The 57,369-nt window shown below is 72.7% G+C and carries 45 protein-coding genes (2 of these 45 only partly in view); 18 read left to right on the top strand and 27 right to left on the bottom strand.

The annotated features are described in order from the left end of the window. The 10 genes from ACZ6ZN_RS11840 to ACZ6ZN_RS11795 form a co-directional block, all read right to left on the bottom strand. Positions 1 to 1,757 carry the 5' portion of an IucA/IucC family protein gene (locus tag ACZ6ZN_RS11840; RefSeq protein WP_469645333.1) on the bottom strand. 16 nt of this gene lie to the left of the window's left edge, so only the first 1,757 of its 1,773 coding nucleotides appear in the window; the start codon lies at positions 1,755 to 1,757; its stop codon lies beyond the left edge, outside the window. Continuing rightward, positions 1,754 to 2,305, bottom strand: coding sequence for a GNAT family N-acetyltransferase (locus ACZ6ZN_RS11835; protein ID WP_469645331.1), 552 nt, complete (start codon positions 2,303 to 2,305; stop codon positions 1,754 to 1,756). Before ACZ6ZN_RS11835 ends, ACZ6ZN_RS11840 begins: the two co-directional genes overlap by 4 nt. Then, a complete protein-coding gene (locus tag ACZ6ZN_RS11830; RefSeq protein WP_451877972.1) occupies positions 2,302 to 3,579 on the bottom strand; it encodes a lysine N(6)-hydroxylase/L-ornithine N(5)-oxygenase family protein in 1,278 nt (425 codons plus the stop codon). Before ACZ6ZN_RS11830 ends, ACZ6ZN_RS11835 begins: the two co-directional genes overlap by 4 nt. Next, positions 3,563 to 5,005 (bottom strand): lysine decarboxylase DesA, encoded by a 1,443-nt coding sequence (desA, locus tag ACZ6ZN_RS11825; RefSeq protein WP_398110131.1) that lies wholly within the window; start codon positions 5,003 to 5,005, stop codon positions 3,563 to 3,565. Before desA ends, ACZ6ZN_RS11830 begins: the two co-directional genes overlap by 17 nt. Positions 5,006 to 5,159: 154 nt before the next feature. Continuing rightward, a complete protein-coding gene (locus ACZ6ZN_RS11820) occupies positions 5,160 to 6,002 on the bottom strand; it encodes a siderophore-interacting protein (protein ID WP_469645327.1) in 843 nt (280 codons plus the stop codon). 124 nt (positions 6,003 to 6,126) lie between these two features. Next, positions 6,127 to 7,170: an ABC transporter substrate-binding protein gene (locus ACZ6ZN_RS11815; RefSeq protein WP_469645325.1), complete on the bottom strand. Its 1,044-nt coding sequence runs from the start codon at positions 7,168 to 7,170 to the stop codon at positions 6,127 to 6,129. Positions 7,171 to 7,377: 207 nt separating this feature from the next. After that, positions 7,378 to 8,538: an acyl-CoA dehydrogenase family protein gene (locus tag ACZ6ZN_RS11810; protein ID WP_398110134.1), complete on the bottom strand. Its 1,161-nt coding sequence runs from the start codon at positions 8,536 to 8,538 to the stop codon at positions 7,378 to 7,380. Positions 8,539 to 8,543: 5 nt separating this feature from the next. Next, positions 8,544 to 9,494, bottom strand: coding sequence for a hydroxymethylglutaryl-CoA lyase (locus tag ACZ6ZN_RS11805; RefSeq protein WP_398110135.1), 951 nt, complete (start codon positions 9,492 to 9,494; stop codon positions 8,544 to 8,546). Beyond that, entirely contained in the window at positions 9,491 to 11,407 is a 1,917-nt protein-coding gene (locus ACZ6ZN_RS11800; protein WP_469645319.1) for an acetyl/propionyl/methylcrotonyl-CoA carboxylase subunit alpha, read from the bottom strand. Before ACZ6ZN_RS11800 ends, ACZ6ZN_RS11805 begins: the two co-directional genes overlap by 4 nt. A gap of 14 nt (positions 11,408 to 11,421) precedes the next feature. Further along, the gene (locus tag ACZ6ZN_RS11795; protein WP_469645318.1) at positions 11,422 to 13,038 is read right to left on the bottom strand and encodes a carboxyl transferase domain-containing protein; all 1,617 of its coding nucleotides are present in this window, start codon (positions 13,036 to 13,038) and stop codon (positions 11,422 to 11,424) included. An 86-nt stretch (positions 13,039 to 13,124) separates the two neighbouring features. Here ACZ6ZN_RS11795 and ACZ6ZN_RS11790 point away from each other — a divergent pair, with 86 nt between their 5' ends. The 3 genes from ACZ6ZN_RS11790 (at position 13,125) to ACZ6ZN_RS11780 (ending at position 16,268) form a co-directional block, all read left to right on the top strand. Continuing rightward, positions 13,125 to 13,718 carry an SACE_7040 family transcriptional regulator gene (locus tag ACZ6ZN_RS11790; protein ID WP_398110138.1) on the top strand — a complete coding sequence of 198 codons (594 nt, stop codon included), beginning with the start codon at positions 13,125 to 13,127 and terminating at the stop codon, positions 13,716 to 13,718. A gap of 462 nt (positions 13,719 to 14,180) precedes the next feature. Beyond that, positions 14,181 to 15,338, top strand: a complete 1,158-nt coding sequence (locus ACZ6ZN_RS11785; protein WP_353603659.1) for an acyl-CoA dehydrogenase family protein — start codon at positions 14,181 to 14,183, stop codon at positions 15,336 to 15,338. Between the two features lie 45 nt (positions 15,339 to 15,383). Continuing rightward, positions 15,384 to 16,268: an acyl-CoA thioesterase gene (locus ACZ6ZN_RS11780; protein ID WP_451877977.1), complete on the top strand. Its 885-nt coding sequence runs from the start codon at positions 15,384 to 15,386 to the stop codon at positions 16,266 to 16,268. A gap of 58 nt (positions 16,269 to 16,326) precedes the next feature. Here the strand turns inward: ACZ6ZN_RS11780 and ACZ6ZN_RS11775 are convergent, their stop codons facing one another. Continuing rightward, entirely contained in the window at positions 16,327 to 17,115 is a 789-nt protein-coding gene (locus tag ACZ6ZN_RS11775; protein WP_398110141.1) for a phosphatase, read from the bottom strand. Positions 17,116 to 17,220: 105 nt separating this feature from the next. Beyond that, on the bottom strand, positions 17,221 to 18,696 hold the full coding sequence (locus ACZ6ZN_RS11770) for a PucR family transcriptional regulator (RefSeq protein ID WP_469645312.1): 1,476 nt from the start codon (positions 18,694 to 18,696) through the stop codon (positions 17,221 to 17,223). 129 nt (positions 18,697 to 18,825) lie between these two features. Between ACZ6ZN_RS11770 and ACZ6ZN_RS11765 the strand changes: the two genes are divergently transcribed. The 3 genes from ACZ6ZN_RS11765 to ACZ6ZN_RS11755 are packed head-to-tail and all read left to right on the top strand — an operon-like array spanning position 18,826 to position 23,011. Next, on the top strand, positions 18,826 to 20,292 hold the full coding sequence (locus ACZ6ZN_RS11765; protein ID WP_469645310.1) for a sodium:solute symporter family protein: 1,467 nt from the start codon (positions 18,826 to 18,828) through the stop codon (positions 20,290 to 20,292). A 56-nt stretch (positions 20,293 to 20,348) separates the two neighbouring features. Further along, positions 20,349 to 21,329 carry an agmatinase gene (gene speB / locus ACZ6ZN_RS11760; RefSeq protein ID WP_053674033.1) on the top strand — a complete coding sequence of 327 codons (981 nt, stop codon included), beginning with the start codon at positions 20,349 to 20,351 and terminating at the stop codon, positions 21,327 to 21,329. Continuing rightward, positions 21,326 to 23,011 carry a thiamine pyrophosphate-binding protein gene (locus ACZ6ZN_RS11755; RefSeq protein ID WP_469645307.1) on the top strand — a complete coding sequence of 562 codons (1,686 nt, stop codon included), beginning with the start codon at positions 21,326 to 21,328 and terminating at the stop codon, positions 23,009 to 23,011. The genes speB and ACZ6ZN_RS11755 overlap by 4 nt, the downstream gene beginning before the upstream one ends. A gap of 60 nt (positions 23,012 to 23,071) precedes the next feature. Here the strand turns inward: ACZ6ZN_RS11755 and ACZ6ZN_RS11750 are convergent, their stop codons facing one another. Continuing rightward, positions 23,072 to 23,692 carry a DUF7691 family protein gene (locus tag ACZ6ZN_RS11750; RefSeq protein ID WP_469645305.1) on the bottom strand — a complete coding sequence of 207 codons (621 nt, stop codon included), beginning with the start codon at positions 23,690 to 23,692 and terminating at the stop codon, positions 23,072 to 23,074. Between the two features lie 189 nt (positions 23,693 to 23,881). Here ACZ6ZN_RS11750 and ACZ6ZN_RS11745 point away from each other — a divergent pair, with 189 nt between their 5' ends. From ACZ6ZN_RS11745 to ACZ6ZN_RS11730, 4 genes are all read left to right on the top strand, one after another. After that, positions 23,882 to 24,733, top strand: a complete 852-nt coding sequence (locus ACZ6ZN_RS11745) for a serine hydrolase (RefSeq protein WP_451877982.1) — start codon at positions 23,882 to 23,884, stop codon at positions 24,731 to 24,733. Between the two features lie 113 nt (positions 24,734 to 24,846). Then, positions 24,847 to 28,572: an ABC transporter ATP-binding protein gene (locus tag ACZ6ZN_RS11740; protein ID WP_469645302.1), complete on the top strand. Its 3,726-nt coding sequence runs from the start codon at positions 24,847 to 24,849 to the stop codon at positions 28,570 to 28,572. A gap of 104 nt (positions 28,573 to 28,676) precedes the next feature. After that, positions 28,677 to 29,066, top strand: coding sequence for a hypothetical protein (locus ACZ6ZN_RS11735; RefSeq protein ID WP_451877984.1), 390 nt, complete (start codon positions 28,677 to 28,679; stop codon positions 29,064 to 29,066). Between the two features lie 117 nt (positions 29,067 to 29,183). Beyond that, complete coding sequence (locus ACZ6ZN_RS11730; protein ID WP_469645298.1) at positions 29,184 to 30,620, top strand: S28 family serine protease; 1,437 nt, start codon at positions 29,184 to 29,186, stop codon at positions 30,618 to 30,620. A 19-nt stretch (positions 30,621 to 30,639) separates the two neighbouring features. Here the strand turns inward: ACZ6ZN_RS11730 and ACZ6ZN_RS11725 are convergent, their stop codons facing one another. The 6 genes from ACZ6ZN_RS11725 to ACZ6ZN_RS11700 all read right to left on the bottom strand — a co-directional run bounded on the left by ACZ6ZN_RS11725 (position 30,640) and on the right by ACZ6ZN_RS11700 (position 38,356). After that, positions 30,640 to 31,296: a hypothetical protein gene (locus ACZ6ZN_RS11725; protein WP_469645295.1), complete on the bottom strand. Its 657-nt coding sequence runs from the start codon at positions 31,294 to 31,296 to the stop codon at positions 30,640 to 30,642. Positions 31,297 to 31,410: 114 nt separating this feature from the next. Continuing rightward, positions 31,411 to 33,246 (bottom strand): glycoside hydrolase family 3 protein, encoded by a 1,836-nt coding sequence (locus tag ACZ6ZN_RS11720; protein WP_469645293.1) that lies wholly within the window; start codon positions 33,244 to 33,246, stop codon positions 31,411 to 31,413. A gap of 411 nt (positions 33,247 to 33,657) precedes the next feature. Continuing rightward, entirely contained in the window at positions 33,658 to 34,953 is a 1,296-nt protein-coding gene (locus ACZ6ZN_RS11715) for an LPXTG cell wall anchor domain-containing protein (protein ID WP_469645291.1), read from the bottom strand. Positions 34,954 to 35,208: 255 nt separating this feature from the next. Then, a complete protein-coding gene (locus ACZ6ZN_RS11710) occupies positions 35,209 to 36,006 on the bottom strand; it encodes a sugar phosphate isomerase/epimerase family protein (RefSeq protein ID WP_469645679.1) in 798 nt (265 codons plus the stop codon). Positions 36,007 to 36,038: 32 nt separating this feature from the next. Then, entirely contained in the window at positions 36,039 to 37,208 is a 1,170-nt protein-coding gene (locus tag ACZ6ZN_RS11705; protein WP_469645288.1) for a dihydrodipicolinate synthase family protein, read from the bottom strand. Further along, a complete protein-coding gene (locus ACZ6ZN_RS11700; protein WP_469645286.1) occupies positions 37,205 to 38,356 on the bottom strand; it encodes a Gfo/Idh/MocA family protein in 1,152 nt (383 codons plus the stop codon). Before ACZ6ZN_RS11700 ends, ACZ6ZN_RS11705 begins: the two co-directional genes overlap by 4 nt. Before the next feature lie 277 nt (positions 38,357 to 38,633). On the opposite strand from ACZ6ZN_RS11700, the gene ACZ6ZN_RS11695 reads away from it, so the two are divergent. From ACZ6ZN_RS11695 to ACZ6ZN_RS11685, 3 genes are all read left to right on the top strand, one after another. After that, the gene (locus ACZ6ZN_RS11695) at positions 38,634 to 39,683 is read left to right on the top strand and encodes a LacI family DNA-binding transcriptional regulator (protein WP_398110154.1); all 1,050 of its coding nucleotides are present in this window, start codon (positions 38,634 to 38,636) and stop codon (positions 39,681 to 39,683) included. A gap of 179 nt (positions 39,684 to 39,862) precedes the next feature. Continuing rightward, entirely contained in the window at positions 39,863 to 40,789 is a 927-nt protein-coding gene (locus ACZ6ZN_RS11690) for an amidohydrolase family protein (RefSeq protein WP_469645283.1), read from the top strand. Between the two features lie 198 nt (positions 40,790 to 40,987). After that, on the top strand, positions 40,988 to 41,791 hold the full coding sequence (locus ACZ6ZN_RS11685; RefSeq protein WP_451877992.1) for a sugar phosphate isomerase/epimerase family protein: 804 nt from the start codon (positions 40,988 to 40,990) through the stop codon (positions 41,789 to 41,791). 227 nt (positions 41,792 to 42,018) lie between these two features. Here ACZ6ZN_RS11685 and rbsD read toward each other — a convergent pair whose 3' ends face one another. From rbsD to ACZ6ZN_RS11660, 5 genes are all read right to left on the bottom strand, one after another. Next, positions 42,019 to 42,408: a D-ribose pyranase gene (gene rbsD / locus ACZ6ZN_RS11680; RefSeq protein WP_469645279.1), complete on the bottom strand. Its 390-nt coding sequence runs from the start codon at positions 42,406 to 42,408 to the stop codon at positions 42,019 to 42,021. Beyond that, positions 42,405 to 43,319 (bottom strand): ribokinase, encoded by a 915-nt coding sequence (locus tag ACZ6ZN_RS11675; RefSeq protein WP_451877994.1) that lies wholly within the window; start codon positions 43,317 to 43,319, stop codon positions 42,405 to 42,407. Before ACZ6ZN_RS11675 ends, rbsD begins: the two co-directional genes overlap by 4 nt. Positions 43,320 to 43,404: 85 nt before the next feature. Then, positions 43,405 to 45,351 carry an ABC transporter permease/substrate-binding protein gene (locus ACZ6ZN_RS11670; protein ID WP_469645276.1) on the bottom strand — a complete coding sequence of 649 codons (1,947 nt, stop codon included), beginning with the start codon at positions 45,349 to 45,351 and terminating at the stop codon, positions 43,405 to 43,407. After that, positions 45,341 to 46,870: a sugar ABC transporter ATP-binding protein gene (locus tag ACZ6ZN_RS11665; RefSeq protein ID WP_469645273.1), complete on the bottom strand. Its 1,530-nt coding sequence runs from the start codon at positions 46,868 to 46,870 to the stop codon at positions 45,341 to 45,343. The genes ACZ6ZN_RS11670 and ACZ6ZN_RS11665 overlap by 11 nt, the downstream gene beginning before the upstream one ends. Next, complete coding sequence (locus ACZ6ZN_RS11660; RefSeq protein WP_469645269.1) at positions 46,867 to 47,886, bottom strand: LacI family DNA-binding transcriptional regulator; 1,020 nt, start codon at positions 47,884 to 47,886, stop codon at positions 46,867 to 46,869. The genes ACZ6ZN_RS11665 and ACZ6ZN_RS11660 overlap by 4 nt, the downstream gene beginning before the upstream one ends. A 308-nt stretch (positions 47,887 to 48,194) precedes the next feature. On the opposite strand from ACZ6ZN_RS11660, the gene ACZ6ZN_RS11655 reads away from it, so the two are divergent. Further along, the gene (locus tag ACZ6ZN_RS11655; RefSeq protein WP_469645266.1) at positions 48,195 to 48,842 is read left to right on the top strand and encodes a dihydrofolate reductase family protein; all 648 of its coding nucleotides are present in this window, start codon (positions 48,195 to 48,197) and stop codon (positions 48,840 to 48,842) included. Between the two features lie 30 nt (positions 48,843 to 48,872). Here ACZ6ZN_RS11655 and ACZ6ZN_RS11650 read toward each other — a convergent pair whose 3' ends face one another. Further along, positions 48,873 to 49,676 carry an MBL fold metallo-hydrolase gene (locus tag ACZ6ZN_RS11650; protein ID WP_469645264.1) on the bottom strand — a complete coding sequence of 268 codons (804 nt, stop codon included), beginning with the start codon at positions 49,674 to 49,676 and terminating at the stop codon, positions 48,873 to 48,875. 86 nt (positions 49,677 to 49,762) lie between these two features. Here ACZ6ZN_RS11650 and ACZ6ZN_RS11645 point away from each other — a divergent pair, with 86 nt between their 5' ends. Continuing rightward, a complete protein-coding gene (locus tag ACZ6ZN_RS11645) occupies positions 49,763 to 50,356 on the top strand; it encodes a CGNR zinc finger domain-containing protein (RefSeq protein WP_398110164.1) in 594 nt (197 codons plus the stop codon). 509 nt (positions 50,357 to 50,865) lie between these two features. Here the strand turns inward: ACZ6ZN_RS11645 and ACZ6ZN_RS11640 are convergent. Beyond that, on the bottom strand, positions 50,866 to 51,342 hold the full coding sequence (locus ACZ6ZN_RS11640) for a MarR family winged helix-turn-helix transcriptional regulator (protein WP_469645260.1): 477 nt from the start codon (positions 51,340 to 51,342) through the stop codon (positions 50,866 to 50,868). 68 nt (positions 51,343 to 51,410) lie between these two features. Here ACZ6ZN_RS11640 and ACZ6ZN_RS11635 point away from each other — a divergent pair, with 68 nt between their 5' ends. The 3 genes from ACZ6ZN_RS11635 to ACZ6ZN_RS11625 all read left to right on the top strand — a co-directional run bounded on the left by ACZ6ZN_RS11635 (position 51,411) and on the right by ACZ6ZN_RS11625 (position 56,328). Beyond that, positions 51,411 to 52,283 carry an alpha/beta fold hydrolase gene (locus ACZ6ZN_RS11635; protein ID WP_469645257.1) on the top strand — a complete coding sequence of 291 codons (873 nt, stop codon included), beginning with the start codon at positions 51,411 to 51,413 and terminating at the stop codon, positions 52,281 to 52,283. 297 nt (positions 52,284 to 52,580) lie between these two features. Beyond that, positions 52,581 to 54,860: an SF1B family DNA helicase RecD2 gene (gene recD2 / locus ACZ6ZN_RS11630; RefSeq protein ID WP_469645255.1), complete on the top strand. Its 2,280-nt coding sequence runs from the start codon at positions 52,581 to 52,583 to the stop codon at positions 54,858 to 54,860. Positions 54,861 to 55,038: 178 nt separating this feature from the next. Continuing rightward, positions 55,039 to 56,328, top strand: coding sequence for a citrate synthase (locus tag ACZ6ZN_RS11625; protein WP_398110168.1), 1,290 nt, complete (start codon positions 55,039 to 55,041; stop codon positions 56,326 to 56,328). A 715-nt stretch (positions 56,329 to 57,043) separates the two neighbouring features. On the opposite strand, the gene ACZ6ZN_RS11620 is transcribed toward ACZ6ZN_RS11625, so the two are convergent. Beyond that, positions 57,044 to 57,369 carry the end of a heavy metal translocating P-type ATPase gene (locus tag ACZ6ZN_RS11620; protein ID WP_469645251.1) on the bottom strand. The gene runs 1,915 nt beyond the window's last position, so 326 of the gene's 2,241 nt are visible here — the last part of the coding sequence; its start codon lies off the right edge, out of view; it ends in the stop codon at positions 57,044 to 57,046.

Here is a 57,369-nt window from a genome sequence, read left to right as displayed (position 1 = left end):
GGGTTCTTCAGGGTGCCGATCAGCTGGAGGGCTCCCGACGGGTCGGCCAGGTCGACCATCTGCCGGTTGTTGCGCAGCTGGAGGCGGTTGAGGCAGGAGAGGGCGAACTCCGGGGCGAACATGTCGTACCGGCGGAACTTGTCGGCGAGCTCCGGCACCGACTCCTGGTACTCCCGGGTGACCTCGGCGACCGTGCGCCAGAAGTCGTCCTCGGCCAGGACGCCCTCGGCGGCGAGGTTCGCCGCGAGGAAGCGGAAGAAGCAGTCGAAGACGTCCGTGAAGATCGACAGCAGCTTCGTGTCCTCGGGGACGTCCACCCGCAGCCGCTCGACCGCCGGCGGCAGCACCGCGTCGACGTCCATGACCGCGATCTCCTCGGCGATGTCCTTGTAGACCGCCCGCTGCACCACCCCGTCCTTCAGCACCAGGATCACGTTCTCGCCGTGCGGCATGTACACCAGGTCGTAGGCGTAGAAGCTGTGCAGCAGCGGGGTGAAGTAGGCCCGCAGGTAGCGGCGCAGCCACTCCGTCGGGGAGAGGCCCGACTGCTCGATCAGCGCGCCCGCGATCGACGCGCCCCGGTCGTCGACGTGCACCAGGGACGCCATCGTGGCCAGGGACTCGCCCTCCTCCAGCGACGGCACGGGGCTCTCCCGCCACAGCGCGGCGAGCATCTTGCGGTAGGGCGAGTACCGGTCGGTCGCCTGCTCGTACTCCAGGTGCCGGTAGCCGACGGCGGCCCGCTCCCGGATGATCGACAGGCCGGTGGACCTCAGCACCGGGTCGCCCTCGATGAGCTGGGCCAGCCAGTCGTTGATGGCGGGGGTGGCCTCCATGTAGGCCGCCGACAGGCCGCGCATGAAGCCCATGTTGACGACGGACAGGGCCGTCTTGACGTAGTGCTTCTCGGGGCTGGTCCGGTTGAAGAAGGTCCGGATGGACTGCTGGGCCAGGTACTCGTCGTCGCCCTCGCCCAGGCACACCAGGTGCCGCCGCGCGATCTCGGCGGCGAAGGTGACGGAGAGCTTGTTCCACCACTGCCAGGGATGGACCGGGATGAACAGGTAGTCGGCCGGGTCGAGGTCCTGCTCGCGCAGCACGGCGTGGAAGCGCTCGACGGTCTCGCCGCCCAGCTCCTCGCGCAGGAACGACTCGTACTCGACGCCGGCGCCGGCCGTGAACGCGGCCCGCGAGCGGTGAGCCGCCAGCCAGACCAGCCGGACCGGGCTCGCCGTCTCCGGCGCGTACGACAGGTACTCGTGGATGCCGAACCCGAGCCGCCCGTTGTTGGCCACGAAGCAGGGGTGGCCCTCGGTCATCGAGGTCTCGATGGTCTGGAAGTCGGCGCGCGCCAGCTCCGCCGCCGGCACGGCCGGCTGGGTGAGCTTGTAGCAGGTGCCGGACAGGGTGGAGGAGATCTCCTCCAGGTAGACCGGCAGGATCTCGTCGCTCAGGCCCAGCGACTTCTGCATCTCGATGAAGAAGTCCAGGGCGGACAGCGGGACGTCGGTGCCGTCCCGGTGCCGGGTGATCGACTCGGCGTCGACCTGCCAGTGGTCGAGGGCCCGGATCACCGCGGTGAAGGTGTACCGGGTCAGCCCGTCGTCGCTGCGAACGGTGTACCGGCCCTCGCCGTCGGCCTCCGGGGTGAGGAGGCGCTCGTGCGTGAACTCGGCGAGCGCCTTGCGGATCAGCAGGCGGTTGGCCCGCGCCCAGCGGTGGGGGGACAGGTGCGCCACGGCGTCGGACAGGGTCATACGGCTACTCCTCGGGCGGCCAGGAACTGTTCACGCGTGCAGAAGCTCAGCAGCGCGCGCTTCTCCGGCTTGTCGATCTCGCGTTCGGCCACGAAACCGACGGCCTCGTTGAGCGCGTGTACTGCCTTGTTGCCGACGTCGGGCTCCACCACGACCCGCCGGGTGCGCGGGTCGGCGAACAGCTCCTCCATCACGGTCGTGATGACGGCCCGGGTGAAACCGTGGATCGGCCGGTCGGTCGGCGCGACCAGGAAGTGCATGCCGACGTCGCCGGGCTGCGGTTCGTACAGCCCCACCAGCTCCACGTACCGGGGGTCGTACCTCTCCATGAGGAACGCGGGCCGGCCCTCGTGCAGGCCGAGGAAGGCGTCGTGGTGCTCGTGCGCCGCGATCCGCATGTACTCGCGCTCGACGTCCTGGAGCCTGGCGTCCTGCATCATCCAGTAGGCCGCCTTGGGGTGGGTGACCCAGGTGTGCACCACCTCGGCGTCCTTCAGCGGGTCGAGGGGCCGCACGGTGAGCCGGCCGATGCCGGTGCTGTCGGTCATACGGCGAACTCCTGGAACGCGATCGTCTTCTCCACCGGGTAGTACTCCGAGCCGAGCAGCTCGCGGATGATGTACGCGTTCCGGTACGGGCCCATGCCCAGGTCGGGGCTGGTGATGCTGTGCGTGTGGACACCGGCGTTCTGCAGGAACACGCCCCGGCCGGTGACGTCGACGGCGTAGTTGCGCGCCACGTCGAAGTTCCCGTGCGAGTCGTAGACGAGGCGGTCCTTCACCGGTGCCAGGAACTCCGGCTCGGCGTATCTGTAGCCGGTGGCGAGGACCAGGCCGTCGGAGACCAGCTCGAAGTCCTTGCCCTGCTCCTCCTGGCGGAAGCCGAGCGTGTAGGTGCCGTTGTCGTACCGGGCGCTGTTCAGCGAGGAGTTGGTGAGCAGCCGGGTGGGGACGGGGCCGGCGAGGTTCTTCTGGTAGAGCAGGTCGAAGATCTCGTTGATCAGGTCGCCGTCGATGCCCTTGAACAGGCCCTTCTGCTCGGCCGTCAGGCGGTAGCGGGTCGCCTCGGGCAGCTCGCGGAAGTAGTCGACGTACTCGGGGGACGTCATCTCCAGCGTGAGCTTGGTGTACTCCAGCGGGAAGAAGCGCGGGGAGCGGGTCACCCAGTTGAGCCGGTAGCCGTGGACGTCGATCTCGCTGAGCAGGTCCTGGTAGATCTCGGCGGCCGACTGGCCCGAGCCGACCAGGGTGATGGACTCCTTCTTCTGCAGCTCCGCCTTGTGCTGGAGGTAGCGGGAGTTGTGGAGGAAGTCGCCGCCCAGGTCGCGGCACGCCTCGGGGATGTGGGGCGGGGTGCCGGTGCCGAGCACGAGGTGCCGGGCGCGGTAGGTGTCGCCGCCGGCGGTGTGGACGACGTACAGCTCGTCCTCGTACGTCACCTCGGTGACGGTGGTGCCGAAGCGGATGCTGCTCAGCTTGCCCGCGGCCCAGCGGCAGTAGTCGTCGTACTCGACGCGCAGCGGGTAGAAGTTCTCCCGGATGTAGAACGAGTACAGCCGGCCCTTCTCCTTCAGGTAGTTGAGGAAGGAGTACGGGGAGGTGGGGTCGGCGAGGGTGACCAGGTCCGACATGAACGGGGTCTGGAGGTGGGCGCCGTCCAGGAACATGCCGGCGTGCCACTCGAAGTCGGGCTTGGACTCCAGGAAGACGCCGTCGAGTTCCTCGATGGGCTCGGTGAGGCAGGCCAGGCCGAGGTTGAAGGGGCCGAGCCCGATGCCCACGAAGTCGTGGGTGCTGGTTCGGTTGTCAGGACGCGCGGTCAAGGGACTCTCCCAGGTACTGCTCGGCGTGGCCGGCGATCAGGTCGAGGACGGCGGCGATGTCGGACACCGTCGTCTCGGGGTTCAGCAGGGTGAACTTCAGGTAGTGGCGGCTGCCGACCTTGGTGCCCGCGACGACGGCGTCCCCGGAGGCGAACAGGGCCTTGCGGGCGTAGAGGTTGGCGCGGTCGATCTCGGCCGGGTCGGTGACGGCCGCCGGGATGTAGCGGAAGACCAGGGTGGACAGGCTCGGTTCGACGACGACGTCGAAGCGCGGGTCCGCGGCGAGCAGCCGCCAGCCCTCCCGGGCCAGTTCGCACACCTCGTCGAAGAGCTGCCCGATGCCGTCGGCGCCCATGGTCCGCAGGGTCATCCACAGCTTCAGGGCGTCGAAGCGGCGCGTGGTCTGCAGCGACTTGTCCACCTGGTTGGGGATACGTTCCTGCACCATGCGGCGCGGGTTGAGGTACTCGGCGTGGTAGGTGGCGTGCCGGAGGGTGGCGGCGTCCCGGACCAGGACGGCGGAGGAACTCACCGGCTGGAAGAAGGACTTGTGGTAGTCGACGGTGACGGAGTCGGCGCGCTCGATGCCGGCCAGGCGGTCCCGGTGCTTGAGGGAGGCGAGCAGGCCGCAGCCGTAGGCGGCGTCGACGTGCATCCACGTGCCGAACTGCTCGCACAGCTCGGCGATCTCGGGCAGCGGGTCGATGGAGCCGAAGTCGGTGGTGCCGGCGGTGGCGACGACGGCCATGGGGACGAGGCCGGCCTCCGCGCAGCGCTCCAGCTCGCGGGCGAGGGCGACGGTCTGCATGCGCTTGTCGTGGTCGACGGGGACGGACACCACGGCGTCCGGTCCGAGCCCGAGGAGCTTGGCGGACTTCTTCACGCTGAAGTGGCTGACCTCGGAGGCGAAGATGCGCAGGTCCGCGAACGTGTCGGTCTTGGCCTCCTCCCGGGCGAGCAGCAGCGCCTGGAGGTTGGACTGGGTGCCGCCGGAGGTGAACACGCCGTCGGCGTTCTCGCCGAGGCCGATGCGGGCGTTCGTCCAGTCGACGAGCTTGCGCTCGATGAGGGTGCCGCCGGCCGACTGGTCCCAGGTGTCCAGGGAGGAGTTGACGGCGGACAGGACGGCCTCGCCGAGCACGGCCGGGATGACGACCGGGCAGTTGAGGTGGGCCAGGTAGCGGGGGTGGTGGAAGTAGACGGCGTCCCGGAGGTAGACCTCCTCCAGTTCGTCGAGCACCGCGGCCGTGTCGTGCAGCGGCTGGTCGAGGTCGATCCCGTCGATGCGGGGCGCGAGGGCGTCGACGGTCACACCGGTGAACGGCCGGTCGGTGGCGGCGAGTTTGGCGGCCACCCGCTCGACTCCGGCGGTCACGGAGCGGCGATACTGCTCCGCGGTGGTGTCGTTGAGCAGGTGCGAGCGCATGTGCGGGTCCTCCGGTGGGGACAGTCCGGGGCGGAACGGTGACGGGCTGAACCGCGGGTTCAACTTAGGTTAGCCTAACCTAAGTTCCCGGTGGGAGGGGTGGGGGTCCGTCCGTGACCGTGATCACGCCGGCCGCATGGCCGCCCGACGCTCCCTAGCCCTCGGCGCGCAACTGCTCCTCGCTGACGCCCCGGCGCCAGTAGCCGACGAACGTGACCCGGCGGCGGTCGACGCCGCGCTCCGCCACGAAGTGCCGGCGCAGCTCCTTCACGCGCCCCGATTCACCGGCCAGCCAGACGTAGGGCCGCCGGGCGGGGCCGAACTCCGCCGTCCGGACGGCGTCCAGGGCGGCGGGTGCCCCCGCGTCCCGCACGAGCCAGGTGATCTCGGCGTCCGCCCGGGTCGACAGGTCCTGGACGTCCCCGGCGTGGGGCACCTCCAGCCACACCCGGGCGCGGGTGCCCGCCGGCAGCGACTCGACGACGGCCGAGGCGGCCGGCACGGCGGTCTCGTCGCCCCAGACGACCACGAGGTCGCTGTCCGCGGGGGGCCGGAAGCGGATCGCCCGGTTGTCGGCGACGGCCGGCCCCAGCAGCAGCACCCGGTCGCCCGCGGCGGCCCGGGCCGCCCAGCGGGCGGCGGGACCGGCCTCGCCGTGGGCGCCCGGCCCGACGCCGTGCAGGACGAAGTCGACGTCGATCTCGTCCGGATCCCGGCGCAGCGCGCGCAGGGTGTACGACCGCATCACCGCCCGTACGTCGTCCGGCAGTTCGCGCCAGCCCTGCCACCAGCCGTCCCCCAACTCCACGGGCACGACCGGCTCGGACTGTCCCGGGTGCGGCAGGAACAGCGACAGCGACTGGTCGCGGCCCTCGGAGTGGAAGGCGTGCAGATCGGGTCCCGCGAAGGTGACCCGGGCCAGGGACGGGCCGAGCCGCCTCGTCCGCACGACCTGGAGGGAGAAGAACCGGAACGGGGCGGCCACGGCGGTGGTCATGAGGGCTCCTGGTGTGTCACCGGGCGGTGGGGGTGGCGCCCCGTCGGGGGCGCGGGGAACCGCGCGACCGGTCACACGCGGCCCGCGGCCGCCGCTCGCGCGCGGTTCCCCGGGCGGAAGGCGGTCAGCCGACCTTCTTGGCCGTCTCGATCGCCTTCGCCAGGTTCTCCACCAGCGGCACGCACTTGTCGTAGGACAGGATCGGCTCGGCCGAACGCGGGATGACCTGACCGGCCTTGACCGCGGGCAGCTTCTTCCACGTCCCCTTGGTGATGTCGGCCGGCTGGATGGCCGAGGTGCGGTCGTCCATCATGATGATGTCGGCCCGGTACTTGTCGACGTTCTCCCAGCTGAGGCTCTCGAACCAGCCGCCGCCCTGGGTCTTGGCCTTCTCCGGCGGCTCGACGAAGTTCACGCCGAGCGCCTTGAAGTACTCCAGGTCGATGGAGAGGTTGGTGCCGGAGACGTAGAACAGCTCCTGGCTCGCGGAGCCGGCCATCACCCTGATGTCGGGGTGGGCTTTGGCGGCCTTGCGCAGCCGCTCGGAGGCCGCCTCGAAGCGCTTCTTGGCGTCCGTGGCCTTCGCGGCCTTCATGTCGCCGCCCAGGGACTCGGCCAGCTCCCACATCCGCTGCAGCGGGGCGGTGAGCTGACGGTCGTAGACGGAGATGCCGACGCTCGGGGCCAGCTTGGCGATCTTGTCCTTGGAGCCGTCCGGGACGTACCAGAGGGTGCCGGCGTCGTCGAACATGGTGGAGATCAGCACGTCCGGTGCGAGGGCCGCGTACTTCTCGACGCTGAACTGGTCCCAGGTGTTGCCGAGGATCGTCACCTTGCTGACGTCCATGTCGCCGGCCTGGACATCGGCCTTGCCGTCCTGGGTCTTCGTGGGGCCGAAGACGCCCTTCACCTCGACGCCGTAGTCGTACAGGGCGGCGGCGACACCGGTGAACGCGACGATGTTCGCGGGGACCTTGCCGAGCTTCACGGTCGTGCCGCGGTCGTCCTTGAACGACCAGGAGTCGGACGCGCCGGCGCCCTTGGCGTCGGAGCCGCCGTCCTTGGAGTCCTCACTGCCACACGCGGTCACGAGGGCGCCGAGCCCGAGGGCACCACCGGCGGCGAGCAGGCCGCGACGGGAGAGACGGGCGGTTCTGGCGTTCGACATGACGGGGTCTGCTTTCGTGCGTACGGAGCCACTGCGGGCACGGCCGACAGCCGCTTGGCTGAAATCAGGCTTAGGTTAGCCTAACCTCGGTATCTGTCCAGGGGGGCCCTGGGATGTGTGCCCGAGGGCGGGGCGCGGAATGCGAACGGGCGCAGTGACACGGATCACTGCGCCCGCCCTCCGGCCCCTCGGCCGGGTGCCGCCGTCTCAGCCGACCAGCCCCAACTCCCGGGCGATCAGCATGCGCTGGACCTCGCTCGTGCCCTCGCCGATCTCGAGGATCTTGGAGTCACGCCACATGCGCGCGACCGGGTACTCGTTCATGAAGCCGTAGCCGCCGTGGATCTGGGTGGCCTCGCGGGCGTTGTCCACCGCGACCGTGGACGAGTGGAGCTTGGCCAGGGCCGCCTCCTTCTTGAAGGACGCGCCGGTCACCAGACGGGCCGCCGCGTCGCGCCAGGCCAGACGGGCCGTGTGGGCCTTCATCTCCATGTCCGCGATCTTGAACTGGATGGCCTGGTTCGACCCGATCGGCTTGCCGAACGCGTGGCGCTCCTTGGCGTACTTGACCGACTCGTCGACACAGCCCTGCGCCAGACCCGTCGCCAGCGCCGCGATGGCGACGCGGCCCTCGTCGAGGATGCGCAGGAACTGGGCGTAACCGCGGCCCTCTTCGCCCAACAGGTTCGCCGCCGGGACGCGGACGTCCGCGAAGGACAGCTCGCGGGTGTCCGAGGCGTTCCAGCCGACCTTGGAGTACGGGGCCGCGACCGTGAAGCCGGGCGTGCCCGAGGGGACGATGATCGAGGAGATCTGCGGCCGGCCGTCGGGCTTGCGGCCCGTGACCGCCGTGACCGTCACCAGGCCCGTGATGTCCGTGCCCGAGTTGGTGATGAAGCACTTGGTGCCGTTGATGACCCACTCGTTCGTCGACTCGTCGAGCCGGGCCGTCGTCCGGGTCGCGCCCGCGTCGCTGCCGCCGTCCGGCTCGGTCAGGCCGAACGCGCCCAGGATCTCGCCCGCGCACAGGCGGGGGAGCCACTCCTGCTTCTGGGCCTCGGTGCCGTACAGGTGGATCGGCATCGCCCCGAGCGAGACGCCCGCCTCCAGGGTGATGGCGATCGAGGAGTCGACCCGGGCCAGCTCCTCCAGGGCCACGCCGAGCGCCAGGTAGTCACCGCCCATGCCGCCGTACTCCTCCGGGAACGGCAGGCCGAACAGGCCCATGCGGCCCATCTCCCGCACGATCTCGTACGGGAACTCGTGCCGCTCGTAGAAGTCGCCGATCTTCGGCGCCACCACCTCGTGGGCGAACTCCTCGACCGTGCGCCGGAGTTCCTCCAGTTCGGGGGAGAGACGGTAGTCCATGGTGATCACTGCTCCTCGGTGCCCTCGTGGGACAGAGCTCGTACGGTGCGGGAGGGGCTGGGTCGGCCCAGTCGGGCGGCCATCCACGTGCTCGTGGCGACGAGGCGGCCGAGGTCGATTCCGGTGTCGATGCCGAGGCCCCTCAGCATCCACACGAGGTCTTCGGTGGCGAGGTTGCCCGTCGCCGACTTCGCGTACGGGCAGCCGCCCAGGCCGCCCGCCGAGGCGTCGACCGTGGTGACGCCCTGTTGCAGTGCCGCGAGGGTGTTGGCGAGGGCCTGGCCGTACGTGTCGTGGAAGTGGACGCCGAGCACGGACGGCGGCACCCCGGCCTCGTCCAGGGCGGCGAGGAGCGCGACGACGTGACCGGGGGTCGCGACGCCGATGGTGTCGCCCAGGCTCAGCTCGTCGCAGCCCATGTCCAGCAGGGCGCGGCAGACCTGCACCACCTGCGGGACGGGGACCGCGCCCTCCCACGGGTCGCCGAAGCACATGGAGAGGTAGCCGCGCACGTGCACGCCCTCGGACTTCGCCCGGCCCACCACCGGCTCGAACATGGCCAGGGCCTCGTCCACCGTGCGGTTGAGGTTGGCCTTGGCGAAGGACTCCGTGGCGCTGGCGAAGACGGCGACCCGCCGGGCGCCCAGGGACAGGGCGCGGTCCAGGCCGCGTTCGTTCGGCACGAGGACGGGGAGCTCCACCGGGAGGTCCCCGACCATCGGGAACAGTGCCTCGGCGTCCGCCAGTTGGGGGACCCACTTGGGGTGGACGAAGCTCGTCGCCTCGATCGTCGTCAGGCCGGCGCCGGCCAGGCGGCGGATGAACTCCGCCTTCACCTCCGTCGGGACCGTGCCCTTCTCGTTCTGCAGGCCGTCGCGCGCGCCCACCTCGTGGATGCGGACCCGGCTGGGCAGGTCCCGGGCCGGCACGGCCATCGGGAGCCCCGGTGCTGTCATTCCGCCGCCTCCTCGTGCGGTGCGATGACCGCCAGGACCTGGTCCATGGCGACCGTGGTGCCCGGCGAGACGTCCAGCTCGGCGACCGTGCCGGCATGCGGGGCGGAGATGACGTGCTCCATCTTCATCGCCTCCACCACCAGTAGGCTCTGACCGGCGGACACCTCGTCGCCGACGGCCACCTTCACCACCGTCACCGTGCCGGGCATCGGCGCGGTCAGCGAGTCGGCGCCCCCGTGGGCCGCCCGGGTGAGGGACGCGGCCACCGGGTCGTGGTCACGGACGTGCCAGGCGTCACCGTCCCGGCCGAGCCAGTCCGCGGCGCGGTGGAAGGTGTGCCGGACGCCGTCCAGCGTCACCGCGACCCGGTCGTCGGAGACCGTGGCCGTGCCGCGCGGGGTGTACTCCAGCGGCTCCTGCACCCTCAGGTGGAAGGCAGGTGGCCTCGGTTCGCCGCCCAGGCGCCAGCCGCTGGGGACCGAGAAGGGGTCCGTCCAGCCGCCCGGCTCGGGCTTCAGCGCCTCCAGGCGTACCGCGGCGGCCGCCTCGTAGACCTCCTCCGGCACGTCCGTGGGGACCAGGCCCTCCACCTCGCGCTCGACCAGGCCCGTGTCCATGTCGCCGGAGACCACCGCCGGGTGGGCCAGCAGGCGGCGCAGGAAGCCGGCGTTGGTCTGCACGCCGAGCGTGACCGTCTCGGCCAGGGCGGCGCGGAGCTTGCGCAGGGCCGTCGCCCGGTCGGGACCGTACGCGATGACCTTGGAGAGCATCGGGTCGTAGAGGCTGCCGACCTCCGTGCCCTCGGTGAGGCCCGAGTCGGTGCGCACCCCGTGGCCCTGGGGCTCGCGCAGCCTGAGCACCGTGCCGCCGGAGGGCAGGAAGCCGCGGGCCGGGTCCTCGGCGCAGATGCGGGCCTCCACCGCGTGCCCGGTCAGCGTGACGTCCTGCTGCGTGAAGCCGAGGGGCTCGCCCGCCGCGACCCGCAGCTGCCACTCGACCAGGTCCAGGCCGGTGACCAGCTCGGTGACCGGGTGCTCGACCTGGAGGCGGGTGTTCATCTCCATGAAGTAGTACGAGGACGGGTCGGTGCCCGGGACGATGAACTCCACCGTGCCCGCGCCCCGGTAGCCGCAGGAGCGGGCCGCCTGGACCGCCGCCTCGCCCATCGCGGCACGCGTCTCCTCGTCGAGGAGCACGCTGGGCGCCTCCTCGATGATCTTCTGGTGGCGGCGCTGGAGGGAGCACTCGCGCTCGCCCAGATGGACCACGTTGCCGTGGCCGTCCGCGAGGACCTGGATCTCGATGTGGCGGGGCCGGTCGATCCAGCGCTCCACCAGGAGCGTGTCGTCGCCGAAGGAGGCGCGGGCCTCGCGGCGGGCCGAGGCGATCTCCTCCTCCAGCCGGGTCAGGTCCCGCACCAGGCGCATGCCCTTGCCGCCGCCGCCCGCGCTGGGCTTCAGCAGCACCGGCGCGCCCAGCGCGCGGGCCGCCTCGGCCAGTTCCGGGTCGCGGCCGCCGGGCACCACCGGCACACCGGCCTCCTGGACGGTCTCCTTGGCGCGGATCTTGTCGCCCATCAGCGCGATCGCGTCCGCCGGGGGACCGATGAAGACCAGGCCCGCCTCGGCGCAGGCGCGCGCGAAGGCCGCGTTCTCGGCGAGGAAGCCGTAGCCGGGGTGGACGGCCTGGGCGCCCGTGCGGGCCGCGGCCTCCAGCAGGCGCTCCACGGAGAGGTAGCTCTCGGACGCGGGGGCCGGGCCGATCCGGACCGCGGTGTCCGCCTCGCGCACGTGCCGGGCGTCGGCGTCCGCGTCGGAGAAGACGGCCACCGAGCGCACGCCCATCGACCGCAGCGTCCGGATGACGCGTACGGCGATCTCGCCGCGGTTGGCCACCAGTACTGTCTCGAACATCGTCGTCCGTCCCCTCACATTCGGAAGACGCCGAACTGGGGGTCACCCAGGGGCGCGTTGGCGCAGGCGGTCAGGGCCAGGCCCAGGACCTGACGGGTGTCCATCGGGTCGATGACACCGTCGTCCCAGAGGCGGGCCGTCGCGTAGTAGGCGCTGCCCTGGCGCTCGTACTGGGCGCGGATGGGGGCCTTGAAGGCGTCCTCGTCCCGCGCCGGCCAGGACTCGCCGCGGGCCTCCAGCTGGTCGCGCTTGACCGTCGCGAGGACCGAGGCGGCCTGCTCGCCGCCCATGACCGAGATCTTGGCGTTCGGCCACATCCACAGGAAGCGGGGGGAGTAGGCCCGGCCGCACATCGAGTAGTTGCCCGCGCCGTACGAGCCGCCGACCACGACCGTGAGCTTCGGGACGCGCGTGCAGGCCACGGCCGTGACCATCTTGGCGCCGTGCTTGGCGATGCCGCCCGCCTCGTAGTCCTTGCCGACCATGAAGCCCGAGATGTTCTGCAGGAACACCAGCGGGATGCCGCGCTGGTCGCACAGCTCGATGAAGTGCGCGCCCTTCTGGGCGGACTCGGCGAACAGGATGCCGTTGTTGGCGACGATGCCGACCGGGTGGCCGTGGATCCGGGCGAAGCCGGTGACCAGCGTCTGGCCGAACTCGGACTTGAACTCGGCGAACCGGGACCCGTCGACCACCCGGGCGATGATCTCGCGCACGTCGTACGGGGTGCGGGAGTCGACCGGGACCGCGCCGTACAGGCCGTGCGGGTCGACCTTGGGCTCGACGGGCTCGGTGACCTCCCAGGGGAGGGGGCCCCGGGCCGGGAGCGTGGAGACGATCGTGCGGACGATGCGCAGGGCGTGCGCGTCGTTCTCCGCGAGGTGGTCCGTGACGCCCGAGACGCGGGAGTGCACCTCGCCGCCGCCGAGCTCCTCGGCCGTGACGACCTCGCCGGTGGCGGCCTTCACCAGGGGCGGGCCGCCGAGGAAGATCGTGCCCTGGTTGCGGACGATCACGGCCTCGTCGCTCATCGCCGGGACGTACGCCCCGCCGGCCGTGCACGAGCCGAGGACGGCGGCGATCTGGGGGATGCCGGCGCCGGACATGCGGGCCTGGTTGTAGAAGATGCGGCCGAAGTGGTCCCGGTCCGGGAAGACCTCGTCCTGCATGGGCAGGAAGGCGCCGCCGGAGTCCACCAGGTAGACGCAGGGGAGGCGGTTGTCGAGGGCGACCTCCTGGGCGCGGAGGTGCTTCTTCACCGTCATCGGGTAGTACGTGCCGCCCTTGACCGTGGCGTCGTTGGCGACGATCACGGTCTCGCGGCCGCTGACCCGGCCGATGCCGGCGATGACGCCGGCGGCCGGGGCCTGGTCCTCGTACAGCCCGTCGGCCGCGAGCGGGGCCAGCTCCAGGAACGGTGATCCGGGGTCGAGGAGGGTGTCCACCCGGTCGCGGGGGAGCAGCTTGCCGCGCGCCGTGTGGCGGGCGCGGGCCTTCTCGCCACCGCCCTGTGCGGCCCTGGCGAGCTTGGCGCGCAGCTCCTCCACGAGGGTGCTGTGCGCCTCCTCGTTGGCCCGAAAGGCCTCCGACGCGGGGTCTGCCGCGCTCGTGAGCTCCGGTGCCTCGTGCATCCTGCGGGTCCCCTCACGTGTTAATGAGCGTTAACGCATTTCCTTCAGGTTAACGAGCGCTAACCTCGCTGTCTAGAATCGATTTCATGGCCACGAGAACCGACGCCCCCACCCGCCGTGAGCAGATCCTCAAGGAGGCCGCGCGGCTGTTCGCCGAGCGGGGCTTCCACGGGGTCGGGGTCGACGAGATAGGCGCCGCGGTCGGGATCAGCGGGCCCGGGCTGTACCGGCACTTCCCCGGCAAGGACGCGATGCTCGCGGAGCTGCTGGTGGGGATCAGCGGGCAGTTGCTGACCGGGGCGAAGCGGAGGGTTGCGGAGGCGGACGGGGCGGGGGCGGAGGGGCTGCTGGACTCGCTGATCGAGGGGCACATCGACTTCGCGCTCGACGACCGGCCTCTGATCACCCTGCACGACCGGGAGCTCGATCGCCTCCGGGACAGTGACCGGAAGATGGTGCGGCAGCTGCAGCGGCAGTACGTGGAGCTGTGGGTGGGGGTCGTGCGGGAGGTCTACCCGGGGCTGGGTGAGCCCGCGGCACGGTCCGCCGTGCACTCGGTGTTCGGGTTGCTGAACTCGACGCCGCATCTGGGGAGGGGTGGGGTGTTGCCCGGGCGGGGGGCCACGGCGGAGTTGCTGCATCGGATGGCCCGGGGGGCGTTCGCGGCGGCGGAGTCGTAGGGGCCTTCACCCAGCCGCCCGGAGCTGTGGGCTGGTTCACCCACCCGCCTGCCCGAAGCTGTGGGGCAAGGTGCCCGGGCCGCTTCGGGGCTCCGCCCCGGACCCCGGCGGGGGCTGCGCCCCCTGCGCCCCCCGGGGTTCGCCCACCCGCCCGCCCGAAACTGTGGGGCAAGGCGCCCGGGTTGCCCCGGACCCCGGCGGGGGCTGCGCCCCCTGCACCCCCCGGATTCGCCCACCCGCCCGCCCGAAGCTGTGGGGCAAGGTGCCCGGGCCGCTTCGGGGCTCTGCCCCGGACCCCGGCGGGGGCTGCGCCCTCTGCACCCCGGCGCCCACACGGACGACCCACCCCGCACCCCACCCCGGCGTGACGAGCGTTACCCCCGTCCCACCCTGGACGCCCCCGGATACTCGTCGGTATCTTTGGCTGAGCAAGCGCTTAGACATAGTCGTGGAGGTGGCGGCGTGCGCCGTACGGTGTTCAACGAGGATCACGAGGCGTTCCGGGAGACCCTTCGCGCCTTCATCGAGGCCGAGGTCGTGCCCGTCTACGACGAGTGGTTCGCGGCGGGCCAGGCGCCCCGCGACTTCTACTACAAGCTCGGCGAGCTGGGCGTCTTCGGCATCAGCGTGCCCGAGGAGTTCGGCGGCGCGGGCATCGACAGCCACAAGTTCGAGGCTGTCCTCTACGAGGAGACCGCCCGCGCGGGCGTCCAGTTCGGCGGCTCCGGCGTGCACGTGCTGCTCGCCCTGCCGTACCTGAAGATGCTGGCCACCGACGAGCAGAAGAAGCGCTACCTGCCGAAGTTCGTCACCGGCGAGGAGATGTGGGCCATCGCGATGACGGAGCCGGGCACCGGTTCCGACCTCGCGGGCATGAAGTCCACCGCGAAGCTCAGCGAGGACGGCACGCACTACGTCCTCAACGGCGCCAAGACCTTCATCACCGGCGGTGTCCACGCCGACCGCGTCATCGTCTGCGCCCGCACCGCCGCGCCCACCGCCGAGGACCGCCGCCACGGCATCTCCCTGTTCGCCGTCGACACCAAGTCCGAGGGCTACTCCGTCGGCCGCAAGCTCGACAAGCTCGGCCTGAAGACCTCCGACACCGCCGAGCTGGCGTTCGTCGACGTCAAGGTGCCCGTCGAGGACCTCCTCGGCGAGGAGAACAAGGGCTTCTACTACCTCGGTCACAACCTGGCCTCCGAGCGCTGGGGCATCGCCTTCGGCGCCTACGCCCAGGCCAAGGCCGCGGTCCGGTTCGCCAAGCAGTACGTGCAGGAGCGCACCGTCTTCGGCAAGCCCGTCGCGCACTTCCAGAACACCAAGTTCGAGCTGGCCGCCTGCCAGGCCGAGGTGGACGCCGCCGAGGCCGTCGCGGACCGCGCGACCGAGGCGCTGGACGCCGGTGAGCTCACCCCCGCCGAGGCCGCCTCTGCGAAGCTGTTCTGCACCGAGGTCGCCCACCGCGTCATCGACCGCTGCCTGCAGCTGCACGGCGGCTACGGCTACATGAACGAGTACCCGATCGCCCGTCTGTACGCGGACAACCGCGTCAACCGCATCTACGGCGGCACCAGCGAGATCATGAAGACGATCATCGCCAAGGACATGGGCCTGTAAGGCCCCCGGCACCGGCGCACGATCACTGGCCGGTACAACTACCTCATGAGCCAGGCACTCCAGGACCTCCTCGATCTGCTCGACCTCGAGCAGATCGAGGAGGACATCTTCCGCGGCCGTTCCCGGTCCGCCGTCGTCCCGCGGGTCTTCGGCGGGCAGGTCGCGGCCCAGGCGCTCGTCGCCGCCGGGCGGACCGTCCCGGCCGACCGGCCCGCGCACTCGCTGCACGCGTACTTCCTGCGGCCGGGCGACCCCGGCGCGCCCATCGTCTACACCGTGGACCGGATCCGGGACGGGCGTTCGTTCACCACGCGCCGCGTCGTCGCCGTCCAGCACGGCAAGCCGATCTTCCACCTGTCGGCGTCGTTCCAGGTGGCGGAGGACGGGCTGGACCACCAGGAGCCGATGCCCGCCTCGCCCGACCCCGCCACGCTGCCCACCGGCGAGGAGCGGCTGCGCGGGTACGCCCACCTCGACCCCGAGGTGGTCGAGCGGTTCGTCGAGGCCCGGGCCGCCGTCGACCTGCGCTACGTCGACGAGCCGCCGTACGGGAGGTTCGGCGAGCCGCGGGAGCCGCACTCGCAGGTGTGGTTCCGCACCAACGGCAAGCTCGACAGCGGGATCGACGACCCCCTGCTGCACGTCGTCCTCGCCACGTACGTCTCCGACATGACGCTGCTGGACTCCGTGCTGCTCGCGCACGGGCGCGGCGGCTGGGCCGTCGGGGACGTCGTCGGGGCCTCGCTGGACCACGCGATGTGGTTCCACCGGCCGTTCCGCGCCGACGAGTGGCTGCTGTACGACCAGGAGTCCCCGTCCGCGCACGGCGGCCGGGGGCTGGGCCAGGCCCGCATCTACACACAGGACGGGCGGCTGGCCATCACGGTCATCCAGGAGGGCGTGGTCCGCGTCCCCCGCACCCGGGACTGACCCGGCCGGGCCCCGAGGGGCCGGGGCCCGGCCACCCGGGGGTCCGGGGCGGGCGGCCCTAGCCCAGCCCCGCCTCCGAGAGCAGGTACGCCGTCATCGGGTCGTAGTGGCGGGGGCTGATCACGTGGTCGTCCAGGGGGACCGTCACCTGCACGGTGCCCTCGGCCTCCGCCAGGAACAGGGCCGGGTCGTTGCAGTCGGCGTAGCCGACGGAGTCCACGCCGTGCTGTCCGGCGTAGCCCGCCCAGCCGTGGTCGGCGACGACCAGGTCGGGCAGGGGGCGGCCCGCGCGCTCCAGGGCCGTCAGGATCGCCTTCATCGGTTCGCCCGAGTGGGTGTGCCACAGCGTCGCGCCGTGCTCCAGGACCGCCACGTCCGCGAACTGCATGACGTAGCCCTCCTCGGTGGTCAGCCCGTCGGGGATGACGACGATCTCGCAGCCGGCCGTGCGCAGGGCCGCCGCGGTCGCGCGGTGGACGTCGAGCAGGCCGCCGGGGTGGCCGGTGGCGAACAGGACGCGCTGGCCGCCGTCGGCCGCCTTGCGCAGCCGTGCGGCGAGCCGCTCCAGGCCCGAGACCGTCAGCTCGGGGTCGATGGTGTCCTGGCCGTACCGGTGCCCGGGGTCGTCGTTGACGCCGGCGCGCTCCGCCATCACCGCCAGGACGTCCTGCTCGTCGGTCCAGCGGTCGCCGAGTTCCAGGCCGAGCCAGTAGTGGCGGTCGCCGTTCGCCAGCTTGCGGTAGTGGGAGAGGTTGTTCTCGCGCGGGGTGGCGACGTCGCCCGCGATGCGCGTCCGTACGAGGTGGTCGACGAGTTCGGCGCGGCTGGGGGTCCCGGTTATCGGCATGGGTCCCATTGTGGGGCAGCCCCAGGTGGGCGTCCCTGGCGTATCGCGCGCTGGGACGTGCGTCACGTACTCAGGGCGGGACCGGTCCCGGATGCGCGCGGGTACTCAGAGGCGCCGCAGCGCGAACCACAGCTCCATGCGGACGTCCGGATCGTCGAGGTCGCTGTCCAGCAGGCTCGCGCAGCGGGCGACGCGCTGGCGGACGGTGTTGCGATGGACGGACAGGGCCACCGCCGTGCGGTCCCAACTGCCGTGCAGGGACAGCCAGGTGCGCAGGGTCTCGGTGAGCGCGGGGTGGGCCGTGACCGGCGCGAGGAGCGCGCGGGCGTGGGCCGCCGCCTCGTCCGGCGGGACCAGGTCGGCCAGGGCGGGGCGCGGTGCGTGCCGGAGCAGCGGGGCGCGGGTGGCGCGGGCCCGGGCCAGGGCGCGGGCCGCCTGCGTGTCGGCGGCGGCGAGGTCGGCCGGGGCGACGGCGGCGCTGACACCGAGGGTCCAGCCGGGCAGCGGGGCCGGGGCGTGACCGGCCGGCACCAGGACGCGTACGGCGTCGCCCGCCGGGTCGACCAGGGCGGAGCCGAGCGCGGCGCCCAGGGCGGACGCGGCGACGGGGTCCGCGGGGCCGTCCCCGTCCGGCCGCGCGTGCACGACGACCCACTCCCCGTCGCCCAGCAGCGGGGCGACCTCCCCGGGCGGCGCGCCCAGCAGCAGCCGCACGAGTGCGGCGGAGCGGGCGGCGCCGGTGCCGCCGTGCTGCTCGCCGGTCAGGAGGGACAGCAGGACGGCGGCGACGGAGGCGATGGTGTGGTCGCCGGGGTCGCGGGCGGGGGCGGCCACCCCGAGCACGAAACCGTGCCCGGCGCCGAGCGCGTACGCGGCGAGGTGGAGTCCGGCGGTGGTGTCGGCGGCGGAGGCGGGCCCGGGGCGCTCGGCCGGATCACCCGCCGGTCGCACCACGCCCGCCAGTGCCGTCAGGGCCTCGCGCGCCTCGGCCGCGGGCTCCCGGCCTGCCGCCGCGAGCCGCGCGCCGTCCGGTCCGTAGAGCACCGCCCATCCGGCCAGCCGCCCGGCGAGCTGGCGCAGGACCGAGGGGACCGGGTCGGGGCGGGAGGCCGCGGAGGCGAGGCGCTGCTGGGCGTCGGCGACCCGGCGCAGTTCCGCCAGGCGCGCCCGGGCCATCAGCTGCCAGACCGCGCGGGCGACGCCCGAGAAGGTGGTCCGCGGGGGCACCTCGAGCAGGGGGAGGCGGTGGCGTGCGCAGGCCCGGGCCAGGGGCTGCGGCACGGTGTCGTGCACCGGGGCCACGCCGAAGCCCAGCGCCGCGCCGCCCGCGGCGACGATCCGGGAGACGTAGTCGTCGAAGTAGCCGGCCGGGGCGTCCTGCGGGATGTGCACACCGGCCGAGAGCAGCAGTTCCCCGCCGAGCAGGTACGGGAACGGGTCGGCCATCTCCGAGGTGTGCACCCAGTGGACGACCCGGTCCGGGTCGTCCGGGCCGGCGACCTGCCGCAGGCCGAGGTCCTCGCGCTCCAGCAGCGCGGACAGGCGGACCGGCGGGGTGGGCGGGACGGCCGGTTCCGGCATGGTGTGCGTTCCCTCCATACCGCGCGGTTCGAATGGATGAAACGTACACTTCGCAGTCGCTTTCCGGCCACCTAGGGTCAGTGCTCGTCAACCTCGTCCCCACGACCGAGCGTGTGCGAAGGAGGCCCCATGGCCGTCGACTACCTCGTGATCGTCGTCTACCTGGCCGGCATGCTGGCCATGGGCTGGTGGGGCATGCGCCGCGCCCGCTCCAAGAGCGAGTTCCTCGTGGCCGGCCGCCGCCTCGGCCCGGCCATGTACTCGGGCACCATGGCGGCGATCGTCCTCGGCGGCGCCTCCACCATCGGCGGGGTGGGACTGGGCTACCAGTACGGCCTGTCCGGCGCCTGGATGGTGTTCACCATCGGCCTGGGTCTGCTCGCCCTGTCCGTCTTCTTCTCCGCCCGCATCGCCCGCCTGAAGGTCTACACCGTCTCCGAGATGCTGGATTTGCGCTACGGCGGCGGCCGCGCGGGGGTCATCTCCGGTCTGGTCATGTGGGCGTACACGCTGATGCTCGCGGTGACCTCGACCATCGCCTACGCCACGATCTTCGACGTCCTGTTCGACCTGAACCGCACGCTGGCGATCGTCCTCGGCGGTTCGATCGTCGTGGCGTACTCCACGCTCGGCGGCATGTGGTCGATCACGCTCACCGACATGGTGCAGTTCGTCGTCAAGACCATCGGCGTGCTCCTGCTCCTGCTGCCCATCGCCGTCGTCAAGGCCGGCGGGTTCGCCGAGATGAAGGCGCAGCTGCCCACCGAGTACTTCGACCCCCTGGGCATCGGCGGCGAGACGATCTTCACGTACGTGCTGATCTACACGTTCGGCATGCTCATCGGGCAGGACATCTGGCAGCGGGTCTTCACCGCCCGCAGCGACCGCACCGCCAAGTGGGGCGGGACCGTCGCGGGCACGTACTGCCTCGCCTACGCCCTCGCCGGTGCCGTCATCGGCACGGCGGCCAAGGTGCTCTACCCGAAGCTCGGCAGCCCGGACGACGCCTTCGCCACCATCGTCAAGGACGAACTGCCCGTCGGGGTGCGCGGGCTGGTGCTCGCCGCCGCGCTGGCCGCCGTGATGTCGACCTCCTCCGGCGCGCTGATCGCCTGCGCCACCGTCGCCAACAACGACATCTGGTCGCGGCTGCGGGGCCTCGGCGGCAGGACACCGGCCGGCGACCACGACGAGGTGAAGGGCAACCGGGCGTTCATCCTGATCATGGGCCTGGCGGTGATCGGCACGGCCATCGCGATCGACAACGTCGTGGAGGCCCTGACCGTCGCCTACAACCTCCTCGTCGGCGGGCTCCTCGTGCCGATCCTCGGCGGCCTGGTGTGGAGGCGCGGCACGGTGTACGGCGCCCTCGCCTCCGTCGTGGTCGGCGGCGTCGCGGTCGTCGTGCTGATGGCGACCCACGGCATCCTCGCCAACGAGCCGGTCTACTACGGGCTGCTGGCCTCGCTGGCCGCCTACGTGATCGTCTCCCTGGCGACCCCGGCCACCGACGCCGCCGTCCTCACCGCCTGGCGCGAACGCCTGGCCGGGCGCTCACCCGAACTCGCGTCCGAACCCGCCCCCGTCGCCCAGTAGAGTCGTAGGGCAAGCAGTACATACGCGATGAAGCGTAGGAAAGAAGGCATTACTTCATGAGCAGCAACGAGACCCCGCGCGGCCCCGTCGACTCCTCCCGCGTCCCGCGGTACGCCGGTCCCGCCACCTTCGCCCGGCTGCCCCGGCTGGACGAGGTCGGCCGCGCCGACGTCGCCGTGGTCGGCGTGCCGTTCGACTCCGGTGTCTCGTACCGGCCGGGCGCCCGCTTCGGCGGCAACGCGATCCGTGAGGCGTCCCGGCTGCTGCGCCCCTACAACCCGGCGCAGGACGCCTCGCCCTTCGCCCTGGCGCAGGTCGCGGACGGCGGCGACATCGCCGTGAACCCGTTCAACATCAACGAGGCCGTGGAGACCGTCGAGGCCGCCGCGGACGACCTGCTCGGCACGGGCGCCCGGCTGATGACCCTCGGCGGCGACCACACCATCGCGCTGCCCCTGCTGCGCTCGGTGGCGAAGAAGCACGGCCCCGTCGCCCTGCTGCACTTCGACGCCCACCTGGACACCTGGGACACCTACTTCGGCGCCGAGTACACCCACGGCACCCCGTTCCGCCGCGCGGTCGAGGAGGGCATCCTCGACACCGAGGCGCTCTCCCACGTCGGCACCCGCGGCCCGCTGTACGGCAAGCAGGACCTCACCGACGACGAGAAGATGGGCTTCGGCATCGTCACCTCGGCGGACGTCTACCGCCGCGGCGCCGACGAGGTCGCCGACCAGCTCCGCCAGCGCATCGGCGACCGGCCGCTGTACATCTCCATCGACATCGACTGCCTCGACCCGGCCCACGCCCCCGGCACCGGCACCCCCGAGGCCGGCGGCATGACCTCGCGCGAACTGCTGGAGATCCTGCGCGGCCTGGCCTCCTGCAACCTCGTCTCGGCCGACGTCGTCGAGGTCGCCCCCGCGTACGATCACGCCGAGATCACGTCGGTGGCCGCCTCCCACACGGCGTACGAACTGACCACGATCATGTCCCGCCAGATCGCCGCGGCCCGGAAGGACTCGGAAGCCAAGTGACCCACGACCACGACCTGGTGCTCCGCCCGACGCCCGCCCAGACGGAGGCCGCCCTCAACCCTCCTCCCGGCCGCAACGGCGGAGACCTGGTCGTGGAGACGCTGGCCGGGCTCGGCGCCACGACCGTCTTCGGCCTGCCCGGCCAGCACGCCCTCGGCATGTTCGACGCGCTGCGCCGCTCCGACCTGCGCTACATCGGGCTGCGGGTGGAGAACAACGCGGGGTTCGCGGCCGACGCCTACGGCCGGATCACCGGTGAGGCCGCGCCCCTGCTGCTGTCGACCGGACCGGGCGCGCTGACGTCCCTCGCCGCGCTCCAGGAGGCGGCGGCCGCCTCCGCGCCCGTGCTGGCGATCAGCAGCCAGGTCCCGACGGCGGGCCTGGGCGGCGGACGCCGCGGCTACCTGCACGAACTGCCCGACCAGGCCGCCTCGTTCCGGGGCGTGGTGAAGTCCGTCCACACCGTGCGCACCGCGTCGCAGATCCCCTCGGCGATCGAGGCGGCCTGGAAGTCGGCCCTGACCGCCCCGCACGGGCCGGTGTGGGTGGAGATCCCGCAGGACGTGCTGCTCGCCCGGACGTCGATCCCGGTCGTCACCGGCGGTGACGCCTTCCCCGAGGATCTCGTGCCGCGCCCCGAACTGACCGCCGTCGCCGCCGACCTGCTGTCCCGTGCGGCCCGGCCGGCGATCATCGCGGGCGGGGGCGTGGTCCGCGCGGACGCCTCGGGGAAGCTGAAGCAGCTGGCGGAGCGGATCCAGGCCCCCGTCGTCACCACGCCCGGCGGCAAGGGCGCCTTCCCCTGGAACCACCCGCTGTCCCTCCAGTCCTGGATCGAGGACCGGTACACCACCGACTTCCTGGAGGACGCGGACGTCCTGCTGGTCGTCGGCTCGGGACTCGGTGAACTGTCCTCCAACTACCACACGTTGAGGCCGCGCGGCCGGGTCGTGCAGATCGAGGCCGACCTCGGCAAGCTGGAGTCCAACCACCCGGCCCTCGGCATCCACGCGGACGCCCGCCTCGCCCTCCAGGCCCTGCTGGAGACGGTCGCGCCCCGCGAGGACGCCGCCGCGGCGGACCGCGTCCGGGCGGTGCTGGCCAAGGTCGCCGGCCGCATCGCCGCCCAGGAACTCACCCTGGAGCAGGAGGTGCTGGCGTCCGTGCGCCGGGCGCTGCCCGCCGACTCGCCGTCCTTCTGGGACATGACGATCCTGGCGTACTGGGCCTGGTCGGCCTTCGACGCCAAGGGCCCCAACCACATGCACTCCGCGCAGGGCGCCGGCGGCCTCGGCTACGGCTTCCCGGCGGCCCTGGGCGCGGCCGCCGCCGACCCGGCCCGCCCGGTCCTCGCGGTCTCCGGCGACGGCGGCGCCCTGTACTCGATCGCCGAGCTGGCCACCGCCCGCCAGTACGACCTCGACGTCACCTGGCTGATCGTCGACGACGGCGGCTACGGCATCCTGCGCGAGTACATGAACGACGCGTTCGGCGAGGCGACCGCGACCGAACTGACCCGGCCCGACTACGTGGCCCTGGCCGAGTCCTTCGGCGTGCCCGGTGTCCGCACGAGCCCGGAGAACCTGGAGCAGGACCTCGCGAAGGCGCTGCGCACGCCCGGGCCCTCGGTGGTGGTGCTCCCCGCGGTGCTGCGGATGTTCGCGCCGACGCACCTGGACTGAGCGCCCGCCGGACCGGCGGACCGCCGGACCACCGGGTGCCCGGTGGTCCGGCGGGCGCCGTCAGTGGAACCAGAAGAGCAGGGTGTCCGCCCGCCCGCCGCGCCGGCGCGCGCTCTCCCACTCCCGCGCCTCGCACCGCATGACCGCGGCGAACCGGCCGGCGGTGGACCGGAACCCGGGGTCGATCCGGTCGAGCACCGTGGCGTAGGCGTCGGCGAGCTCCGCGGCCCGCTGGACCGGCAGGGTGCCGATGGCGGGCACGGCGTCGCCCGGGTGGGGCAGCCGCACCGGCGGCCCGCCGAACACGAACGAGCCGGGCAGCAGACCGGACGGCACGCCGTGCCGGCCGAGCTCGTCGTCCATGGCGTGGAAGAAGGACGGGCGGCGCCAGGTGCCCAGGTCGGTGGGGTCGGAGAAGTGCGCGGCGACCACCTGGTAGAAGGCGTAGCTGTACGCCGGGCACCGGCCGGTGCTCGGGGTGCCGTCGATCAGCTCGTCCAGCGCCCGGGTGATGGAGACCTCCAGAGCGAGGTCCTGCTCCCGGAACCGGGCGTCCGTGCGCACGCACTCGGTGCGGATCCGGGCGAGGGTGCGCTCCTGCCGCTCGGTCCGCTCGACCGCGGTGAGCAGCCGCACCACGGATCTCATGTCGCCGGAGCTCATCTCGAGCACGTGACCCACCGCCGCGTTTCCCTTCACCCGTCCGCCGGACACCGCCGCCCATGATCCGGGACGGCCGGGCGCCGCCGGACCGAGGAGGGGAAAGTCCTCCCGGGCACCGGCCCGGGCCCGGGTACGAGCCGGTAACGACTCGCACAATCCTTCGCACTCCCTACAACCATTCGACGGCACCCGGCGGTCAAGGGGTGCATGACTTCAGGGACATCCCGCCGCGCCAGAGTGCTGGCGGTCGCCGTGGGTACGGGCGTCCTCGTGCCGCTCGTCGCCGCCGCCACCCCCGCCGCCGCCGCGCCGCCCGCCGTGACCTGCACGTCGGCCAAGGCCGGTCTGGCCGCCAAGCTGACCAAGGACATCACCGCCGCGCTCGCCACCCGCAAGGGCACGGTCGCCGTCGGCCTCCACGACCGCAGCACGAACACCACCTGCACCCTGCGCGCCGGCTCCGCCTACGACTCGGCCAGCGTCGTGAAGGTCGCCGTGCTCGCCACCCTGCTGTGGGACGCGAAGAAGACCAACCGGTACCTCACCGACCGCGAGGCCGGCCTCGCCAAGGCGATGATCACCAAGTCGGACAACGCCGCGACCTCGACGCTGTGGAAGCAGCTCGGCATGACGAAGATCAAGAACTTCCTCACGGCCGCCGGCATGACCCAGACCAAGCCCGGCGCCGACGGCTACTGGGGCCTCACCCAGATCACCGTCACCGACGAGCAGAAGCTGCTCAAGCTCATCACCGGCAAGAACGCGGTGCTCAGCGACAGCTCCCGCGCCTACATCCTGAAGCTGATGGGGCAGGTCGTGTCGTCCCAGCGCTGGGGGACGCCGTACGGGGTGCCCTCCGGTGTCACCGTGGCCGTGAAGAACGGCTGGCTGCAGCGCTCCAGCAACGGCTGGCGCGTGCACAGCATCGGCGCGTTCAAGGGCGGTGGCCACGACTACACGATGACGGTGCTCACGCACGGCAACAGCACCATGAACTACGGCATCGCCACCATCCAGGCCGTGGCCAAGGTGATCCACCGCGACCTGGCGGCCAGCTGACAGGGCCCGGCCCGGCCCGCCCGCCGGCGGGCGGAATTGTTACGGCGGGATGAAATCGGCCGCTCACGGCGTTGGAGCCTTCCGGCAGACCAGGACGACCGGAAGGCACGGGTGTGACACCGCAACGGGGATGGGCACGACGGCTGTGGGCCTACGCATGGCGCCACCCCAAGGACGTCGTCCTCGCCCTCGGCTCCTCGCTGGCCGGCATGGCCGTGATGGCGCTCGTGCCGCTGATCACCAAGGTGATCATCGACGACGTCGTCAGCGACCACACCCGGTCCATGACCACCTGGGCCGGGCTCCTCGTCGCCGCCGCCCTGGCCGTGTACGTCCTCGCCTACGTCCGCCGCTACTACGGCGGACGGCTCGCCCTCGACGTCCAGCACGACCTGCGGACGGAGATGTTCGGCACGATCACCCGGCTCGACGGCCGCCGCCAGGACGAACTGTCCACCGGCCAGGTCGTCGGCCGGGCCACCAGCGACCTCCAGCTCATCCAGGGCCTGCTGTTCATGCTCCCGATGACCATCGGGAACTTCGCGCTGTTCCTCATCTCCCTGGTGGTCATGGCGTGGCTGTCCGTGCCGCTGACCCTGGTCGCCCTGGCCGTCGCCCCCGCCCTGTGGTGGATCGCCCGGCGCAGCCGCACCCGGCTGCACCCCTCCACCTGGTACGCCCAGGCCCAGGCCGCCGCCGTCGCAGGCGTGGTCGACGGGGCCGTCAGCGGTGTCCGGGTCGTCAAGGGCTTCGGGCAGGAGGAGCAGGAGACCGGCAAGCTCCGCCAGGTCGGCCGCCGGCTCTTCGCGGGCCGGCTGCGCACCATCCGGCTCAACTCGGTCTACACCCCGGCCCTGCAGGCCGTCCCCGCCCTCGGCCAGGTCGCCATGCTGGCGCTCGGCGGCTGGCTGGCGGTGCGCGGGCACATCACGCTCGGCACGTTCGTCGCCTTCTCCAGCTACCTGGCCCAGCTCGTCGGGCCGGTCCGGATGCTCGCGGTGGTGCTCACCGTCGCGCAGCAGGCCCGCGCCGGCACCGAACGCGTCCTGGAGCTGATCGACACCGAGCCCGCCATCCGGGACGGGGAGAAGGACCTGCCGGCCGACGCCCCCGCGACGGTCGAGTTCGACGGCGTCTCCTTCGGCTACGACGCCGGCCGCCCGGTCCTCGACGGGCTGTCCTTCCGGATCCGCCCCGGCGAGACCCTCGCCGTCGTCGGCTCCTCCGGCTCCGGCAAGTCGACCGTCTCCCTGCTGCTGCCGCGCTTCTACGACGCCACCCGCGGTGCCGTCCTGGTCGGCGGCCACGACGTGCGCGAGCTGACCCTCCGGTCGCTGAGGTCCGCGATCGGGCTGGTCCCGGAGGACTCGTTCCTCTTCTCCGACACCGTCCGCGCCAACATCGCCTACGGCCGCCCGGACGCCACCCAGGAGGAGATCGAGAAGGCGGCCCGGGCCGCCCAGGCGGACCGGTTCATCGCCGACCTGCCCGACGGCTACGACACCACCGTCGGCGAGCACGGACTGACCCTGTCCGGCGGGCAGCGCCAGCGCATCGCCCTGGCCCGCGCCCTGCTCAGCGACCCGCGCCTGCTGGTCCTGGACGACGCCACCTCGGCCGTGGACGCCCGCGTCGAGCACGAGATCCACGAGGCGCTCAAGGGCGTCATGCGCGGCCGCACCACGCTGCTGATCGCCCACCGGCGCTCCACCCTGAACCTCGCCGACCGCATCGCCGTGCTCGACGGCGGCCGGCTCGCCGACATCGGCACCCACGACGAGCTCCAGCGCCGCTCGGCCCTCTACCGGCGGCTGCTCACCGATCCCGACGAGCTGGGCGGGGTCTCCCCGGGCCACACCCCGCCCGCCTGCCCCGAGGAGGACACTTCCGTCCGGGACGAGCTGGACGCCGAGTACGACGCCGAGCGCGGCGTCACCCCCCGGCTGTGGACCGGGGACCGCGAGCGCGAGGACACCGCCCTCGCCGACAGCCCCGCCACCCCGGAGCTGCTCGCCCAGGTCGAGGCGCTGCCCCCGGCCACCGACGTGCCCGACGTCGACGAGGCGCGGGCCGTGCGCCCCGAGGACTCCTACGGACTGCGCCGGCTGCTGCGCGGCTTCGGATGGCCGCTGCTGATCAGCCTCGCCCTGGTCGCCACCGACGCGGGCATGGGCCTGCTGCTGCCCGTGCTGATCCGGCACGGCATCGACTCCGGCGTCACCCAGGCCGCGCTCGGCGCCGTGTGGGCCGCAGCCCTGCTGGGGCTCGGCACGGTGGCCGTGCAGTGGGCGGCCCAGGTCGGCGAGACCCGCATGACCGGGCGCACCGGCGAGCGGGTCCTGTACGCGCTGCGGCTGAAGATCTTCGCCCAGCTCCAGCGCCTCGGGCTCGACTACTACGAGCGGGAGCTGACCGGGCGGATCATGACCCGGATGACCACCGACGTCGACGCGCTGTCGACGTTCCTCCAGACGGGCCTGGTCACGGCCTTCGTCTCGGTCGTCACCTTCTTCGGCATCATGGTCGCCCTGCTGGTCATCGACGTGCAGCTCGCCCTGGTCGTCTTCGCGACGCTGCCGCCGCTGATCATCGCCACGTTCTTCTTCCGCCGGGCGAGCGTGAAGGCGTACGAACTGGCCCGCGAGCGGGTGTCGGCGGTCAACGCCGACCTCCAGGAGTCGGTGTCGGGGCTGCGGATCGTGCAGGCGTTCCGGCGCGAGCGCGACGGCGGGCGGCGGTTCGCCGAGCGCAGCCACAGCTACCGGCAGGCCCGCGTCCGCGGCCAGTGGCTGATCTCCGTGTACTTCCCGTTCGTGCAGTTCCTGTCGTCCGTGGCGGCCGCGGCCGTGCTGATCGTGGGCGGCGCCCGGGTCGACGACGGGACGCTGGCGATCGGCTCGCTGGTGGCGTACCTGCTCTACATCGACCTGTTCTTCGCGCCGGTGCAGCAGCTCTCCCAGGTCTTCGACGGCTACCAGCAGGCGACCGTCTCCCTGGGCCGCATCCAGGAGCTGCTGCGCGAACCGGCCTCGACGCAGCCCGCCGCCGCACCCGTCCGGGTCACCTCCCTGCGCGGCGACATCGCCTTCGAGGACGTGCACTTCGCGTACGGGGCCGGCGACGAGGGCGAGGCGGCCCTCGCCTCGATCGACCTGCGCATCCCCGCCGGGCAGACCGTCGCGTTCGTCGGCGAGACCGGCGCCGGCAAGTCCACGCTGGTCAAGCTCGTCGCCCGCTTCTACGACCCGACCGCGGGCCGCGTCACCGTCGACGGGACCGACCTGCGGGAGCTGGACCTCACCTCCTACCGGCACCGTCTCGGGGTCGTCCCGCAGGAGGCGTACCTCTTCCAGGGCACCGTCCGCGACGCCATCGCCTACGGGCGCCCGGACGCCACCGACGCCGAGGTGGAGGCGGCGGCCCGGGCGGTCGGCGCGCACGAGATGATCGCCACCCTGGAGGGCGGCTACCTGCACGAGGTCGCCGAGCGCGGCCGCAACCTGTCCGCGGGCCAGCGCCAGCTGATCGCCCTGGCCCGGGCCGAGCTGGTCGACCCGGACGTCCTGCTGCTCGACGAGGCCACGGCCGCCCTCGACCTGGCCACCGAGGCCCAGGTCAACCAGGCCACCGACCGCCTGGCGGGCCGCCGCACGACGCTGGTGGTCGCCCACCGCCTGACCACCGCGGCCCGCGCCGACCGGGTCGTCGTGATGGACCGCGGCCGCGTCGCGGAGGACGGCACCCACGACGAACTGCTCGCCCGCGGCGGGCGCTACGCGCGCCTGTGGCGGACGTTCGTCGGCGCCGAGCCGGAGGAGCCGGTCGGCGTGAGCCGCTGACCGGGCGGGTGAGCCTGTTTCGTAACGCCCGTGCAACCGTCCGACATACGTCATGCGTCCGTACTGCCGTACGCCGATGGTCGCGGACGACGCGGAGGACGACAGTGGACAGTGGACCGATACGCCGGCGGCTCGCGCTCGGTCTGGCCCTGCTGACCGCGGCGGGGCTGCTCGCCGTCGCCGCGCCGGGCCAGGCGCAGGCCGCCTCCGCGTCCTGCCCCGGCCGCAAGGTCCGCACGCTGCCGTTCTCCACGGGCACCGTCCTCGTCTACAAGCGCGGCGGCTACGTCTGCGCCGTGACCACCACCAAGCGGCCCGGCGTGAAGCGCACGATGTCCGTGAGCGTGCAGGCCCGGGGCAACCGGCCGGTCGCCGACACGGGCCGGTACGCCCACCGCGCGGGACCGGTGACCGTGCACGCCGGACGCCGCTGCGTGTGGCTCAAGGGGCGGGTGGGGGCAGGCCGGTTCAGCTCCGGCTGGACCCTCTGCTGACACCCCGCCCCGCGGGGCCGTACGGGTCCGCGCACAGGGTTTTCCCCATGTCCCCTGGTGCTCCGGTGAGTTGGTCCGCTAGCTTCCGGCGCACATATGTCTCACAGGGGAGTGCGCATGCGCAAGGCGCTCAGATGGCTGCTGGCGCTCACGGTGCTGATAGGCACGTTGAGCACGGCGGGAGCGGCCACCGCCGCCGGAGCCACCGGCACCGACGGCACCACCGACATCAAGGAGAGGCTGCTGTCCATCCCGGGCATGAGCCTGGTCGAGGAGAAGCCCTACACCGGCTACCGCTTCTTCGTCCTGAACTACACCCAGCCGGTCGACCACCGGAAGCCGTCCAAGGGCACGTTCCAGCAGCGCATCACCGTGCTGCACAAGGACGTCGCGCGGCCGACGGTCTTCTTCACCAGCGGCTACAACGTCTCCACGACGCCCCGCCGCAGCGAGCCGACGCAGATCGTCGACGGCAACCAGGTCTCCCTGGAGTACCGCTACTTCACGCCCTCGCGTCCCGCCCCGGCCGACTGGTCGAAGCTGGACATCTGGCAGGCCGCCAGCGACCAGCACCGCGTCTTCACCGCGCTGAAGGGCGTCTACAGCAAGAAGTGGATCTCCACGGGCGGCTCCAAGGGCGGCATGACCGCCACCTACTACGAGCGCTTCTACCCGCGTGACATGGACGGCGTGGTCGCCTACGTCGCCCCCAACGACGTGGTGAACAAGGAGGACTCGGCCTACGACCGCTTCTTCGCCCGCGTCGGCACCAAGGAGTGCCGCGACCGGCTGAACGCCGTGCAGCGCGAGGCGCTGGTGCGCCGCGAGCCGCTGGAGAAGAAGTACGCGGCCTACGCCGAGGAGAACGGCCTCACCTTCACCACCATCGGCAGCCTGGACAAGGCCTACGAGGCGACCGTCCTGGACTACGTGTGGGGCTTCTGGCAGTACAGCCTGCTGTCCGACTGCGACCGGATCCCGGCCGACGCCAGGAACGCCACGGACGACGAGATCTGGAACAGCGTCGACACCATCTCCGGCTTCTCCGCCTACGCCGACCAGGGGCTGTCCACCTACACGCCGTACTACTACCAGGCCGGCACCCAGCTCGGCGCGCCCACGATCCACTTCCCGTACATCGAGAAGCGGTACATCCGCTACGGCTACCAGCCGCCGCGCAACTTCGTGCCGCGTGACATCCCGATGAAGTTCCAGCCGTCGGCGATGCGCGACGTGGACACCTGGGTCCGCCACCACGCCCGCCGCATGCTCTTCGTCTACGGGCAGAACGACCCGTGGGGCGCGGAGCCGTTCCGCGTGGGCAAGGGCGCGAAGGACTCCTACGTCTTCACCGCCCCCGGCATGAACCACGGCGCCAACGTCGCGGGCCTGGTGCCCGAGCAGAAGGCGCTGGCCACCGCCCGCATCCTCGACTGGGCGGGAGTCGCCTCCGGCACGGTCCAGGCCGACCCGCAGGCGGCGAAGCCGCTGGCGAAGTTCGACAGCAAGCTCGACAAGCGTGACGTGCGGCGCGAGATGACGCTGCGTCCGTGACCCACCCGCGCCCGGTCGCTCACAGCGGCCGGGCGCACCCCACGGGCCGCTCGCCGCCCAGCCGCACGTACAGGGCGGTCGTACCCGGGCAGTCCGCCCGCCGGACCACCGCCCGTGTGACCTCGTACTCGGGCTTCTCCCCGCCCTCGCCGTCGCAGGCCGTCTCCCGGACCTGCCCGCCGCCGGAGCCGTACACGCAGTCGCCCACGATCGTGCGCGGCCCGCCCCCGCCGCCGGGATCGCCCGGGTGCGGCGGCTGGAGGTTGCGCATGCAGGCGTAGCCCCGCGGCACCGCCCCGTCGCCGTCCTCGTCGGAGGAGGGCCGCTGCTCGCTGATGTGCAGCACGAAGTCGGTGGTGGGCGGACAGCGCGGCCCGTCCCGGACCGTGCCGGTGTGCCGGGCCGTGACCCGGGCCGCGGCCCGTTCCCCGGAGCACGGCACCTCGGTGAAGCTCGTCGTGCCGAACGAGCTGCATTCGCCGACCGCGAGGAACACCGCCCCGTACCCCGGCGGCCGGGCCGGCACCGGGGACACCGAGGCGGTCCGTCCGGGCGTCGGGCCGCTCGGGACGCCGTCCCCGCCCGGTCCTCCCGCGGGACGCCGGCATCCGCCCAGCAGCGCGCCGAGCAGCGCCAGCAGCCCGCAGACCACCCCCACGGAACGTCTCCCACGCATGGCCGTACCCCCCGGTTGTGCCCGCCCAGCGTGGCCCGCCGCGACGGGCGCACGCCAGGGACACAGGGGGCTTTGCGCACGATGGGGGTGGTGCGCCCGTTCCGTGGCGTACGTCTAGTACGTCAGGCCGTGCCCGATCGGGTACAGCACCTGCGCCGGGTCGTCCGCCCGCTGCACGGGCACCGGCAGCTTCCCGCGCGGCCTCACCCGTCCTGCGATGACCCGGGCGGCGGCCCGCACCTCGACGTCCGTCCAGGAGTAGGCGGCCAGGTACGCCGGCACCGACGGCAGTTGGGCCACGTCGTACGGGTTGCGGATCGCCACCGCCACGACCGGCGTGCCCGTGGCCACCAGCTGCTCGACCAGCGTCCGCTGGCTGCTGCCCGCGCCGACGTTGTACGTGGCCACCACCACCGCGTCCACGTCCCGTGCGGCCGCCACCGTTTTGGCGATCGTCGCCGCCGTGGGTGCCGTGCCGGTGGACGACGCGGTGGCGGTGAAGCCCAGGTCGGACAGGGCGCCCGCCAGCACGCCCGTGGGCGGTCCGGTCGTCCCCGACGGCGAGGCCGGATCGGCCCCGACCACGAGCACCCGGGGGTACCGGCGCCGCGACAGCGGCAGCAGCCGCCCCTCGTTGACGAGCAGGGTGGTGCTCCGCTCGGCGATCCGGTCCGCCGCCGCGCGGTGCGACCGCGTCCCCACGGTCCGCTCGACGTCACCGAGCCGGACGTACGGCTCGCGGAACAACCCGAGCTTGGCCTTCAGCCGCAGGATCCGCAGCACCGAGCGGTCGAGCCGCTCCTCGGTCAGCTCCCCCTCGCGCACGGCGGTCAGCACGGCGTTCCACGCGAGGTCCAGGTCGGGCGGGTTGAGGAGCTGGTCCACACCCGCCTTCAGGGCCAGCACCGGCACGCGCTCGTCCCCGTACTTGGTGCGCACCCCTTCCATGCCGAGGGAGTCGGTGACCACGACCCCGTCGTAGCCGAGGCGTTCGCGCAGGATGCCGGTGAGGATGGGGCGGGAGAGGGTGGCCGGGTCGCCGGAGTCGTCGAGGGCCGGGACCATCAGGTGCGCGGTCATGATCGAGTCGATGCCGGCGGCGATCGCCGCCCGGAACGGCGGGGCGTCCAGCTTCTCCCACAGCTCCCGGCTGTGCGTGATGGTGGGGAAGCCCGTGTGGCTGTCGACGTTGGTGTCGCCGTGCCCGGGGAAGTGCTTGGCGGTCGCGGCGACCCCGGACCTCTGGTACCCGGCGACCTCGGCCGCCACCAGCGCGGACACCGCCTGCGGGTCGGCGCCGAAGGACCGTACGCCGATGACCGGGTTGGCCGGGTTGACGTTCACGTCGGCCACGGGGGAGTAGTTCTGCCGGATCCCCAGGGCCCGCAGTTCGCGCCCGGCGACGCGCCCCAGGGTGCGGGCGTCGGAGCGCGATCCGGCCGCGCCGACGGCCATCGCCCCCGGGAACAGGGTCGCGGGTTCGCCGACCCGGGCCACGATCCCGTGCTCCTGGTCGGTGGAGACGAGCACGGGCAGGCCCCTGGGCAGCCCGAGGGAGGCCCGCTGGATGCCGTTGGACAGGTCGGCGATCTGGTGCGGGTCCCGGGTGTTGTGCGCCCAGGTGAAGTAGATGATGCCGCCGACCCGGTACCGGGCGATCAGCTCGGCGGCCGTGCGGACGCCGATCTCCTTGAGGTTGGCGTCGATGTCGGCCTGGTCGGGGGCGGTGGCGGAGTGGCCGTAGACCCGCATCACGAACAGCTGGCCGACCTTCTCCTCCAGCGTCATACGGGAGACCAGCGCGCGCAGGCCGCTGTCGTCCGGGGCGGCGGCCGCGTGCGCGGGCCCCGTCGCCGCGAGGGCCGCGGTGACGCCGGCCGTGGCGGCGAGGACCGTGCGTCTGGAGGGTTGTGCGGTGCTTCCCGTACTTGCCGTGCCGGTGTCGTGCACGTGCGCTCCTTCCGGAGGTGATCCGCTCGGATCCGCTGAAGGAAACTTCCAACCGGTCACCAATATCCGGGAAGTTTCTGCCAGTCAAGGGAGCGCGCAGCGGCCGGAAGGGGCCGCCACCGGCACGGTTGGAGGGGGGACGTGCCGGTGGCGGCGGTGCCGCCGGCCGCGGTACGGCGGAGAGGGTGGTCGGCGATCGCAGCCGGAGCGAGGCCGACACCGCACCGAGGCGACTCCCCGGCGGCCGCGGATCTGACGCCCCGTCCCCCTCCCGGGTTCCCCCCGGGCCCCCGATCCCGGAAAGTCGGAACGGACGAGGCACGGGCGACAGGGGAGGCGACGGCACCGCACAGATCGGGACGGGCCCGCCTCCCCATGGGGAGACGGGCCCGGTGAGTGTCGAGGTGGCGGTCAGGCGTCCGGAGCCGTCGTGCGGCGGCGCACGGCGAACACCGCGCCGGCGCCGAGCACGAGCGCCGCGCCGGCCCCGAGGGCGACCGTGGGCAGGGCGTCGCTCGAACCGGTCGCGGCGAGCGATCCGGTGGCACTGCCGCCGGTCGTGGTCACCGGGGTGGTGGAGGAGCCACCCTGCTGGGTGGTGCCGCCGGTCCCGCCCCGAGGGGCCTGGTCGCCGTCGCTCTTGCCGGTCCCGCCCCCGGTGCCGCTGGTTCCGGCCTTGGCGACGATGCGGAAGTCGTGCTGGTCCAGGTCCGGGTAACCGCCGCAGGAGCCGTCCTCGTCGGCGTACTGGGCCGACACGTAGACGGCGCCCTGCCCGGCCGGGACGTCCGCGTCGACCTTCAGCCGCAGCCTGACGTCGAGCGAGGCCTTCGGCTCGAGGGAGCCGACGGGCGTCGCGTCCAGCAGGCCCAGGTCGCGCCACCGGGGGTCGGCGGCCGTGGACCACTCCAGTTCGAGGTGACGGTCGAGCTTCTTGAGGCCCTTGGCGTCGAAGGCGTGGACGGCCGCGTACGGGTACACCTCGTCCATCTTCTTGCCCGTGCCGTTGGTGAGGCGCAGGCGGAACGTGTGCGTGGTCCCGCCGACGACCTTCTCCGGCAGCCCGGTGAGGCCGGCGGTGAGCCGGGGCTCGGGGACGCAGCCGGCGTCCGGCTGCTCCTCGTCCTTGGCGTCCGCCAGCGCCTTCTTCGCGTCGGCCAGCTTCTTCTCGGCCTCGTCCCGCGCCTTCTGGAGAATTCCGATCTTGCGGGCCTGCGCGACGCGGGCGTCGTCGTGGGCGGTGCGGGCCTCGGCTGCCTTGGTGTCGGCGGCCGTCTTGGCCTCCGCGGCCTCCCGGGCGGCCTTCTCGGCCTCGTCCAGCGCCGTCTGCGCCGTGGCCTTGTCCTCGTCGGTGGTGGCGGCGTCCAGCTCGGCCTTGGCGTCCGCGACCGCCTGGTCCGCCTCGGTCTTGGCCTTGGCGGCGGCCTCGGCGGCCTTCTTGGTCTCGATGACCGCGGCCTTCGTCGGGTACGTCTCCTCCTCCAGGCCCTCCTCGAGGAACGTGATGGCCCCGCGCACCGCTATGACAGCGGTGTCGTACTCCTTCTGGGCCAGTTCGACGGCCTGCCTGAGCTCTTCGAGCGTCGGCTTCGACTCCTGCGTCCGCGCGGCCGGCTTCTCGGCGGCGAGGGCGGGCGCGGCCGAGAGCAGGACGACCGGAGCGGTCACGGCAGCGGCGACTGCGGTCGCGAGAACACGGCGAATCATCAAAAGGGGACCCCTGGTCGCAGTGGTGGGAGAAGTGCGCTGGGCGTCGCGCCCGCGGAGTGCTCACGCGGTGCACCGCCCGGGTGATCGTATGACCTGCCCGATCAAGGCCACAGGCGGTTTTCCGCCCCTCTGCGCGAGAAACGCCCCCCACGACCGAACAAAGGCCGCCTACGCGACAGTTGCCTGCGGAATCCCCCCTTTCTCTGTGATCCATGTCATCACCGCGACCCTTCGGGCAGCCGCGAGACGGAGTCAGTGGGTGTGCTCGGTGAACCTCGCCGCCGTCTCCGCCAGGACCTCGAAGCCGTCCCGGGCCCACAACCCGTCGTTGAACAGCTCCACTTCGACCGGCCCCGTGTACCCCGCCGCCTCCACGTGGGCCTGCCACTCGCGCATGTCGATCGCGCCGTCGCCGATCTGCCCGCGACCGTTGAGGACGCCCTCGGGCAGCGGGGTCGTCCAGTCGGCGAGCTGGAAGGTGTGGATACGGCCGCCCGCCCCGGCCCGGGCGATCTGCCCGGGAGCGGTGTCGTCCCACCAGACGTGGTACGTGTCGACGGTGACGCCGACCTGCCGCGCCGGGAAGCGTTCGGCGAGGTCCAGGGCCTGCGCCAGCGTCGACACCACGCAGCGGTCGGCGGCGAACATGGGGTGCAGCGGCTCGATCGCCAGCCGGACCCCGTGCCGCTCGGCGTACGGGCCCAGCTCCCCCAGGGCCTGCGCGATGCGCTCCCGCGCCCCGCGCAGGTCCTTGGACCCGGCGGGAAGACCGCCCGAGACCAGCACCAGCGTGTCCGTGCCCAGGGCCGCCGCCTCGTCGACCGCCCGGCGGTTGTCGGCCAGCGCCCGGGCCCGCTCCCGGGCGTCGATCGCCGTGAGGAACCCGCCCCGGCACAGCGTCGTCACCGACAGACCCGCGTCCCGCACCAGTTTCGCCGTGGCCTCCAGCCCGTGGGCGCGGACCGGCTCCCGCCACAGGCCGACGTGTCCGATGCCCAACCGGGCGCACCCGTCGACGAGTTCCGGCAGCGACAGCTGCTTCACCGTCATCTGGTTGACGGAGAAGCGCTCCAGCGACGCGCTCACTGTTCCACCCCGTACACGCCCAGCAGTGTCCTCATGCGCTCCTCCGCGAGCTTCGGATCGGGGAACAGGCCCAGTCCGTCGGCGAGTTCGTAGGCCCGTGCCAGGTGCGGCAGCGACCGGGCCGACTGCAGACCGCCGACCATCGTGAAGTGCGCCTGGTGGCCCGCCAGCCACGCCAGGAACACCACGCCCGTCTTGTAGAAGCGCGTGGGGGCCTGGAACAGGTGCCGGGAGAGCACGACCGTGGGGTCGAGGAGGTCCCGGAAGCCCCGGGTGTCCCCGGTGTCCAGGAGCCGGACGGCCTCGGCCGCCAGGGGGCCGAGCGGGTCGAAGACGCCCAGCAGGGCGTGGCTGAAGCCCTGTTCGTCCCCGGCGATCAGCTCCGGGTAGTGGAAGTCGTCGCCCGTGTAGCAGCGCACGCCCCGCGGCAGGCGCCGGCGGATGTCGACCTCGCGTCGCGCGTCCAGCAGGGAGACCTTGACGCCGTCGACCTTGTCGGGGTGGGCGGCGATGACGTCCAGGAAGGTGCGCGTGGCCGCGTCCAGGTCCGTCGCGCCCCAGTAACCCTCCAGCGCGGGGTCGAACATGGGGCCGAGCCAGTGCAGGATCACCGGCTCCGACGCCTGGCGCAGCAGGTGCCCGTAGACCTCCAGGTAGTCCTCCGGGCCCCGGGCGGCCGCGGCCAGGGCCCGGGAGGCCATCAGGACCGCCTGTGCGCCGGACTCCTCCACGAGGGCGAGCTGCTCCTCGTACGCGGCCCGGATCCCGGCGAGGCCGTGCGGGCGGCCGGACGCGGTGGCCGGCAGCTGGTCGGTGCCCACACCGCAGGCGATCAGGCCGCCGGCCGCCTTCGCCTCGGCCGCCGACCGGCGGATCAGCTCCGCCGCCGCCGGCCAGTCCAGGCCCATCCCGCGCTGCGCGGTGTCCATCGCCTCGGCCACGCCCAGCCCGTGCGACCACAGGTGGCGGCGGAAGGCGAGCGTGGCGTCCCAGTCGACGGCGGCGGGCGCGTCCGGCGAGACGTCGGCGTAGGGGTCGGCGACGACGTGCGCGGCCGAGAAGACCGTACGGGAGGTGAAGGGCGCGCCGGGAGCCCTGGCCGGCGGCTCGGAGCGGGGCTCGTAGGCGCGCAACGTCCCGCCGGGGCCCGGGAGTCGGATCGTCACAGCGAGATCTCCGGCACGTCGAGACGGCGGCCCTCGGCCGAGGAGCGCAGGCCCAGCTCGGCGAGCTGGACACCGCGGGCGCCGGCCAGCAGGTCCCAGTGGTAGGGGGCGTCGGCGTACACGTGCTTGAGGAACAGCTCCCACTGGGCCTTGAAGCCGTTGTCGAACTCACCGTTGTCCGGGACCTCCTGCCACTGGTCGCGGAAGACCTCCGTGGCGGGGACGTCCGGGTTCCACACCGGCTTGGGGGTGGCGCTGCGGTGCTGGGCGCGGCAGGTGCGCAACCCGGCCACCGCCGAGCCCTCGGTGCCGTCGACCTGGAACTCCACCAGCTCGTCGCGGTGGACGCGCACGGCCCAGGAGGAGTTGATCTGCGCGATCGCACCGCCCTCCAGTTCGAAGATGCCGTAGGCGGCGTCGTCGGCGGTGGCGTCGTAGGGCTTGCCGTTCTCGTCCCAGCGCTGCGGGACGTGCGTGGCGGTGAGGGCCTGCACCGACCGCACCCGGCCGAACAGCTCGTGCAGCACGTACTCCCAGTGCGGGAACATGTCGACGACGATGCCGCCGCCGTCCTGCGCCCGGTAGTTCCACGACGGCCGCTGCGCCGCCTGCCAGTCGCCCTCGAAGACCCAGTAGCCGAACTCGCCGCGCACGGACAGGATCCGGCCGAAGAAGCCGCCGTCGATCAGGCGCTTCAGCTTCAGCAGGCCCGGCAGGAAGAGCTTGTCCTGCACCACGCCGTGCCTGACGCCGGCTCCGGTGGCGAGCCGGGCGAGGTCCAGGGCGCCGGCGAGCCCCGTCGCGGTCGGCTTCTCCGTGTAGACGTGCTTGCCGGCGGCGATGGCCTTGGTCAGCGCCTCCTCGCGGGCGGAGGTGACCTGGGCGTCGAAGTAGACCTCCACCGAGGGGTCGGCCAGGACCGCGTCCAGGTCCGTCGACCAGTGCTCCAGGCCGTGCCGCTCGGCCAGGGCCCGCAGCGCGTGCTCGCGGCGGCCGACCAGGACCGGTTCGGGCCACAGCACGGTGCCGTCGCCGAGGTCGAGTCCGCCCTGCTCGCGCAGGGCGAGGAGGGAGCGCACCAGGTGCTGGCGGTAGCCCATGCGCCCGGTCACGCCGTTCATGGCGATTCGCACCGTCTTGCGTGTCACGTCGATCCCTTCGTACGCGGACGCCGCGCCGCGTGCGCCCCACCCGTCACCGGCGCCCCCGGGGAGACGTCCGGAACTGGTGAGCGTTGCAGCAAGCGCTTTCTATGCAGACAGAAACTAGCCCCTGGCCGCGGTCCGGACAAGACCGTGACCATCACGAGTTGTTCGAGGGGGCGAACGAGTCGGGGCCGGGGGCTTAAGGTCTGCTCGGAACCACGGCCACGGGTGTGGGCGTGGACGAGGGCGGACACGACACGCGCGACCGGAGGACGACGAGATGACGGTGACCCTGGCGGACGTGGCGGCCCGCGCGCAGGTCTCGCCCGCGACGGTGTCGCGCGTGCTGAACGGGAACTACCCCGTGGCCGCCTCCACCAGGGAGCGGGTGCTCAAGGCCGTCGACGAGCTGGACTACGTGCTCAACGGACCCGCCAGCGCCCTGGCCGCCGCCACCTCCGACCTGGTCGGCATCCTGGTCAACGACATCGCCGACCCCTTCTTCGGCATCATGGCGAGCGCCATCCAGGCCGAGATCGGCGGGCCGGGCGGCCGCGCGGGCGGGGAGCGGCTCGCGGTGGTCTGCAACACCGGCGGCTCCCCGGAGCGCGAGCTGACCTACCTGACGCTGCTCCAGCGGCAGCGGGCGGCGGCCGTGGTGCTCACCGGCGGCGCCATCGAGGACCCGGTCCACCAGGCGGCCATGGACGCGAAGGTGCGCAAGCTGGTCGACGCCGGGACCCGGGTGGTGCTGTGCGGGCGCCCGCCGGCGCCGGACACCGGGGCGATCGCGCTGACCTTCGACAACCGCGGGGGCGGGCAGGAGCTCACCGAGCACCTGATCGGGCTCGGCCACCGGCGGCTGGGGTACATCGCGGGACCGCAGGAACGGACGACGACCCGCCACCGGCTGGAGGGCCACCGGGCCGCGCTCGCGGCGCACGGCATCGAGGAGGACCCCCGCCGTACCGTGCACGGGCGCTACGACCGGCGCTCCGGGTACGAGGCGACGCTGGAGCTGCTGCGGCGCGACCCGTCGCTGACGGCGGTCGTCGCGGCGAACGACTCCGTCGCACTGGGGGCGTGCGCCGCGCTGCGCGACTCGGGGCTGCGCATCCCCGAGGACGTGTCGGTGGCCGGCTTCGACGACCTGCCCTTCAGCATCGACGCGGTGCCCTCGCTGACGACGGTGCGGCTGCCGCTGGCCGAGGCGGGCGCCCGGGCCGGACGCGTCGCGATGGGCCGGGAGGAGGCGCCGCCCGGGGGGATCGCCTCGGTGCGCGGCGAGTTGATGGTCCGGGGTTCCTCCGGAGTGCCGCGGACGTCGTGAGGGCGGCCGCTCCTTGTGGCCGCCCCCGTGCCGCGGTACCCGGGCCGCCGCATCGGCCCCCTGGGGCCCGCGTCCCCGGTGGGCCCGGGGGTCGGACAGTCCGCCGTGTGACGCACACCTCAGACGCTTGTCCGCCCTGGGGATCGCCCTTCTTCCCGGCCTCGGGTGATCGTGAGGGCATGGCGGAAGAGCGAGCCGGGAGCGCCGGCCCGGAAGAGGCCCGGGAGGTGCGGGCGTTCTGGGAGCGGCTCGGCCTGCCCGGGCTCGTCGACGTGCACACCCACTTCATGCCCGAGCGCGTCCTGCGCAAGGTCTGGGACTACTTCGCCGCCAACGGCCCCCTGGTCGGCGGCCTGGAGTGGCCGATCACCTACCGGCACGAGGAGGCCGAACGGACCGCGCTGCTGCGGGAGTTCGGCGTCCGGGCGTTCACCGCGATGCTCTACCCGCACAAACCCGGCATGGCCCGGTGGCTGAACGGCTGGGCCGCGGAGTTCGCCCGCCGCACGCCCGACTGCCTGCACACCGCCACCCTCTACCCCGACCCGGACGTCGAGCGGTACGTCCGCGAGGCCGTCGAGGCGGGCGCGCGGGTGTTCAAGGCACATGTGCAGGTCGGTGCCTACGATCCGGCCGACGAGCGGCTGGAGCGGGCGTGGGGACTGCTCGCCGAGGCCCGGATCCCCGTGGTGATGCACTGCGGCTCCGGCCCCGCACCCGGCAAGCACACCGGCCCCGGGCCCGTCGCCCGGGTGCTCGCCCGGCACCCGCGGCTGCGGCTCGTCGTCGCGCACATGGGCATGCCCGAGTACGAGGACTTCCTCGGGCTGGCCGAACGCCACGAGGAGGTCCGGCTGGACACGACCATGTCGTTCACCGACTTCGGCGAGCGGCTCGCGCCGTTCCCGCGCCGCGCCCTGCCCCGGCTCGCCGCCCTCGGCGACCGCGTCCTGCTCGGCTCCGACTTCCCCAACATCCCCTACCCCTACCTGCACCAACTGCACGCCCTGGAACGGCTCGGGCTCGGCACGCCGTGGCTGCGCGCGGTGTGCCACGACAACGCGGCGGAACTCTTCGGGCTGGACGGCGGGCGCGCGGCGGGGTGAGGGCCTCGGCGTCCCGCACCGGCGAGGAGGTGCGCGTGGCACCGGGTCGTCCCGGCGCGCCGCGGGGCCCGGCACGCCCGCCCTCGGCGCACGCCCGTCCCCTGCGTCGACCGGCCGGGACCGGCGGCCGGACCCGTCCGCAACACCCGGGGTGTGAGGGGGAATCGCGTGCGGGGTTCGCGGGTAGTGTCCGTCCACATGAAGCTCGCGTTCTCCACCCTCGGTGTCCCCGGCCTGCCGCTGCCCGACGTCCTGCGGCTCGCGACCACTCACGGCTACCACGGAGTGGAGCTGCGCACCCACCCCGAGGAGCCGGTGCACATCGGCCTCGACCCGGACCGGCGGGCCGAGGTGGCGGCCGAGTTCAAGGGTGCGGGTGTGGAGCTCCTGGGACTGGCCGGCTACGTGGGCGTCGCCGCGCCCGGCGACGACGGCCCCGTCCTGGCCGAGCTCCGGGCCCTGCTCGACCTGGCCCGCGACCTGGGCGCCCCGTACGTGCGGGTCTTCCCCGGGGGCGACCCCGAGGCCCGGACGCCCGAGGAGGCCGACGCGACGGCCGCCCGCCGCCTGGGCACCGCCGCCGAGTACGCCACCGACCTCGGTGTGCGCATCCTGCTGGAGACCCACGACTCCCACCGCACCGCCGCCGACGCCATGCGCGTCCTCGGCCTGGTCGGCCACCGGCAGGTCGGCGCCCTGTGGGACGTCATGCAGACCTGGCTCGGCGGCGAGCAGCCCTCCGAGTCCTACATGGCCCTCGCCCCGCACCTCGGCTACGTCCAGGTCAAGGACATCGCCTCCGCCGAGGACACCACCCCCCTGCCCCTGGGCCGGGGCGTCCTCCCGCTGGCCGACTGCGTGGAGGTCCTCTCCCGCCACGGCTGGGACGGCTGGCTGTGCTGGGAGTACGAGAAGCGCTGGCACGAGGACGCGGCACCGCTCCCCGACCTCCTGGAAGAGGGCCGCGACCACCTGAACCGCCTGCTGAACGACTCGGCCTGACGCACCCGGCGGCGCCCTGCGGGGGTGCCGCCGCACGGGCGCGGGGAAAATTCTCGTTCCGGCGTGCAACCCTCCGCCGCCTCCGCGGGTCGTACCCGGTGTCAGGACCTCCGGGGGGATCCGGGGGGATCGAGGGAGGACCTGACGGGAGGGGAAACGCCGAGGGGACCCGGTCGACGGACCGGGTCCCCTCGAAACGTCTCCGGGGTCCGGGACGGCGCCGGGCCTCAGAAGAAGACGCCGCAGCGCAGCAGCACGTTCGCGTACGGCCGTGCCTCGCCCGTGCGGACGATCAGCCGGGCCCGGGACGACAGTTCCTTGAGACGCTCGTGCGGGACGAGGTCCAGCGCGGGGAAGTGCCCCTCCAGCAGCGCCGCCGTCCGCGGGTTCGCCGCCCGGACCTCCTCCGCGGCCGTCGCCCCCTCGACCACCAGTTCCGCGAGCAGTCCGTCCAGCACCTCCGCGAACGCCGGCACCCCGGCCCGGAAGGCCAGGTCCACCACGCGCGGGCCGTCGGGCACGGGCATGCCCGCGTCGCACACCAGCACCCCGTCGCCGTGGCCGAGGGCGGCCAGCGCGCCCGCCAGGTGGCGGTTGAGTATCCCGCTCCTCTTCACGCGGACCCGCTCCGCGACGCGACCTCCGCCGCCGTCGGGAAGGAGGCCTGCGCGCCCTCCTTCAGCACCGTCGCCGCCCCGACCCGCGCCGCGTAGGCCGCGGCGTCCGCGAGGGACTCGCCCGCACCGAGCCGCCAGGCCAGGGCGGCCGTGAAGGCGTCCCCGGCGCCGGTCGTGTCCACGGCCTCCACCCGCACGGACGGCACCCGCGCGACCCCCTGTGCCGACGCCACCAGCGCGCCCTCGGCGCCGAGCGTCACCACCACCGACCTCGGGCCCTTCGCCAGCAGGATCCGCGCCCAGTCCTCGGGGGCGTCCCCGACGGCCGCCCCACCGAGGATCACCTTCGCCTCGTGCTCGTTCACGATCAGCGGGTCACAGGCCGCGAGCACCTCCTGGGGCAGGGGCCGCGGCGGCGAGGGGTTGAGGACGAAACGGCTCCCCGGAGCCAGGTTCCGCACCACCTCCACCACCGACTCCAGCGGGATCTCCAGCTGCGCCGAGACCACCCGGGACCCCTGGAACAGGCACCCGGCGGCCCGCACGTCCTCGGGCGTGAGGCGGCCGTTCGCGCCCGGGGAGACGACGATGCTGTTGTCCCCGGACGGGTCGACCGTGATCAGCGCGACGCCCGTCGGCGCGCCGCCCACCAGGACCCCCACCGTGTCGACCCCGGCCCGGCGCTGCGAGTCCAGCAGCAGCCGGCCGTGCGCGTCGTCGCCGACCCGGGCCAGCAGGGCCGTGCGGGCCCCGAGCCGGGCGGCGGCGACCGCCTGGTTGGCGCCCTTGCCGCCCGGGTGGACGGCCAGGTCGGAGCCGAGCACGGTCTCGCCCGCGCCGGGCCGGCGCTCCACTGAGATCACCAGGTCGGCGTTGGCCGACCCCACGACCAGCAGGTCGTAGTCGTACATGTGTCGTCTCCCCTTGTGAGTGGCACGGGCGGGCGGTCGCGCACGCCGTGTGCGACCGCCCGCCGTTCCCCGCCGTTCCCTGCCGTCAGCCGCTGAAGCCGGCCACGTTCTCCTTCGTGACCACCTTCACCGGCACCTTCACCGTCTGCTCGACCTTCTTGTCCCGGAGCGCCTTCAGGGCGTTGTCGACGGCGATCCTGCCGAGCTGGGACGGCTGCTGCGCCACCGACGCGTACAGCGTGCCGCCCTCGACCGCCTTCAGCCCGTCAGGCGTGCCGTCGAAGCCGACCACCGGGACCGACTTGCCGGCCCTGGACCCCAGCGCCTTGATCGCGCCCAGGGCCATCTCGTCGTTCGCGGCGATGACGCCCCGCACGTCCGGGTGGGCCTGCAGCAGGTTCGACATCACGTCGAGTCCCTTGGTGCGGTCGAAGTCGGCGGGCTGCTGCGCGACGACCTGGATGCCCGGGAAGGACTCCAGCCCCTTCGCGAAGCCCTGGGCGCGCTCGCGGGCCGCGGAGGTGCCCGCCTGGCCCTGGAGGATCACGATCTTGCCCTTGCCGCCGAGCCTGTCCGCGATGGTCTTCGCGGCGAGTTCGCCGCCGGCGACGTTGTCGGAGGCGACCAGGGTGTCCACCGCCGCGTCGTTGACGGTGCGGTCCACGGCGACGACCGGGATGTCCGCCTTGCCGGCGGCCTTCACGGAGTTGCTCGCCGCGTCGGAGTCCACCGGGTTGACGATGATCGCGTCCAGCTTGGAGCTGGTGAAGTTCTGGAGCTGGTTGGCCTGCTGGGAGGCGTCGTTCTGGGCGTCCGTGACGGTCAGGTCGATGCCGCGCTTCTCCGCCTCGGCCTGGGCGCCCGCCCGGATCTGCACGAAGAACGGGTTGTTGAGCGTGGACAGCGACAGGCCCAGCTTCGGCTTGTCCGAGGAGGAGCCGTCGTGCAGGAACGAGGTGGCGCCGACGATCGCGACCGTGACGACGGCCGCCAGCGCGTACGTCGCCGCCTGCCTGCCCTTGGGGCCGCCGGCCCCGGCGGCCACCGGGGTCGCCCCCGCCTTGCGCCGCAGCGTGTCGAACAGCACCGCCAGCGCGATGACGACGCCGATGACGACCTGCTGCCAGAACGCCGACACGTTCAGCAGGTTCAGCCCGTTGCGCAGCACGGCCAGGATCAGCGCGCCGACGAGCGTCCCGGACGCCTTGCCCGTACCGCCCGCCAGCGAGGCCCCGCCGATGACGACCGCGGCGATGGCGTCCAGCTCGTAGCCGTCGGCGGCCTGGGGCTGCGCGGAGGAGAGACGGGCGGCCAGGACGACACCGGCGACGGCGGCGAAGACACCCGAGAAGGCGTAGATGGCGAGCTTCTGCCGCTTCACGCGCAGGCCGGACAGCCGCGCGGCCTCCTCGTTGCCGCCGATGGCGTACATGGAGCGGCCGATGTAGGTCCGGCCGAGCACGAAGGCGGCGATCAGGCCCATCACGATCATCACCAGGACCGGCACCGGCAGCCAGCCACCGAGTGTGTCGCCGAGGTGGGAGACCGAGTCGGGGAAGGCGATGGGGGAGCCCTCGGAGATGACCAGGGACAGACCGCGCGCCACGGACAGCATGGCGAGGGTGGCGATGAACGGCGGCAGCTTGCCGTAGGAGATCAGGACGCCGTTGACCAGGCCGCAGACGATGCCCGTCGCTATCGCGAGCAGCACGGCGAGGAACACCGGGACCCCCGCCGAGGTGGCGCTCCAGGCGAGGACCGTGGCGGACAGCGCGGCGACCGAGCCGACCGACAGGTCGATGCCCGCCGAGACGATCACGAAGGTCACGCCGAAGGCGAGGACGGCGGTCACGGCCGCCTGGACGCCGACGTTGAGCAGGTTGTCCGCCGTCAGGAAGTCGCCGGACAGCGCCGACATCGCGACGACGAGGACGATGAGCGCGGTGAGCGCGCCGTTGTCGAGCAGGAGGCGGCGCAGCCCACCCGGGGCGCCACCCGCGCCCGTCGTGCTCTTGAGCGTGTCAGTGGCCACCGGAGGCCTCCGTTCCGGTCGTGGTCGTCGTGGGGGTGCTGACGGCGAGGGCCATCACGGCGTCCTGGGTCGCCTCGCCGGCGGTGAGTTCACCGGCGATCCGGCCCTGGGCCATCACCAGCACCCGGTCGCTCATGCCGAGCACCTCGGGCAGGTCGCTGGAGATCATCAGGACGGCCGCGCCGGCGGCGGTGAGTTCGTTGACGAGCTGGTAGATCTCGACCTTGGCGCCGACGTCGATGCCGCGCGTCGGCTCGTCGAGGATGAGCACCTTGGTGTCGGCGAGCAGCCACTTGCCGATGACGACCTTCTGCTGGTTGCCGCCGGACAGCGTGCGCACGTGCTGGCCGAGGCCCGCCATCCGTACGCCCAGCTGCCCGGCGATCCGCTCGGCGGCCGCGCGCTGCCCCTTGAGGTCGACGAGCCCGGCGCGCGTGGCCGACCGCAGGGTCACCAGGCCGAGGTTCTCCTCCACGGACGCGTTCAGCACCAGGCCCTGGCCCTTGCGGTCCTCGGGGACCAGGCCGATGCCGGCGGTCATCGCCGCGTTCACGTCGTGCTTGGCCACCGGCGCGCCGGACACCTTCACGCTGCCCTCGTCGTACGAGTCGGCCCCGAAGACCGCCCGGACGACCTCGGTGCGTCCGGCGCCGACCAGACCGGCGATGCCGACGACCTCACCGGCGTGCACCTCGAAGCTCACGTCGTGGAAGACGCCGTCGCGGGTGAGCCCCTCGACGGTCAGCAGCGCGGGGCCGCGACCGGCCCGCTCGCGCGGGTACTGCTGCTCGATGGAACGCCCCACCATCAGCCGGACGAGTTCGTCCTCGGGCGTGGTGGCGGGCACCTGGCCCACGCTCCTGCCGTCCCGGATCACGGTGACCCGGTCGCCGAGCGCGGCGATCTCCTCCAGGTGGTGCGTGATGAACACGATCCCGACGCCGTCCTCGCGCAGCGAGCGCACGATCGCGAAGAGCGTGTCGACCTCCTCGGAGGTGAGCACCGCCGTCGGCTCGTCCATGACGAGCACGCGCGCGTCCAGGCTGAGCGCCTTGGCGATCTCGACCATCTGCAGGCGGGCGATGCCCAGTTCGCGGACCCGGGCGCGCGGCGGGACGTCCAGGCCGACCCGCTTCAGCAGGACCTCGGCGTCGGCCTCCATCCGCTTGCGGTCGATCATGCCGAGGCGGCGCGGCTGGCGGCCCAGGAAGATGTTCTCGGCGACGGTCAGGTCCGGGACCAGGTTGAACTCCTGGTAGATGGTGGCGATCCCGAGCCGCTCGGAGTCCTGCGCACCCTGGATGCGCGTCTCCTCGCCGCCGACCAGGATCCGCCCGGCGTCGGGCGTGTAGGCGCCGGAGAGCATCTTGATCAGGGTGCTCTTGCCGGCGCCGTTCTCACCGAGCAGCACGTGCACCTCGCCCCGGCGCAGGTCGAAGTCGACGCCGTCCAGCGCCACCACGCCCGGGAAGGTCTTGCGTATGCCCTCGATGCGCAGCAACTCGTCCGCGTTGCTCACGACGTGCTCCTTTGCACTGGGGTGGGGTTCTCGCCGCACGAGCGGCGCACGACGAGACGGGCGGGAAGGGTGACGGACTCCCCGGCCCGCCCCTCGATGCGGTCGACCAGGGCCCGTACGGCGGCCCGGCCCAGCTCGCCCGTCGGCTGGGCGATCGCCGTGACGGGCGGATCGGTGTGCACGAACCACGGGATGTCGTCGAAGGCGGCCAGCGCGAGGTCGTCCGGCACGCGCAGTCCCCGCGCGCGTACGGCGTCCAGCGCGCCCAGCGCCATCAGGTTGTCGGCCGCGAACACGACCTCCGGCGGCTCGGCCAGGTCGAGGAAGCCCTCGGTGACCCGCCGTCCGCTCTCGGCCTGGAAGTCGCCCTGCCCTATGTAGGCGCCGGGGAGTTCGAGCCCGAACACCGCGAGCGCCTCCCGGAAGGCCTCCACGCGCTCGCGGCCGGTCGTGGTCGCCGCCGGGCCCGCGATGATGGCGAGCCTGCGGTGTCCCAGCCGGTGCAGATGCGCCACGAGGTCCCGTACGGCGCTCCGCCCGTCCGACCGCACCACCGGCACGTCCACGCCCGGGATCCACCGGTCGACGAAGACCATGGGCGTCCCGGCCCGCGCGGCGTCCAGCATCAGCGGCGAGCCGCCGTCCGTCGGGGAGACGAGCAGGCCGTCGATACGGCGGTCGAGCAGGGTGCGTACGTGGTGGTCCTGGAGGTCCGGCCGCTCGTCGGCGTTGCCGATGATCACGCTGTAGCCGAGCGCGCGGGCCTCCTCCTCGACGGAGCGGGCCAGTTCGGTGAAGTACGGGTTCAGCACGTCGCTGATGACCAGGCCGAGGGTGCGGGTCTGGTCGGTGCGCAGCGAGCGGGCGACGGCGTTCGGGCGGTAGCCCAGGGCCTCGACGGCCGCCAGCACGCGGGCGCGTGCCGCGGCGCTGACCGACGGGTGGTCGTTCAGGACGCGCGAGACCGTGGCGACGGAGACGCCGGCCTCCGCAGCGACGTCCTTGATGCTGGCCACCGCCGCTCCACCTCCTCGTGGATCAGTCGGGTGAGCACCTCGCGGTACTCGTGGAATCGATTACATCGACGGGTGCATGGAATCGATTACACGGCGGGGAGGCAAGAGCTCCCGAGCCCTCTTGACCGGATCGTGATGTCGCGGAGCGGGCCGGGGCGGGTGAGGGTGGAGGTGCGTGGGGCCCCGCGGAGGGCTTGGGGAGCTGCGGTGGGCCGGGATCGCGGTGGCGCCGGGAACCGGGGTCCGGGCCGCCGATGAGTTCCGGCGGCCCGGGCGGTCCACATCTCGTCGACCACAGGAGGAACGCTGTGCCCCAGTTGCTGCGTGTGCAGAATTTCAACGTCTCGAGCGACGGCTTCGGTGCCGGGGAGAACCAGAGCCTGGAGAGGCCCTTCGGCCACGCCGACCCGGGCGAGATGTTCGCCTGGGCCGGTGCCACGGCGAGCTGGCCCAACCGCACCGCCCCGGGCGGTAGTCGCGGCCTCGACGACTACCTCACCCGCGATTTCAAGAACAACATCGGCGCCGAGATCATGGGCCGCAACAAGTTCAGCCCGCACCGCGGCCCGTGGCAGGACCACGAGTGGCAGGGCTGGTGGGGCGACGAACCCCCCTTCCACACCCCGGTGTTCGTCATGACCCACCACGAGCGCCCGTCGTTCACGCTCTCCGACACCACGTTCCACTTCGTCTCGGGCGAACCCGCCGAGGTGCTCCGGCAGGCGCGCGAGGCGGCCGGCGGCAAGGACGTCCGGCTGGGCGGCGGGGCGACCGTCGTCCGGGAGTTCCTTGACGCCGACCTGGTGGACACCCTGCACGTGGCGGTCTCCCCGGGCATCGTCCTCGGGTCCGGCTCACGGCTGTGGGAGTCGCCGGAGGAGTTGCTCGACCGCTTCCACTGCGACGTGGTGCCGAGCCCCAGCGGGGTCGTGCACCACCTGTTCTGGCGCAGGTGACGGCCGCGCGGGTGCCCGCGCCGCCCCGGGTCAGACGGCCGTGCCCCAGTCCAGGCGGTCGGCGAGCCCGGCGGCGGCGAAGGCGGCCTCCAGGTCGTCGCGGCCCTCGGTGAAGTGGGCCCAGCTGTCGTAGTGGACGGGCACGACGCGGCGGGCGCCCAGGACGCGCGCGGCCTCCGCGGCCATGGCGCTGTCCAGCACGATGACCCGGTTGTCGAAGAGGACGGGGAAGCGGGGCGCCCCGGCGAAGAGGACGGCGGTGTCGACGGGGCCGAAGCGCTCGGCGATCTCCCGGACCGCGTCGAGGGAGGCGTTGTCGCCGCTGACGTAGACGGTGGGCAGGCCCTCGCCGGTCAGGACGAAGCCGACGACCTGCCCGGTGACCGCCTCGACCTCCTCGCGGGTGCCGGGCCCGTGCAGCGCCGGGACGCCGGTGACGGTCACGGTGCCGCCCCTGGGCCGGTCCAGCTCGACGGACTCCCAGTCGGCCAGCTCCCGGACCCGCTCGCCCAGGGTCTCGCCCAGGCGCTTGCCGCCGCCGGGGGTGGTCAGGGTCAGCGGGACGCCGGCGAGCAGGGCGCGGCCGGAGTCGTCGAGGTTGTCGGGGTGCTCGTCGTGGGAGAGGAGCACCACGTCGACGCGCCCGAGGTCGTCGGGGGAGGCGGCGGAGGGTGCCGTCTTGGTCAGGAACCTGGCCTCGCCCCGGGGGTAGTCGCCGGGGGCGTCGAAGGTCGGGTCGGTCAGGAAGCGCAGCCCGCCGTACTCGAAGAGGGCGGTGGGGCCGCCGAAGACGCGCACGACGAGGTCGCCGGTGGGCACGGACGTGGAGGACATGCAGCACCTCACGGATAGACGTGGTGGAACCGTGAGAAGACCGTAGCCCTTTCTCACGGATGGCGGCAAGCCGTACCATGAGAACCATGGAGGAGTCCGTGACCGAGCAGCCCGTCCCGCCGCCCGCCCAGGGCGAGGAGGAGCACCCGTCCCTCGCCCTCGCCAACAGCGCGATGGCCCTGCCCGGCGGGCACACCATCGATCTCCTGGGCTCGCCCGCGCAGGCCAACCACTGGCTCACCGAGCGCGGACTCGCGCCGGCCGACGCCGGGATGCGGGAGATGTGCGCGGCGCAACTGCGCTCGCTGCGCGAGCAGATCAGATCGCTGTTCGCCGCCCGGGCCGAGGGCCTGCCCGCCCTGCCGGCGGCCGTCGACGCGGTCAACGACGCGATGACCCGCGTGCCCACGGCCCCGCTGCTGCGGTGGGACGACCGGACCGGGCCGTACCGCACCGCCCCGCACCCCACGACCGCGATCGTCGACCTCGCCGTCGCGACGCTCGCCGCCGACGCGGCCGACCTGCTCACGTCCCCGGCGGCGGAACGCCTCACCGCCTGCGGCTCCCCGCCCTGCAACCGTTTCCTGCTCCGTCACGGCCGCCGCCAGTGGTGCTCCACCCGCTGCGGCGACCGCGCCCGCGCGGCCCGGGCGTACGCCCGCAGGACGGCCGAGGCCTGAGCCGGACGACGGCCCCGGACCCCGCGACCCACCGGATCCGGCCCTGCTCGCACCTCGCAACTGCCCGTTCCGAAGCGCCGGCTTCCTTCTGCCCTGCCGGGCAGGCCGCACCGCTGTCCGTACGGCCGTGGAGGCGCGACGCTGTCCGGCTTCCCGTGTGTGGGGCCTACCGCCGCCCGCCCTCCCGGGTGGGTCACGCTGCGGTGGACCCTCGCGTGCGGGCTGGGGCTGGGCCGTTGTCCGTCCCCTCAGGTGAGCTGCTGCCCGCCTCCCCTGCGAGCCGCACCGCCGTCCGCCCTCCCGGGTGAGCCGCACCGCCGTCCGCCCGGGGCGAGCCGTGCCGCGGTCCGTCTCTGCGTGCGGGCCGCACCGCCGTCCGCCCGGGGCGAGCCGTGCCGCGGTCCGTCTCTGCGTGCGGGCCGCACCGCCGTCCGCCCCCACGCGAGCCGCCGATTGCCCCCCGGGCAGGCAGCCCCTGCCCGGCCTGCCGTCAGGCGCTTCGCCTGGCTCTACGCGTCCTCCCCGGCGGCCGCCTCCCGGACGCCCGTCAGGAACGTGCGGATCGCGGCCAGTTCCCGCTCGTCGTAGGAGCGCAACAGGGTCACGGTCTGGTCGATCAGCGGGCCGAAGTGCTCCCGGCCGAGGGCGACCGCCCGTTCCTCCACCTCCACCACGACCTTCCGCCGGTCGCCGGCGCCCCGTACCCGCCGCACGTGCCCGGCTCGCTCCAGCCGGTCCACGAGGGCCGTGGTGCCCGCCGAGTTGAGCCCGAGCGCGGCACCGAGGCGGCCGGCCGTGGTCTCCTCGCCGGCGCGGGACGCGTCCATCAGGGCGATCAGCGCCCGCACATCCGTCGGGTGCAGGCCGTGGCGCTGGGCGAACCGGGCGCTGTGCCGGCCCAGTTCGACGGCGACGGCCCGCAGGAGATGGACGACCTCCATCTCGGGCCCCGGCCCGACGGACTCCTCGATCTGCTCGCCGGACATGCCAGCCTCCGTTACCATCTCGCTCAACAAGTATCTCGTCGAGCGAGATAATAGGGGGTCCCCGGCTCATGAACGCGCGCGGTCCGTACGACATGGACGCTTTCCTCGCCGCCTACGACAAGGTCATGGCCAAGTGGCCGGCGTCCCGCGAGACCCGGACGGTCCCCACGCCCTTCGGCGCGACGCACGTGACGGTGTGCGGCCCCGCCGACGGGCCTCCCCTCCTGCTGCTCCCCGGCGGGGGCGGCGCCACCTCGGCGACCTGGTTCCGGCAGGCCGCCGAACTCTCCCGTGCCCACCGGCTGTACGCCGTCGACCTGATCGGCGCGCCGGGCCGCAGCGCCGCCGACCCCGAGCGCCGTCCCCGCACGGCCGCCGACCTGTCGGCCTGGCTGGACGCCCTGCTCACGGAGTTGGGCCTGCCGAGGGTCGACCTGGCCGGTCACTCGTACGGTGCGTGGATCGCGCTGCACCACGCCCTGCGTGCTCCGGACCGGGTGCGCCGGCTGGTGCTCCTGGACCCGACGAACTGCTTCGCCGGCTTCCGGCCCGCCTACCTGTGGCACGCGCTGCCGACGCTGCTGCGGCCCACGCCCCGCCGGGCGCGCGCCTTCCTGGAGTGGGAGACCGGCGGGGCCGGCCTGGACCCCGACTGGCTGGCCCTGCAGGGGGCGGCCGCCGGTTTCCCCGCCCTGCGTCCCGTCACCGGACCCCGTCCGGCGCCGGCCGCCCTGCGCGCCCTGGAGCCGCCGGTCCTGCTACTGCTCGCGGGGGCCGGCCGCACGCACGACCCCGCCGCGGTCACCGCCCGGGCCGAGGCGCTGCTGCCGCAGGTCACGACGGCCACCCTGCCGGACGTGTCCCACCACGCGCTGCCCTTCGCCGACCCGGCCGTCTGCGCCCGGCGCGTCACCGGCTTCCTCACCCGCCCCGGCGCCTGACCCCGCCCGCCCCTCCCGGAGCGCCGTCCCCTCCCTGCCGCCGGACCCTGCTGCGATCTCCCCGCGCCCCTGCGGACGTCCTCACCGAGCAGGCTGTCACGCACCGGCGACGCCCCGGCGACCGAACCGAACGCCGGCACCGGGAACCGGGTTCGGCTCATCCACTCGCCCGTCCCGCACGGCCCGACGAGCATAAGAACCCCGAGGCTGCCCCCCCCGAGCCGGGCCGCCACGGGACGGGCGCCTCTGCGGCCCATGCCCGCCTCCGTTGTCGTACCCGGGCGGTACCGTCGGATCATGACCGATCAGGCGGGGGCCGCCCATGCGGGCGAGCGGCGACCGGCCACGCTGGAGGGCGTGCTGGAGCGCATCACGTACGCCAACGAGGAGAACGGCTACACGGTCGCCCGGGTCGACACCGGCAGAGGCGGCGGCGACCTGCTCACGGTCGTCGGAGCGCTGCTCGGCGCCCAGGTCGGCGAGTCCCTGCGCATGGAGGGCCGCTGGGGCTCCCACCCCCAGTACGGCAAGCAGTTCCACGTGGAGAACTACACGACGGTCCTGCCGGCCACCGTCCAGGGCATCCGCCGCTACCTCGGCTCGGGCCTGGTCAAGGGCATCGGCCCGGTCTTCGCCGACCGCATCACCCAGCACTTCGGCATGGACACCCTGAAGATCATCGAGGAGGAGCCCAAGCGGCTCGTCGAGGTCCCCGGCCTCGGCCCCAAGCGCACGAAGAAGATCGCCGACGCCTGGGAGGAACAGAAGGCCATCAAGGAGGTCATGCTGTTCCTCCAGACCGTGGAGGTCTCCACGTCCATCGCCGTGCGCATCTACAAGAAGTACGGCGACGCCTCCATCTCCGTGGTGAAGAACCAGCCCTACCGGCTCGCCTCCGACGTGTGGGGCATCGGCTTCCTCACCGCCGACAAGATCGCCCAGTCGGTCGGCATCCCGCACGACAGCCCCGAGCGCGTCAAGGCGGGCCTCCAGTACGCGCTGTCGCAGTCCACCGACCAGGGCCACTGCTTCCTGCCCGAGGAGCAGCTGATCAAGGACGCGGTCAAGCTCCTCCAGGTCGACACGGGCCTGGTCATCGAGTGCCTGGCCGAGCTGGCCGAGCCGCGGGAGGACGGCGAGGAACCCGGCGTCGTACGGGAGAAGGTGCCGGGTCCCGACGGCGGCGAGCCCGTCACCGCCATCTACCTCGTCCCCTTCCACCGCGCCGAACTCTCCCTGTCCGCCCAGCTGCTGCGCCTGCTGCGCACCGGCGAGGACCGCATGCCCGGCTTCGCGTCCGTCGCCTGGGACAAGGCGCTGACCTGGCTGAAGGGCCGCACGGGCGCCGATCTCGCGCCCGAGCAGGAGGCCGCCGTGCGGCTGGCGCTCACCGAGAAGGTCGCGGTCCTGACCGGTGGTCCGGGCTGCGGCAAGTCCTTCACGGTCCGCTCGATCGTGGAACTGGCCCGCGCCAAGAAGGCCAAGGTCGTGCTCGCCGCGCCGACCGGCCGGGCCGCCAAGCGCCTGTCCGAACTCACCGGCGCCGAGGCCTCCACGGTCCACCGCCTGCTGGAGCTCAAGCCGGGCGGGGACGCGGCCTACGACCGCGACCGCCCCCTGGACGCCGACCTGGTGGTGGTCGACGAGGCGTCCATGCTCGACCTGCTCCTGGCCAACAAGCTCGTGAAGGCCGTCCCGCCCGGGGCGCACCTGCTGTTCGTCGGGGACGTGGACCAGTTGCCCAGCGTCGGCGCGGGCGAGGTGCTGCGGGACCTGCTGGCCGACGGCAGCCCGATCCCCGCCGTCCGCCTCACCCGGGTCTTCCGCCAGGCGCAGCAGTCCGGCGTGGTCACCAACGCCCACCGCATCAACGCCGGGCAGCACCCGGTCACGGACGGCATGAAGGACTTCTTCCTCTTCGTCGAGGACGACACGGAGGAGACCGGCCGGCTCACCGTGGACGTGGCCGCGCGCCGCATCCCGGCCAAGTTCGGCCTGGACCCGCGCCGGGACGTGCAGGTCCTCGCCCCCATGCACCGCGGTCCGGCCGGCGCGGGCACGCTCAACGCCCTGCTCCAGCAGGCCGTCACCCCGGGCCGCCCGGACCTGCCCGAGAAGAGATTCGGCGGCCGGGTGTTCCGCGTCGGCGACAAGGTCACCCAGATTCGCAACAATTACGAGAAGGGCACCAACGGTGTCTTCAACGGCACCGTGGGCGTGGTGACCTCGCTCGACCCGGTCGACCAGCGCCTGACGGTGCTCACGGACGAGGACGAGGAGGTCGCCTACGAGTTCGACGAGCTCGACGAGCTGGCCCACGCCTACGCCGTGACGATCCACCGCTCCCAGGGCAGCGAGTACCCGGCGGTCGTCATCCCGGTCACCACGGGGGCCTGGATGATGCTCCAGCGCAACCTGCTCTACACGGCGGTCACGCGCGCCAAGCGGCTGGTCGTCCTCGTCGGTTCGCGCAAGGCGATCGGCCAGGCGGTGCGCACGGTGTCGGCGGGTCGGCGGTGCACGGCACTCGACTTCCGGCTCGGCTCGGCAAAAAATGATCGATCAAATGAGTCGTGAAGGTCACAAGCCACTTCCGGAAGGGGATCACAGGGGGCAGGATGGGCAAGTTGGCGGCACTCAGTGCCGTCAGTAGGCCCGATGGTCGACCCCGAGTGCACTCTCCTGAGCCAAGTGGGGGATGGTAGAGACAGTCAGGGCACCTCGAAGATGAGGCACAACGTCGGTGAGGGAAGACGTGAGCGACAACTCTGTAGTACTGCGGTACGGCGACGGCGAGTACACCTACCCGGTGATCGACAGCACCGTCGGTGACAAGGGCTTCGACATCGGAAAGCTCCGCGCCCAGACCGGTCTGGTGACGCTGGACAGCGGTTACGGCAACACCGCCGCGTACAAATCCGCCATTACGTACCTGGACGGCGAGGCGGGCATCCTGCGTTACCGCGGGTACCCGATCGAACAGCTGGCCGAGCGCTCCACCTTCCTGGAGGTCGCCTACCTGCTGATCAACGGCGAGCTGCCGACCGTCGACGAGCTCTCCTCGTTCAAGAACGAGATCACGCAGCACACCCTGCTGCACGAGGACGTCAAGAACTTCTACAAGGGCTTCCCGCGCGACGCCCACCCGATGGCCATGCTGTCCTCGGTCGTCTCGGCGCTGTCCACGTTCTACCAGGACAGCCACAACCCGTTCGACGAGCGCCAGCGCAACCTCTCGACGATCCGCCTGCTCGCCAAGCTCCCGACGATCGCGGCGTACGCGTACAAGAAGTCGATCGGTCACCCGTTCGTCTACCCGCGCAACGACCTGGGCTACGTCGAGAACTTCCTCCGCATGACCTTCTCGGTCCCCGCGCAGGAGTACGAGCTGGACCCGACCGTGGTCTCCGCGCTCGACAAGCTGCTGATCCTGCACGCCGACCACGAGCAGAACTGCTCGACCTCCACGGTCCGCCTGGTCGGCTCCTCGCAGGCGAACATGTTCGCCTCGATCTCCGCCGGCATCAACGCGCTGTGGGGCCCGCTGCACGGCGGCGCCAACCAGTCCGTGCTGGAGATGCTGGAAGGCATCCGCGACTCCGGCGGCGACGTCGACTCCTTCATCCGCAAGGTGAAGAACAAGGAGGACGGCGTCCGCCTGATGGGCTTCGGCCACCGGGTCTACAAGAACTTCGACCCCCGCGCCAAGATCATCAAGGCCGCCGCGCACGACGTGCTGTCCGCCCTCGGCAAGTCCGACGAGCTGCTGGACATCGCGCTGAAGCTGGAGGAGCACGCGCTCTCCGACGACTACTTCGTCCAGCGCAGCCTCTACCCGAACGTCGACTTCTACACCGGCCTGATCTACCGGGCCATGGGCTTCCCGACCGAGATGTTCACGGTCCTGTTCGCCCTCGGCCGGCTGCCGGGCTGGATCGCCCAGTGGCACGAGATGATCAAGGAGCCGGGCTCCCGCATCGGCCGTCCGCGCCAGATCTACACGGGTGTCGTCGAGCGCGACTTCGTCCCCGTCGAGGAGCGCTGAGGCAGCCGCCCGGCAGCCCTGGGTAGCCCTTCCGCCCGAGCCCCCGTCGTCCGGCCGCCGGACGACGGGGGCTCGAGCGTGCCCGGGGCTCCGCCGCACGCGCACGCGTACGCGCAAACGCAGACACGGGCAGGGGCACGGGCGCGGGCACGGAGTGATCTTTCACGGGATTTCTTACGCAATGAAGAAGGCGCCCCGGCGTCGGTCCCCCCACGGGCCGACGACCAGGGCGCCTTCCCAGTCCCGGTACGGATTCCCCCCACGGGATCCGGCCGGGCGTCTGTGAGGACAGCGCCTGAATCGCTGTGCGAGCACGACGGGCGGAACTCGCCGTACTCCTTGTACGAGGTGCGGTCTGCCGGGACAGCGCACGCCCGGGAGGGCCGCTCAAAGCTTCCCGGTGTACGTGCCCCGGCAACGCATCTCCGGGGAAGTCCCCCAAGACATCCCCAGATGTCGGGTCGCGCCCCCCAAGACGCTTCCTGACATCGTCAACTTAGACCTTCGAACCCCTCGGATGGTTACGTTCACATCACTGTGATCTGCGTCTCTTGCATATGTCCTATAGATGGGCAAGAGCCCGGATATGCCATCCGGGGGGTCCCAGCGTAAGGATGATGCGCGAGCCTTGTGAAGAGCTTATGTGAGCCGGGCCCGGGACTCCAGAGGGGTTCAAATCACGTTCGCCGTGAATTTACGGCGAATTCGGGCGAGTTCACCTGAATGTCCGCAGTCGGAGGCTGTTGGTGACCACGAAGACCGACGAGAAGGCCATCGCGGCCCCCGCGATCATGGGGTTCAGGAGGCCCGCGGCCGCCAGGGGCAGCGCGGCCACGTTGTAGCCGAAGGCCCAGACGAGATTGCCCTTGATCGTCGCCAGGGTACGGCGGGAGAGCCGGATCGCGTCCGCGGCCGCCCGCAGGTCGCCGCGGACGAGGGTCAGGTCGCCCGCCTCGATCGCCGCGTCCGTGCCCGTGCCCATGGCGAGGCCCAGATCGGCGGTGGCGAGCGCGGCCGCGTCGTTGACGCCGTCGCCCACCA

This window comes from Streptomyces sp. NPDC053665, assembly GCF_055585285.1.
The sequence above is the reverse complement of the archived record's forward strand: the minus strand, read 5'-3'. Positions and strand labels throughout refer to the sequence as shown.

Coding starts and splice junctions, on each gene's coding strand:
- recD2 (WP_469645255.1), top strand. CDS start 52,581: ATGACCGATCAGGCGGGGGCCGCCCATGCGGGCGAGCGGCGACCGGCC.
- ACZ6ZN_RS11810 (WP_398110134.1), bottom strand. CDS start 8,538: ATGGACTACCGTCTCTCCCCCGAACTGGAGGAACTCCGGCGCACGGTC.
- ACZ6ZN_RS11650 (WP_469645264.1), bottom strand. CDS start 49,676: ATGTCCTCCACGTCCGTGCCCACCGGCGACCTCGTCGTGCGCGTCTTC.
- ACZ6ZN_RS11745 (WP_451877982.1), top strand. CDS start 23,882: ATGACTTCAGGGACATCCCGCCGCGCCAGAGTGCTGGCGGTCGCCGTG.
- ACZ6ZN_RS11725 (WP_469645295.1), bottom strand. CDS start 31,296: ATGCGTGGGAGACGTTCCGTGGGGGTGGTCTGCGGGCTGCTGGCGCTG.
- ACZ6ZN_RS11780 (WP_451877977.1), top strand. CDS start 15,384: ATGAGCCAGGCACTCCAGGACCTCCTCGATCTGCTCGACCTCGAGCAG.
- ACZ6ZN_RS11645 (WP_398110164.1), top strand. CDS start 49,763: ATGGAGGAGTCCGTGACCGAGCAGCCCGTCCCGCCGCCCGCCCAGGGC.
- ACZ6ZN_RS11675 (WP_451877994.1), bottom strand. CDS start 43,319: ATGTACGACTACGACCTGCTGGTCGTGGGGTCGGCCAACGCCGACCTG.
- ACZ6ZN_RS11765 (WP_469645310.1), top strand. CDS start 18,826: ATGGCCGTCGACTACCTCGTGATCGTCGTCTACCTGGCCGGCATGCTG.
- ACZ6ZN_RS11690 (WP_469645283.1), top strand. CDS start 39,863: ATGGCGGAAGAGCGAGCCGGGAGCGCCGGCCCGGAAGAGGCCCGGGAG.
- ACZ6ZN_RS11695 (WP_398110154.1), top strand. CDS start 38,634: ATGACGGTGACCCTGGCGGACGTGGCGGCCCGCGCGCAGGTCTCGCCC.
- ACZ6ZN_RS11820 (WP_469645327.1), bottom strand. CDS start 6,002: ATGACCACCGCCGTGGCCGCCCCGTTCCGGTTCTTCTCCCTCCAGGTC.
- speB (WP_053674033.1), top strand. CDS start 20,349: ATGAGCAGCAACGAGACCCCGCGCGGCCCCGTCGACTCCTCCCGCGTC.
- ACZ6ZN_RS11795 (WP_469645318.1), bottom strand. CDS start 13,038: ATGCACGAGGCACCGGAGCTCACGAGCGCGGCAGACCCCGCGTCGGAG.
- ACZ6ZN_RS11770 (WP_469645312.1), bottom strand. CDS start 18,696: ATGCCGGAACCGGCCGTCCCGCCCACCCCGCCGGTCCGCCTGTCCGCG.
- ACZ6ZN_RS11815 (WP_469645325.1), bottom strand. CDS start 7,170: ATGTCGAACGCCAGAACCGCCCGTCTCTCCCGTCGCGGCCTGCTCGCC.
- ACZ6ZN_RS11805 (WP_398110135.1), bottom strand. CDS start 9,494: ATGACAGCACCGGGGCTCCCGATGGCCGTGCCGGCCCGGGACCTGCCC.
- ACZ6ZN_RS11715 (WP_469645291.1), bottom strand. CDS start 34,953: ATGATTCGCCGTGTTCTCGCGACCGCAGTCGCCGCTGCCGTGACCGCT.
- ACZ6ZN_RS11710 (WP_469645679.1), bottom strand. CDS start 36,006: ATGACGGTGAAGCAGCTGTCGCTGCCGGAACTCGTCGACGGGTGCGCC.
- ACZ6ZN_RS11635 (WP_469645257.1), top strand. CDS start 51,411: ATGAACGCGCGCGGTCCGTACGACATGGACGCTTTCCTCGCCGCCTAC.
- ACZ6ZN_RS11790 (WP_398110138.1), top strand. CDS start 13,125: ATGGCCACGAGAACCGACGCCCCCACCCGCCGTGAGCAGATCCTCAAG.
- ACZ6ZN_RS11800 (WP_469645319.1), bottom strand. CDS start 11,407: ATGTTCGAGACAGTACTGGTGGCCAACCGCGGCGAGATCGCCGTACGC.
- ACZ6ZN_RS11640 (WP_469645260.1), bottom strand. CDS start 51,342: ATGTCCGGCGAGCAGATCGAGGAGTCCGTCGGGCCGGGGCCCGAGATG.
- ACZ6ZN_RS11775 (WP_398110141.1), bottom strand. CDS start 17,115: ATGCCGATAACCGGGACCCCCAGCCGCGCCGAACTCGTCGACCACCTC.
- ACZ6ZN_RS11835 (WP_469645331.1), bottom strand. CDS start 2,305: ATGACCGACAGCACCGGCATCGGCCGGCTCACCGTGCGGCCCCTCGAC.
- ACZ6ZN_RS11685 (WP_451877992.1), top strand. CDS start 40,988: ATGAAGCTCGCGTTCTCCACCCTCGGTGTCCCCGGCCTGCCGCTGCCC.
- ACZ6ZN_RS11730 (WP_469645298.1), top strand. CDS start 29,184: ATGCGCAAGGCGCTCAGATGGCTGCTGGCGCTCACGGTGCTGATAGGC.
- desA (WP_398110131.1), bottom strand. CDS start 5,005: ATGCGCTCGCACCTGCTCAACGACACCACCGCGGAGCAGTATCGCCGC.